Source organism: Nonomuraea sp. NPDC049637 (assembly GCF_040675235.1).
In the GTDB taxonomy this organism is placed as follows: domain Bacteria; phylum Actinomycetota; class Actinomycetes; order Streptosporangiales; family Streptosporangiaceae; genus Nonomuraea.
This window is the reverse complement of record NZ_JBFAOM010000003.1, coordinates 168947-225295: the sequence shown is the minus strand read 5'-3', so window position 1 is coordinate 225295 and position 56349 is coordinate 168947. Positions and strand designations below refer to the sequence as shown.

Annotated in this window: 55 protein-coding genes, 1 tRNA gene and 1 riboswitch (2 of these 57 only partly in view); of the genes, 40 read left to right on the top strand and 16 right to left on the bottom strand. The window is 71.0% G+C overall.

Annotated features, from left to right (window positions below):
* Window positions 1–1187, bottom strand: the 5' portion of a protein-coding gene (locus AB0J71_RS05790; RefSeq protein WP_364412985.1) for a glycoside hydrolase family 15 protein. Its footprint begins 646 nt before the window's first position; the window shows 1187 of its 1833 coding nt (coding positions 1–1187); the start codon lies at window positions 1185–1187; its stop codon lies off the left edge, out of view.
* Between the two features lie 171 nt (window positions 1188–1358).
* Here AB0J71_RS05790 and AB0J71_RS05785 point away from each other — a divergent pair, with 171 nt between their 5' ends.
* The 3 genes from AB0J71_RS05785 to AB0J71_RS05775 all read left to right on the top strand — a co-directional run bounded on the left by AB0J71_RS05785 (window position 1359) and on the right by AB0J71_RS05775 (window position 3574).
* Window positions 1359–2927: an alpha/beta hydrolase gene (locus AB0J71_RS05785; RefSeq protein WP_364412982.1), complete on the top strand. Its 1569-nt coding sequence runs from the start codon at window positions 1359–1361 to the stop codon at window positions 2925–2927.
* 57 nt (window positions 2928–2984) lie between these two features.
* Window positions 2985–3061, top strand: a tRNA-Thr gene (locus tag AB0J71_RS05780).
* A 102-nt stretch (window positions 3062–3163) separates the two neighbouring features.
* Window positions 3164–3574: a hypothetical protein gene (locus AB0J71_RS05775; RefSeq protein WP_364412979.1), complete on the top strand. Its 411-nt coding sequence runs from the start codon at window positions 3164–3166 to the stop codon at window positions 3572–3574.
* 28 nt (window positions 3575–3602) lie between these two features.
* Here the strand turns inward: AB0J71_RS05775 and AB0J71_RS05770 are convergent, their stop codons facing one another.
* Both AB0J71_RS05770 and AB0J71_RS05765 read right to left on the bottom strand, forming a co-directional pair.
* Window positions 3603–4379 carry a methyltransferase domain-containing protein gene (locus AB0J71_RS05770; protein WP_364412976.1) on the bottom strand — a complete coding sequence of 259 codons (777 nt, stop codon included), beginning with the start codon at window positions 4377–4379 and terminating at the stop codon, window positions 3603–3605.
* Between the two features lie 103 nt (window positions 4380–4482).
* Window positions 4483–5193: a carboxymuconolactone decarboxylase family protein gene (locus tag AB0J71_RS05765; protein ID WP_364412973.1), complete on the bottom strand. Its 711-nt coding sequence runs from the start codon at window positions 5191–5193 to the stop codon at window positions 4483–4485.
* A gap of 74 nt (window positions 5194–5267) precedes the next feature.
* Here AB0J71_RS05765 and AB0J71_RS05760 point away from each other — a divergent pair, with 74 nt between their 5' ends.
* Both AB0J71_RS05760 and AB0J71_RS05755 read left to right on the top strand, forming a co-directional pair.
* Window positions 5268–5912, top strand: coding sequence for a TetR/AcrR family transcriptional regulator (locus AB0J71_RS05760; protein ID WP_364412971.1), 645 nt, complete (start codon window positions 5268–5270; stop codon window positions 5910–5912).
* 133 nt (window positions 5913–6045) lie between these two features.
* The gene (locus AB0J71_RS05755; RefSeq protein WP_364388830.1) at window positions 6046–6552 is read left to right on the top strand and encodes an RICIN domain-containing protein; all 507 of its coding nucleotides are present in this window, start codon (window positions 6046–6048) and stop codon (window positions 6550–6552) included.
* A gap of 84 nt (window positions 6553–6636) precedes the next feature.
* Here AB0J71_RS05755 and AB0J71_RS05750 read toward each other — a convergent pair whose 3' ends face one another.
* On the bottom strand, window positions 6637–7410 hold the full coding sequence (locus AB0J71_RS05750) for an alpha/beta hydrolase (RefSeq protein ID WP_364412968.1): 774 nt from the start codon (window positions 7408–7410) through the stop codon (window positions 6637–6639).
* Window positions 7411–7513: 103 nt separating this feature from the next.
* Here AB0J71_RS05750 and AB0J71_RS05745 point away from each other — a divergent pair, with 103 nt between their 5' ends.
* The 10 genes from AB0J71_RS05745 (at window position 7514) to AB0J71_RS05700 (ending at window position 19673) form a co-directional block, all read left to right on the top strand.
* Window positions 7514–8362, top strand: coding sequence for a helix-turn-helix transcriptional regulator (locus AB0J71_RS05745; RefSeq protein WP_352318559.1), 849 nt, complete (start codon window positions 7514–7516; stop codon window positions 8360–8362).
* Window positions 8363–8486: 124 nt separating this feature from the next.
* Window positions 8487–9611 carry a serine hydrolase domain-containing protein gene (locus tag AB0J71_RS05740; protein WP_352318561.1) on the top strand — a complete coding sequence of 375 codons (1125 nt, stop codon included), beginning with the start codon at window positions 8487–8489 and terminating at the stop codon, window positions 9609–9611.
* A gap of 182 nt (window positions 9612–9793) precedes the next feature.
* The gene (locus tag AB0J71_RS05735) at window positions 9794–10345 is read left to right on the top strand and encodes a DUF305 domain-containing protein (RefSeq protein ID WP_352318563.1); all 552 of its coding nucleotides are present in this window, start codon (window positions 9794–9796) and stop codon (window positions 10343–10345) included.
* Between the two features lie 60 nt (window positions 10346–10405).
* Complete coding sequence (locus AB0J71_RS05730; protein ID WP_352318565.1) at window positions 10406–11101, top strand: FadR/GntR family transcriptional regulator; 696 nt, start codon at window positions 10406–10408, stop codon at window positions 11099–11101.
* Between the two features lie 34 nt (window positions 11102–11135).
* On the top strand, window positions 11136–12386 hold the full coding sequence (locus AB0J71_RS05725) for an extracellular solute-binding protein (RefSeq protein WP_352318566.1): 1251 nt from the start codon (window positions 11136–11138) through the stop codon (window positions 12384–12386).
* Entirely contained in the window at window positions 12386–13231 is an 846-nt protein-coding gene (locus AB0J71_RS05720) for a sugar ABC transporter permease (protein ID WP_352318568.1), read from the top strand. Before AB0J71_RS05725 ends, AB0J71_RS05720 begins: the two co-directional genes overlap by 1 nt.
* The gene (locus AB0J71_RS05715) at window positions 13228–14037 is read left to right on the top strand and encodes a carbohydrate ABC transporter permease (protein ID WP_352318570.1); all 810 of its coding nucleotides are present in this window, start codon (window positions 13228–13230) and stop codon (window positions 14035–14037) included. The genes AB0J71_RS05720 and AB0J71_RS05715 overlap by 4 nt, the downstream gene beginning before the upstream one ends.
* A complete protein-coding gene (locus AB0J71_RS05710; RefSeq protein ID WP_364412965.1) occupies window positions 14038–16998 on the top strand; it encodes a glycoside hydrolase family 38 C-terminal domain-containing protein in 2961 nt (986 codons plus the stop codon).
* Complete coding sequence (locus AB0J71_RS05705; protein WP_352318574.1) at window positions 16995–18227, top strand: enolase C-terminal domain-like protein; 1233 nt, start codon at window positions 16995–16997, stop codon at window positions 18225–18227. The genes AB0J71_RS05710 and AB0J71_RS05705 overlap by 4 nt, the downstream gene beginning before the upstream one ends.
* A gap of 9 nt (window positions 18228–18236) precedes the next feature.
* Complete coding sequence (locus tag AB0J71_RS05700; protein ID WP_364412962.1) at window positions 18237–19673, top strand: peptidase S10; 1437 nt, start codon at window positions 18237–18239, stop codon at window positions 19671–19673.
* Here the strand turns inward: AB0J71_RS05700 and AB0J71_RS05695 are convergent.
* The 5 genes from AB0J71_RS05695 to AB0J71_RS05675 form a co-directional block, all read right to left on the bottom strand.
* A complete protein-coding gene (locus AB0J71_RS05695) occupies window positions 19632–20546 on the bottom strand; it encodes a hypothetical protein (RefSeq protein WP_352318578.1) in 915 nt (304 codons plus the stop codon). The two genes, AB0J71_RS05700 and AB0J71_RS05695, sit on opposite strands and share 42 nt — an antisense overlap.
* Window positions 20537–20956 (bottom strand): peptidase inhibitor family I36 protein, encoded by a 420-nt coding sequence (locus AB0J71_RS05690; protein WP_352318580.1) that lies wholly within the window; start codon window positions 20954–20956, stop codon window positions 20537–20539. The genes AB0J71_RS05695 and AB0J71_RS05690 overlap by 10 nt, the downstream gene beginning before the upstream one ends.
* A 177-nt stretch (window positions 20957–21133) precedes the next feature.
* The gene (locus AB0J71_RS05685; RefSeq protein ID WP_364412959.1) at window positions 21134–21904 is read right to left on the bottom strand and encodes an SDR family oxidoreductase; all 771 of its coding nucleotides are present in this window, start codon (window positions 21902–21904) and stop codon (window positions 21134–21136) included.
* A complete protein-coding gene (locus AB0J71_RS05680; RefSeq protein ID WP_364412956.1) occupies window positions 21901–22911 on the bottom strand; it encodes a DUF4432 family protein in 1011 nt (336 codons plus the stop codon). Before AB0J71_RS05680 ends, AB0J71_RS05685 begins: the two co-directional genes overlap by 4 nt.
* On the bottom strand, window positions 22908–24077 hold the full coding sequence (locus AB0J71_RS05675) for a DUF4185 domain-containing protein (RefSeq protein WP_364412953.1): 1170 nt from the start codon (window positions 24075–24077) through the stop codon (window positions 22908–22910). The genes AB0J71_RS05680 and AB0J71_RS05675 overlap by 4 nt, the downstream gene beginning before the upstream one ends.
* Before the next feature lie 127 nt (window positions 24078–24204).
* On the opposite strand from AB0J71_RS05675, the gene AB0J71_RS05670 reads away from it, so the two are divergent.
* The 5 genes from AB0J71_RS05670 to AB0J71_RS05650 all read left to right on the top strand — a co-directional run bounded on the left by AB0J71_RS05670 (window position 24205) and on the right by AB0J71_RS05650 (window position 30117).
* Entirely contained in the window at window positions 24205–25815 is a 1611-nt protein-coding gene (locus AB0J71_RS05670; protein WP_364412950.1) for an ATP-binding cassette domain-containing protein, read from the top strand.
* A gap of 64 nt (window positions 25816–25879) precedes the next feature.
* Entirely contained in the window at window positions 25880–26680 is an 801-nt protein-coding gene (locus tag AB0J71_RS05665; RefSeq protein WP_352318590.1) for a hypothetical protein, read from the top strand.
* Window positions 26681–26784: 104 nt separating this feature from the next.
* The gene (locus AB0J71_RS05660) at window positions 26785–28263 is read left to right on the top strand and encodes a sigma-70 family RNA polymerase sigma factor (RefSeq protein WP_352318592.1); all 1479 of its coding nucleotides are present in this window, start codon (window positions 26785–26787) and stop codon (window positions 28261–28263) included.
* A gap of 7 nt (window positions 28264–28270) precedes the next feature.
* Window positions 28271–28927, top strand: coding sequence for a hypothetical protein (locus tag AB0J71_RS05655; protein ID WP_364412947.1), 657 nt, complete (start codon window positions 28271–28273; stop codon window positions 28925–28927).
* Between the two features lie 68 nt (window positions 28928–28995).
* A complete protein-coding gene (locus tag AB0J71_RS05650; protein WP_364412944.1) occupies window positions 28996–30117 on the top strand; it encodes a C40 family peptidase in 1122 nt (373 codons plus the stop codon).
* Window positions 30118–30120: 3 nt separating this feature from the next.
* On the opposite strand, the gene AB0J71_RS05645 is transcribed toward AB0J71_RS05650, so the two are convergent.
* Complete coding sequence (locus AB0J71_RS05645) at window positions 30121–30612, bottom strand: inorganic diphosphatase (protein ID WP_352318598.1); 492 nt, start codon at window positions 30610–30612, stop codon at window positions 30121–30123.
* 86 nt (window positions 30613–30698) lie between these two features.
* Here AB0J71_RS05645 and dacB point away from each other — a divergent pair, with 86 nt between their 5' ends.
* The 11 genes from dacB (at window position 30699) to AB0J71_RS05590 (ending at window position 40334) form a co-directional block, all read left to right on the top strand.
* Window positions 30699–32114, top strand: coding sequence for a D-alanyl-D-alanine carboxypeptidase/D-alanyl-D-alanine-endopeptidase (gene dacB / locus AB0J71_RS05640; RefSeq protein ID WP_352318600.1), 1416 nt, complete (start codon window positions 30699–30701; stop codon window positions 32112–32114).
* A 47-nt stretch (window positions 32115–32161) separates the two neighbouring features.
* Window positions 32162–33238, top strand: a complete 1077-nt coding sequence (locus AB0J71_RS05635; protein WP_352318602.1) for a zinc-dependent metalloprotease — start codon at window positions 32162–32164, stop codon at window positions 33236–33238.
* Window positions 33239–33288: 50 nt separating this feature from the next.
* Window positions 33289–34293 (top strand): tRNA lysidine(34) synthetase TilS, encoded by a 1005-nt coding sequence (gene tilS / locus AB0J71_RS05630; RefSeq protein WP_364412941.1) that lies wholly within the window; start codon window positions 33289–33291, stop codon window positions 34291–34293.
* Between the two features lie 10 nt (window positions 34294–34303).
* A complete protein-coding gene (hpt, locus tag AB0J71_RS05625) occupies window positions 34304–34855 on the top strand; it encodes a hypoxanthine phosphoribosyltransferase (protein WP_352318606.1) in 552 nt (183 codons plus the stop codon).
* 238 nt (window positions 34856–35093) lie between these two features.
* Window positions 35094–37088 carry an ATP-dependent zinc metalloprotease FtsH gene (ftsH, locus tag AB0J71_RS05620; protein WP_352318607.1) on the top strand — a complete coding sequence of 665 codons (1995 nt, stop codon included), beginning with the start codon at window positions 35094–35096 and terminating at the stop codon, window positions 37086–37088.
* Entirely contained in the window at window positions 37085–37663 is a 579-nt protein-coding gene (gene folE / locus AB0J71_RS05615; RefSeq protein ID WP_352318609.1) for a GTP cyclohydrolase I FolE, read from the top strand. Before ftsH ends, folE begins: the two co-directional genes overlap by 4 nt.
* Window positions 37664–37780: 117 nt before the next feature.
* Complete coding sequence (folP, locus tag AB0J71_RS05610) at window positions 37781–38587, top strand: dihydropteroate synthase (protein WP_352318647.1); 807 nt, start codon at window positions 37781–37783, stop codon at window positions 38585–38587.
* On the top strand, window positions 38584–39030 hold the full coding sequence (locus AB0J71_RS05605) for a nuclear transport factor 2 family protein (protein ID WP_352318611.1): 447 nt from the start codon (window positions 38584–38586) through the stop codon (window positions 39028–39030). Before folP ends, AB0J71_RS05605 begins: the two co-directional genes overlap by 4 nt.
* Window positions 39020–39385 (top strand): dihydroneopterin aldolase, encoded by a 366-nt coding sequence (gene folB, locus AB0J71_RS05600; RefSeq protein ID WP_352318613.1) that lies wholly within the window; start codon window positions 39020–39022, stop codon window positions 39383–39385. The genes AB0J71_RS05605 and folB overlap by 11 nt, the downstream gene beginning before the upstream one ends.
* Window positions 39382–39885 (top strand): 2-amino-4-hydroxy-6-hydroxymethyldihydropteridine diphosphokinase, encoded by a 504-nt coding sequence (gene folK, locus AB0J71_RS05595; protein WP_352318615.1) that lies wholly within the window; start codon window positions 39382–39384, stop codon window positions 39883–39885. The genes folB and folK overlap by 4 nt, the downstream gene beginning before the upstream one ends.
* Complete coding sequence (locus tag AB0J71_RS05590) at window positions 39882–40334, top strand: DUF3180 domain-containing protein (protein ID WP_352318617.1); 453 nt, start codon at window positions 39882–39884, stop codon at window positions 40332–40334. Before folK ends, AB0J71_RS05590 begins: the two co-directional genes overlap by 4 nt.
* On the opposite strand, the gene AB0J71_RS05585 is transcribed toward AB0J71_RS05590, so the two are convergent.
* A complete protein-coding gene (locus tag AB0J71_RS05585) occupies window positions 40331–41398 on the bottom strand; it encodes an acyltransferase (protein WP_352318619.1) in 1068 nt (355 codons plus the stop codon). The genes AB0J71_RS05590 and AB0J71_RS05585 overlap by 4 nt on opposite strands.
* Window positions 41395–42540, bottom strand: coding sequence for an NADH-quinone oxidoreductase subunit D (locus tag AB0J71_RS05580; protein WP_352318621.1), 1146 nt, complete (start codon window positions 42538–42540; stop codon window positions 41395–41397). The genes AB0J71_RS05585 and AB0J71_RS05580 overlap by 4 nt, the downstream gene beginning before the upstream one ends.
* A gap of 123 nt (window positions 42541–42663) precedes the next feature.
* Here AB0J71_RS05580 and AB0J71_RS05575 point away from each other — a divergent pair, with 123 nt between their 5' ends.
* Window positions 42664–43347 (top strand): DoxX family protein, encoded by a 684-nt coding sequence (locus tag AB0J71_RS05575; protein ID WP_352318622.1) that lies wholly within the window; start codon window positions 42664–42666, stop codon window positions 43345–43347.
* A gap of 3 nt (window positions 43348–43350) precedes the next feature.
* On the opposite strand, the gene AB0J71_RS05570 is transcribed toward AB0J71_RS05575, so the two are convergent.
* Window positions 43351–44643 (bottom strand): aminotransferase class V-fold PLP-dependent enzyme, encoded by a 1293-nt coding sequence (locus tag AB0J71_RS05570; RefSeq protein ID WP_352318624.1) that lies wholly within the window; start codon window positions 44641–44643, stop codon window positions 43351–43353.
* 46 nt (window positions 44644–44689) lie between these two features.
* A riboswitch (SAM riboswitch) is annotated at window positions 44690–44805 on the bottom strand.
* A gap of 72 nt (window positions 44806–44877) precedes the next feature.
* Here AB0J71_RS05570 and AB0J71_RS05565 point away from each other — a divergent pair.
* The gene (locus AB0J71_RS05565; protein ID WP_364412938.1) at window positions 44878–46080 is read left to right on the top strand and encodes a cytochrome P450; all 1203 of its coding nucleotides are present in this window, start codon (window positions 44878–44880) and stop codon (window positions 46078–46080) included.
* Here the strand turns inward: AB0J71_RS05565 and AB0J71_RS05560 are convergent.
* Window positions 46064–47026, bottom strand: a complete 963-nt coding sequence (locus AB0J71_RS05560) for an SAM-dependent methyltransferase (protein WP_364412935.1) — start codon at window positions 47024–47026, stop codon at window positions 46064–46066. The genes AB0J71_RS05565 and AB0J71_RS05560 overlap by 17 nt on opposite strands.
* A gap of 194 nt (window positions 47027–47220) precedes the next feature.
* Between AB0J71_RS05560 and AB0J71_RS05555 the strand changes: the two genes are divergently transcribed.
* From AB0J71_RS05555 to AB0J71_RS05535, 5 genes are all read left to right on the top strand, one after another.
* On the top strand, window positions 47221–47445 hold the full coding sequence (locus AB0J71_RS05555) for a chaplin family protein (protein WP_125641709.1): 225 nt from the start codon (window positions 47221–47223) through the stop codon (window positions 47443–47445).
* Window positions 47446–47779: 334 nt separating this feature from the next.
* Window positions 47780–48670 carry a DUF2520 domain-containing protein gene (locus AB0J71_RS05550; protein WP_352318630.1) on the top strand — a complete coding sequence of 297 codons (891 nt, stop codon included), beginning with the start codon at window positions 47780–47782 and terminating at the stop codon, window positions 48668–48670.
* Window positions 48671–48692: 22 nt separating this feature from the next.
* The gene (gene panC, locus AB0J71_RS05545; protein ID WP_352318632.1) at window positions 48693–49526 is read left to right on the top strand and encodes a pantoate--beta-alanine ligase; all 834 of its coding nucleotides are present in this window, start codon (window positions 48693–48695) and stop codon (window positions 49524–49526) included.
* A gap of 84 nt (window positions 49527–49610) precedes the next feature.
* Complete coding sequence (locus AB0J71_RS05540) at window positions 49611–52136, top strand: L-aspartate oxidase (RefSeq protein ID WP_364412932.1); 2526 nt, start codon at window positions 49611–49613, stop codon at window positions 52134–52136.
* Window positions 52137–52139: 3 nt separating this feature from the next.
* A complete protein-coding gene (locus AB0J71_RS05535) occupies window positions 52140–52922 on the top strand; it encodes a type III pantothenate kinase (RefSeq protein WP_352318636.1) in 783 nt (260 codons plus the stop codon).
* A 66-nt stretch (window positions 52923–52988) separates the two neighbouring features.
* On the opposite strand, the gene AB0J71_RS05530 is transcribed toward AB0J71_RS05535, so the two are convergent.
* Entirely contained in the window at window positions 52989–53465 is a 477-nt protein-coding gene (locus AB0J71_RS05530) for a hypothetical protein (RefSeq protein ID WP_352318638.1), read from the bottom strand.
* Between the two features lie 148 nt (window positions 53466–53613).
* Between AB0J71_RS05530 and lysX the strand changes: the two genes are divergently transcribed.
* The gene (lysX, locus tag AB0J71_RS05525) at window positions 53614–55095 is read left to right on the top strand and encodes a bifunctional lysylphosphatidylglycerol synthetase/lysine--tRNA ligase LysX (protein ID WP_352318640.1); all 1482 of its coding nucleotides are present in this window, start codon (window positions 53614–53616) and stop codon (window positions 55093–55095) included.
* A 47-nt stretch (window positions 55096–55142) separates the two neighbouring features.
* Here lysX and AB0J71_RS05520 read toward each other — a convergent pair whose 3' ends face one another.
* Window positions 55143–56072 carry an NADP-dependent oxidoreductase gene (locus tag AB0J71_RS05520; RefSeq protein WP_352318642.1) on the bottom strand — a complete coding sequence of 310 codons (930 nt, stop codon included), beginning with the start codon at window positions 56070–56072 and terminating at the stop codon, window positions 55143–55145.
* A gap of 80 nt (window positions 56073–56152) precedes the next feature.
* On the opposite strand from AB0J71_RS05520, the gene AB0J71_RS05515 reads away from it, so the two are divergent.
* Window positions 56153–56349: the beginning of a helix-turn-helix domain-containing protein gene (locus tag AB0J71_RS05515; protein ID WP_352318644.1), read on the top strand. Its footprint extends 202 nt past the window's final position; the window shows 197 of its 399 coding nt (coding positions 1–197); its start codon is at window positions 56153–56155; the stop codon falls past the right edge of the window.

Here is a 56349-nt window from a genome sequence, read left to right as displayed (position 1 = left end):
CAGGTGTCGGCCAGCCAGTCGAGCACCTTGGCGAAGGACCGCCAGCCGCGGATGCCGCCGATCTCCTGGGACTGGGCCAGGGCGTCGGCTACTTCACCGTAGATGTCGAGCTGGAGCTGGTCGGAGGCGGCGTTTCCGGCCCGTACCGGCCGGGACTGCCGGTATCCCTCCAGATGGTCGAGCACTTCCTCGGTTAGATGGGGATCCCCGTCGATCCGGTACATGATCTGCAGCGGCTCACCGGAGGCGCGGCCGACGACGAGCCGTTCACGCAGCCACGTACGGAACGCCTGTGCCTCCTCGACGAAGCCGAGGCCGATCAGGGCCCGGACGGACAGGGAGGCGTCGCGGACCCACGTGTAGCGGTAGTCCCAGTTGCGTTCGCCGCCGATCTGCTCCGGCAGCCCCATCGTGGCGGCGGCGATCGGGGCGCCCGTGGGCGCGTACGTGAGGAGCTTGAGAGTGATCGCCGATCGGTTCACCATGTCACGCCAGCGCCCCCGGTACCGGGACGCCCGCAGCCAGCCGTGCCAGAAGGCGCGGCAGGCCTCGAAGCTGTCACGTATCCCTTCGGCGGTCACGGGCGGCACGGCCTGGTCATCGCCGCTGCAACTGGTCAGGACGATCGCGGCGGTCTGGCCCGTCTGGAGGGTGAAGTCCGCGACGATGTCCTCACCGTCCGGGCGCAGGGCGACAGGGCCGACGGCCTGCACGTGGAGGCTCGTGCCGGGGCCCTGGAAGACCGCTGATCCGGCGTCGCCGAGGGCGAGGGTGTGCGGCGCCCGTCCGTAGTCGAAGCGGGGACGGCAGGTGAAGACGAAGGGCAGACTCCCGCGAACCACCCGGACGAACCGCACCAGGCGGTGCCGGCCGGAAGGCGTGGTGGAGGTGTCCGGTTCCATGAAGTCGGCGACCTCGCCGACGCCGCCGGAAGCCATGAAGCGGGTGACGAGGACGGCGGTGTCCGGCAGGTAGAGCTGCCGGACGGCCGCCTCGTCGCTTCCCTCCATGTCGGCGGCCAGCCGGCAGTGGCCCCCGCGCCCGCTGTCGAGGATGGACGCGAAGAGGCTCGGGGAGTCGAACCGGGGCGTGCACCACCAGTCGATGGTGCCGTCGCTGGAGACGAGCGCGGCGGTCTGCAGGTCTCCGATCATGCCGTGGTCCGCGATCTGCGGGTAGCCGTTCATCGATGCCTCCGTTGTTCGCCGGACATACCGGACGACTGCCTCCGGACGTGTCGACTGAGCGACCGTCACCGGGGGGAACGGAGCAGTCTTTTCAGGCTAACTCCTGGTATCGCAGGAAGTCATCCGGGGTGACGACCGTGCGCCTCGGCCCCGGGGTGGTTTGCTGGCGTGGTGAGTGACTACCGCTTGGGAGGAGCCTTCGGCCTGCTGCTGCCCATGCCGGGCGCGTCGCGACGGTGGGGCGCGCAGTGCCGCCGGATCCGGTCGTGGCGCGTCCCGCGGTGGCTGCGCCGCGTCGTGGCCGGGGTCGTGGTGCCGGCGGTGCTTCTCGCCGGTGGGTGTGGCCGTCCGGACGAGCGGGCGGGGCGGGGGCTCGGCTGGTCCGACTGCGGGGACGGCTTCCAGTGCGGGACGTTGCGGGTGCCGCTCGACCACGACCGTCCCGACGGTGAGCGGCTTGAGCTGGCGGTCGTCCGGCTGCCCGCGACGGGCGACCGGATCGGCTCGCTGGTGGTGAACCCGGGTGGGCCGGGGGCGTCCGGGGTCGAGTACGCCAGGGCCGCCCGGCTGGTGGTGGGCGAGAAGGTGCGGGAGCGGTTCGACGTCGTCGGGTTCGACCCGCGCGGGGTCGGCCGGTCGGCGCCGGTCGAGTGCCTCGACCATGCGGCTCTCGACGCCTTCATCGCCATGGACACCACCCCCGACACCCTTGAGGAGCGGGCTGCGCTGGAGGCCGCTGCGCGGCGGTTCGCGGACGGCTGCCGGAAGCACTCCGGCCGGCTCCTGCCCCACCTGGGCACCGTGGACGCGGCCCGCGACCTGGACCTGCTGCGCCAGGCCCTGGGCGACCGGAAACTGACCTATCTCGGCAAGTCGTACGGGACCTTTCTCGGGGCCGTCTATGCCGACCTGTTCCCCGGCAAGGTGCGCGCGCTCGCGCTGGACGGCGCCCTCGACCCGGCCGGTTCGCGGGTGCTGGTGAACACCGAGCAGGCCGTGGGGTTCGAGGAGGCGCTGCGCGCGTACGTCGAGGACTGCCTGGGCGACCGCGACTGCCCGTTCGCCGGCCGGACGGTCGAAGAGGCGATGGACCAGGTCGGGGCCCTGATCCGCCGCGCGGACACCCGGCCACTGGACGGCGGCGGCCGGCGCGTCACCGAGGCGCTGGCCACCCTCGGCACGCTGACGCCGCTCTACGACCGATCCTCCTGGCCGGAGCTCACCGAGACGCTACGCCGGGCGCTGAACGGCGACGGCTCACTCCTGCTGCGCAACGCCGACCAGCTCGCGGGCAGGCAGGACGACGGCACCTACTCCAACCAGCTCGCGGCCAACCTGGCGGTGAACTGCGTCGACGGCCCGTATCCGGCGACGGCTGCGGCCTTCGCGGAGGATGCGGCGCAGGCGTCCAGGAGGGCGCCGCGGTTCGGGCCGTACATCGTGTGGTCGTCCCTGCCGTGTGCGTTCTGGCCGGCCCGGCCCACCTTCTCGCCGCACCGCCTGACCGCCGCCGGGGCTCCTCCGATCCTGGTCGTCGGCACGAGAGGGGACCCGGCGACGCCGTACGGGTGGGCTCGGGCGCTGGCGTCTGAGCTGCGGTCCGGCGTGCTGCTGAGCTACGACGGCGACGGGCACACCGCGTACGGGAACGGCTCCCCATGTGTGGACGACGCCGTGGACCGGTATCTCGTGGAGGGGGCGCCGCCGAAGGATGGCGCGATCTGTCCGGGCATCCGGTGATCGGGAGGAGCAAGAACCCTTCGATCTCCTGTAGACTCTTGCAAGCCGTACAGGCACGCCGCCTTAGCTCAGTCGGCCAGAGCACTTCACTCGTAATGAAGGGGTCTGGGGTTCGAATCCCCAAGGCGGCTCCAGTTCAGAAGCCCTCCGCGATCTCGTGGAGGGCTTCTGCGTGTGTGACTGGGCGACCAAGGATCCCATCGCAGGACGGTGTCGCGATGTGGGACAGTGAGCGCGTGGAGCTGGTTGATCAGAAGAGGGCGTGGTTCGGTGCCCTGACCGTGCCGCAGCGTGTGATCGTGGTCGCAGTGTCAGGGGTGGGCCTTGTGGGCGGGACGGCGCTGTTGCTGGCGGATCCCCCGAGCGATGTTGCCGTGTTCTTCCTGATCTCTGCTTATGTCATCTCGGCGGTGGCGGTTCTGCAGAGTATTCCCTGGGTTCGGGCGCGGCTTGGGAGCGGGACTCAGCTCTGCCTGGGGTTCGTCTTGGCCTTCAACTCTCTGTCCGGTGAATACACGACGCCTGTGTTTCAGGGCGTAGGACTGATCGTGGGGATCGGCCTGTTGACTCACGTCCTTGTGCTTGCGGTGATCAGGGATCGGAGAGTGAGGAAGGGGCGTCAGCGCACCACGGCACAGGTTCACTGATCACGGAGGTGCGGCGCCCAGCCCGGGTCTACGTCCGCTCGGCGAAGACGTGGGTCAGAGCGGCGACGCGTCGGTAAGGGTCTGTGGCGCCGGCTTGTTCCTCGCAGTTCAGGAGCGCGGTCAGAGCCTGGGCGTCGGGGAGTTCCGCGTCGGCCGGTGCGGTGTCGGTGAACACGCGTACGCCGTACCAGGCGCGCACCTTCAGTCGCCGGTCGGTGAGCGCGGCGGTCAAGGCATCCAAGCGGTCGGCGCGAGCCGTGACACCGATGCGGTTGTCGTACGTCAGTTCCTGGAAGGCTCGCTGCGCTGTGGCCCAGTCGCCGAGCAGGCCGGGCCGCATCGCCAGGGCGTCGCCGTTGCGGACCAGCAGGGACAGCAGGCCCCCGGTGGTCAGCAGTCGCGACAGATCGTCCAGCAGCGGCCCGGGGTCGGGGAAGTACATGAGAACGCCGTGGCACAGCACGACGTCGAAGCTCTCGGACCGGAACAAGGTCGCGATGTCCCGTACGTCGCCTTGGAGTAGCCGCACGCGCCCCCGGACGTCCTCCGGCTCGTCCGTCAGGGCGCGCTGGAGATCGGCAAGGAGGGTCGCCGAGGAGTCCAGCCCTGTCACATCGTGTCCGCGTCGTGCCAGCCGCAGCAGTTGGGTTCCCTGGCCGCAGCCCACGTCCAGAACCCGCTGCGGCACCGCATCGGGCAGGTGAGCCGCCAACTGCCGGGCTACCAGCTCCTGGCGGACGACCTGCCGGAGTGTCCTCAGACGAGCCCGCCACTCTTGCTCACCTGCCGCGAAGCCAGAAGTCATCGCGCCTCTCTCCGCATGCCGTCAGACCAGCAGAGAGCCTACGCGTTCGTTCTTCCGCCCACTGTGACGTCCCCGAGGCGGCTGCCGAGTGCGGAAAGGCCGGTCAGGTGCGGGAGCGGCGCTCCTGAGGCGCGGGTTCGGGGGTGGTGAGTTCGGTGAGCAGGGCGTCGAGCACGTGCATGGCGCGCCATGCCTTGGTCATGCCGAACTGCGCACTGAACCGCACGACGGCACGGGCCTCCTCCGGTGTGGCGCCGGCGCCGAGGGCGCGGGTCAGGTGGGCGCGGAAGCTCTCCTCCAGGGTCTGGTAGAGCACGTCGACGGTCATCGTGATGAACGCCCGCTCCCGGGGCGACACCCGCTGCATGCCGGCGCGCATGCGGGACTGCAGGTCCATGTAGGTGCTGAACGGCCGGTCCAGGGCGGCCACGGCCTGGCGCATCGCCTCCGGGAGCGGGCTGCCCGTGCCGTCGGCGTTCACCTCGTGACCCTGGCCGGTGGGGGTGGGCAGGGCGTGCGTCCGTTCCAGTTCGGTCAGGCGGGCGAGGGCGGTCAGTGCGGCGGGGTATCCGCTGTCGTAGGCGACGAAGCACAGCATCTCGCGCAGGTCGTCGGCCGACAGGCCGCAGTCGGCGGCCATCGTCACGTGTTGTTCGAAGGGCAGGCCGAGAGTCTGCTGGCAGACGTCGGCGGTGAGGCACAGCAGGACCTTCTCGCGCCGGGTGAGCTCAGGGACCTCGTCCCAGAGCAGGCGGTCGGTGGCGGCGCTCATCTCGGCGAACACCGGGTCCAGCGCCTTCACCTGGATTTCCATGGATCTCCTCCATATGTGAACGACTGTAGCGCTACGACTGTAGTGCAACGAGCGTCCGCCTACAATGGGCCCTCATGGACGAGACCACCTCCGCCCCGGCCGGCCCTCGCGGCGGCAGGCAGGGACGCAATCCGCGAGGTCAGGGCGAACGCCTGCGGGACGACGTCATCGCCGCCGCTCTGCGCCTGCTGAACGAACTCGGCGACGACCAGGCCCTGTCCATGCGCGCGGTGGCACGGGAGGTCGGCGTCGCGGCGACCTCGGTGTACATCCACTTCGCCGACCGGGACGCGCTCGTGCTGGCCGCCTTGGAGAGGTTCCACGGCGAGCTCGTGGCGGCCGTCGATCAGGCCGAGGCCGGGGCCGCCGATCCGGCGGGGCGGCTGCGGGCCCGCGTCCTGCTGCTGGGCAGGTGGGTCCAGCAGCACCCCGGCCTGTACAAGGTGCTGCACGAGAGCACGCTCAACCAGCGGGTGGCCATGTCGTTCAAGCAGGAGCTGGCCGAGCGCACCACCGCCGCGGTGCAGCGATGCATCGACGCCGGGCTCGCCCCGGCCGACGACGCCGCCGCGGTCTCACTGGATCTGCGGGCGGCGGTGCACGGGGCCGTGTCGATGCGGGTCAACCAGCCCGACATGCCGTGGCCGCCGCTGGAGGAGCAGGTCGATCGTTTCCTCGCCAAGCTCGTCGGACTCGCCGCCGGGGGCCGGACGGAGTGACCGCCTCGGGCGGGTGGGTTCACTGTGAGTGTCAGGAGGAGGGAAGGGGACTGTAAACGGAAGGTGATTGATCGAACACCATGAGTTGCGCCATGGTGCATGAGCCCTGTTCAACGCACCCTCGGAGGGACTCATGCTGGTTCGTCGCCTTCTGTCTGGAGCCGTCCTCGTCGTCACCGTCAGTGCGGGTCTGGTGCTGCCCGCCGCGGCTTCCGCTCCGAACCCGATGTGCATCGACGTCACCAACGACCGTGGCAACGGGGTCCGGATCTACCAGTGGGAGTGTCAGAGCAACAACAACAATCAGAAGTTCGTGATCGACGCGGGTCAGATCAAGATCAAGGACACTCTGGGGACGTCGCGGCCGATGTGTGTCGATGTCACCAATGACCGTGGCAACGGGGTCCGGATCTATCAGTGGGAGTGTCAGGCCAACAACGACAATCAGAAGTTCGTGATCGACGCGGGTCAGATCAAGATCAAGGACACTCTGGGGACGTCGCGGCCGATGTGTGTGGACGTCACCAATGACCGTGGCAACGGGGTCCGGATCTATCAGTGGGAGTGTCAGGCCAACAACGACAATCAGAAGTTCGTGATCGACGCGGGTCAGATAAAGATCAAGGACACTCTGGTCTGAGTCGGCGGGGTCGCTGGCGGGGGCTGGTCCGCGGTGACGGACCGGCCCCCGCCGTCCTTGTGCCGGGCGCCGGTGCGGCGAGGGTCAGGCGGTGAAGTCGCGGACGAGGGCGACGAAGTCGTCGGGGCGTTCGACGCTGGAGACGTGGCCGGTGTCGAGTTCGAGGTAGGAGCTGCCGGGGATGGCGGCGTGGAGCTCGCGGGAGTTCTCCACCGGGATCAGGCCGTCGCGGGCCGCGCCGACCACCAGCGTGGGGGCCTGGATGCCGGGCAGCAGGCGGCGGAGGTCGACGCGGCGGCCGAGGTCGATCTGGCGCAGGCGGTTGGGGTGCGGCCGGAAGTACGTCGCCCGGCTCTCCAGGTCCTCGGCGTCGAGGGAATTGAGGTAGCGGCGGCTGAAGCCGGTCAGCATGGCGAAGCGGGCGAAGGCGTCCGGGGTGCCGGCCAGGCCGAGCCAGGTCTGCAGGGCGGTGCGCAGGTAGGCGTCCTCGGTGTGGGCCCAGCCGCCGACCGGGATCAGGCGGCGGACGAGGTCCGGGCGGGTGGCGGCGAGGGACAGCGCGATCACCGCGCCCAGGGAGAAGCCGAGCAGGTCCACGGGGGCCTTGCTGGAGTCCTCGATGACGGCCGCGAGCTGCTCGGTCAGGCCCTCGACGGTCAGGGGGGCGCCGTCGTCCTCGACGAGGTCGCTGCCGCCGAGGTCGGGCAGGATCACGGTGTTGCGGTCGGCGAAGCGCTCGGCGACGCCGTCCCAGGTCGACGAACCCGGGCCGGTGCCGTGCAGGAGCACCAGGCCGGGGCCGTCGCCGACGGTGCGGTAGGCGAGGCGGGTCCCGGAGACGGTCAGGTGTCGGGTCATGGACGCCACCGTGCCAGTCGGCGTCGCGGATGAGGAGCGGACCGGATTCCCTAGGACAGACAGTCCTGGACTGCGATATTTCGCGGTATTGCAGGATGGGCTCATGGATCGTGCGGAGCTTGCTGACTTCCTTCGCCGCTCGCGGGAGCGGCTGCTGCCCGGCGAGGTGGGGCTGCCGTCGGGGCCGCGTCGCCGTACGCCGGGGCTGAGGCGGGAGGAGGTGGCGCTGCTCGCGGGCATGTCGGCCGACTACCTGATGCGGTTGGAGCAGGCGCGCAGCCCGCAGCCGTCCACCCAGCTGCTGGCCGCGCTGGCGCGGGCGCTGCGGCTGACGAGCGACGAACGCGACCACCTCTACCTGCTGGCCGGGCACCGGCCGCCGGCCGGGCCGCGGGCGGGCGAGCACGTCAAGCCGAGCCTGCTCTACCTGCTCGACCGTCTCGTCGGGACGCCCGCGCAGGTGCTGAGCGACCTGGGCGACGTGCTGGCGCAGAACGCCATGGCCGAGTCCCTGTTCGGGTGCAGCTGCACCGTCGAGGAGCCCGATCGCAACATCGTGTGGCGCTGGTTCACCGACCCGTTCAGGCGCGAGGCCTACCCGGAGGAGGAGCACGCCGAGCGCTCCCGCGCGCACGTGGCCGACCTGCGCGCGGCGGTGGTCCGCCGCGGCAACGACGAGCCGGCGCAGGCCCTGGTCGAGCGCCTGCGCCGGGCCAGCCCGGAGTTCGTCTCGCTCTGGGAACGGCACGAGGTCGCGGTACGCCGCAGCAGCCGTCTACGGGTCAGGCATCCGGCCATCGGCGCGATGGAGTTCGACTACGAGGTGCTGCTGGCCCCGGCCGAGGACCAGCGGCTGCTGATCTTCACGCCGCCGCCCGGGTCGAAGACGTTCGAGGCGCTGGAGCTGCTGCGGGTGGTGGGGCCGGAGACCGTGCACCGGAGCCATCGGTAGCCGTACGGGACGCCGCGTCAGCGGGCGCGTCAGGACGGCGACGGTCCGGTGTCAGCGCGGCCGGGGATGGTTGAACCATCACCGGTCCGGGGAGTCGGCCCGAAGGCTTGAAAGGCGTACGAACATGACGAACGACAGCGTTTCCGTGAACAACGTGGCCGAGCGCCCGGAGCTGCAGAAGATCCTCCAGGAGATCGTGGACGCCGGTTTCGTCGGCGTGCAGCTGCGGGTGAACGACGAGCGGGGTGAGTGGGTCGGCACCGCCGGGTTGCGCGAGCTGGGCGGCCTCGCCGAGCCGCCGGCGGACGGGCGTTTCCGGGTCGGCAGCGTCACCAAGACCTTCACCGCGGCCCTCGCCCTGAGCCTGGTGGCCGACGGCGTGCTCGGCCTGGACGACGTCGTGGACGACCACCTGCCCGAGTTCGGGCTGGACCGGCGGATCACCGTCCGGATGTTGCTGCAGCACACCAGCGGCGTGTTCAACTTCACCGGCGAGTACTACGAGGACGGCACCGTCGTGCCGGGGATCGTCTGGTCGGGCAAGGAGTGGGTGGAGAACCGCTTCAAGACCTACCAGCCGCAGGAGCTGGTACGGCTCGCGCTGTCCAAGCCCGCCCGCTTCGAGCCGGGGGCGGACTGGAGCTACTCCAACACCAACTACGTCCTGGTCAGGCTGCTGATCGAGAAGGTCACCGGCCGTTCGCTGGCCGAGGAGATGCGGCTGCGCGTCCTTGACCCGCTCGGGCTGCCGGACACCGTCGTGCCGGACACCGACACCGAGATCGCCGGGCCGCACGCCCACGCCTACTACCGCTACGAGGAGGACGGCCAGGACAAGACGGTCGACGTCACCCGTCAGAACCCCTCCTGGATCTCCACCGGCGGCGACATGATCTCGACCACCCGCGACCTGCACACGTTCATCTCCGGGCTGATGGGCGGGCGGCTCCTGCCGCCCTCGCTGCTGGCCGCGATGCGCGACGCGCATCCCAAGGTCGGCTACGGGCTGGGGGTGTTCGTGCAGGACGCGGACCCCGACACCGGCACCCTCATCACCCACAACGGCGGCATCTCGGGCTCGGCGGCGCTGCTGTACAGCACGCCCGACGGCCGCAGGACCCTGACCGCCTCGGTGACCTACGTGGACGACGCCGCGATGTCCCAGGCCGCGGCGTTCCAGGAAGTCGTGCAGCGGCTGATCAAGGAGGTTTTCGGCGGCGCCGCCGGCGGGGACGGGACGGCGTCCTAGGGACCCGGGCCGGACGGCGGGCGTCGGCCCGATGCCCGCCCGCCCCGCCGACGGGCGTCGGCCCGATGCCGGCCCGCCGCGCCGACGGCCGGCGGCCGTCGGCCTTGACAGGGGCCCTTGCGCGCTCAGGGGAAATCGTCTAACTCTTAGGAAGGTTTCCTTTTTAATGGAAGGCGCGCAGAGTGGCCGCTACCCCCCGATCCGGCGCCCTGAAGCTCGTCCTGGCGGCCCTGTGCCTCCTGCTGGCCACCGCCTGCGGGGCGGCCGGGGCCCAGGCCCCTCCGGTGAACGCCCAGGACGTGATGTTCGTGCAGATGATGGTGCAGCACCACCGGCAGGGCATCGAGATCGCCAAGCTCGGCAGTCAACGGGCCACCAACGACCAGCTCCGGATCCTGGTGGCCGCCGTGGCCAGCACGCAGCAGGACGAGGTCGAGATGATGCTGCGCTGGCTGTACGCCTGGGAACAGCCGCTCACCGCCGCGTCCGGCTCCCATGACCACCACGGCGGCATGCCGGAGACCGACCGCAGGCAGATCAGGGCGCTGAAGAAGTCGAAGTCCTTCGAGCACGACCTGATGACCCTGCTGATCGCGCACCAGGGCGACGCGATCAAGATGGCGGACACCGAGGTGGCCTCCGGCGCGGACCCGGAGGTCAAGGAGTGGGCGGGGCAGGTGCAGGCGTCCCGCAAGGCGCAGATCGACCTGATGAAGGACCTGCTCAAGCGCTGATCGGGGGAGATCCCCGGTCGGCGTAGACGTGCGTCGGAATAAGTGATTAGATCACTTGATATGTCCGAGGTTGCGCGGCCGACGCTTTCCGACGCTCTGACCGAGCGCATGCTGGAGCTCATCCGTAGTGGAGGGCACCGGCCGGGCGACAGGCTGCCCTCCACCAGGGAGCTCTCCCAGCGTTTCGCCGTCACCACCCCGACGCTGCGCGAAGCGTTGCGCAGGCTGGAGGCCACCGGAGCCATCGAGCTGCGGCACGGCTCGGGCATCTACGTCGGCGCCGACATCGAGCGGCTCGTGCTGCCCAACCCCAACATGCGCGAGATGCACGCCGCCCAGCTCCTCGAACTGCTCGGCGCGCGCATCGTGATCGAGCCGCCGCTGGCCGCCATGGCCGCCGAGCACGCCGAGGGCGCGGAGCTGGCCGCGCTCAAGCGGGTGCTCGACCAGGCCGGCCGGCACCTGCGCGGCGAGGACGCCGAGCTGCACGAGGCCAACATGTCCTTCCACCGGGCGACCGCGCGGATGGCGGGCAACAGCGTGCTGCACGAGGTCGTCGACTCGCTGCTCACCGTCCACGGGCCGGAGCAGCGGGAGATCCTGCAGATCTTCGACGACCGGCGCCGCGACTACGAGGAGCACCTGGCCATCCTGGAGGCCATCGAAGCGCGCGACGCCGCCGAGGCGCAGGCGCGCATGCGGGCCCATCTGGTCGACGTCCGGACCGTCGTCGAGCAGAGGTTGCCGCCCAGATAGAGCAAGTCCCCCCGAAAGAGCAAGGAGGCCGGCCATGTTCCGGTCACGTGTGGCCACGCTCGGCGTGGCGGCGCTGGTCCTGACCGCCTGCGGCGGCAACAGCGCCGAGGCGCCGAAGAAGAAGACCGAACTGACGCTCTACAACGACAAGGGCGCCTGGACGAAATACTTCGACGAGATGGGCGCGCTGTCCAAGCAGCAGATCGGCCTGGGCATGAAGCCGACGGGATACACCGACTCCGCGCAGTACCAGGCCTTCATCAAGGCGTCGTTCCGCACGGACGTGAAGCCCGACCTGTTCACCTGGCAGACCGGGGGGATGCTGGCGGAGATCGTCAAGCAGAAGCAGGTGGCCGACACCACGGCCGTCTGGCAGGAGGCGATCAAGGCGGGCGACCTGTCGCAGGACCTCGCCCCGTACTACACCATCGGCGGCAAGCAGTACTGCGTGCCGATGAACGTCGCCTACTGGGGCATGTTCTACAACAAGAAGATCTTCGACAAGTACCGCCTGAAGCCCCCGCAGACGTGGGACGAGCTGGTCCAGGCCGCCGAGACCCTGAAGAAGAACGGCGTCAAGGCCTTCTACCACACCAGCGTGCTGTTCTCCTTCGTCTGGTTCGAGCAGCTTCTCGCCGGCTCCGACCCCGACCTGTACGACCGGCTGTCCACGGGCCAGGCGAAGTACACCGACCCGGGTGTGGTGCAGGTGATGGAGAAGTGGAAGTCGCTCATCGACGCCGGATATTTCATGAACCCGGGTGACAAGACCGACCCTGGGGACGTCATGAAGACCGGCAAGGCGGCGATGGTCTCCTTCGGCACCTGGTTCAGCACCAGCATGACCCAGCGCGACCTGAAGTCCGGCACCGACTACGGGTTCTTCGTCATCCCCAACGTCAACCCCGCGCTGCCGAAGACCTCGATGATCTTCGAGAGCGGGCCGCTGTGCTCGCTCACCAAGGGGGCCGACCCCGACTCCAGCATGAAGTACCTCAAGTGGTGGACCACCGCCGACGCCCAGAAGAAGTGGGCCACCACCAGGGGCGACGTGAGCGCCAACCCGAAGGTCGAGATCGCCGACGAAGCGCTCGGCGCGGTCACCAAGGACGCGGGCGGTGGCAAGTACCGCCTGGTCAACCGCTACTTCGAGGCCACGCCGCCGCCGGTGCTGACCGCCGCGCTCGACGGCTTCGGCAAGTTCGTCACCGAGCCGGGCTCGTACAAGGAAGTGCTGGACACCATCCAGAAGGCCGCCGACGAGTACTGGGCCACGCATCAGTGATGGGCGCCCGGACCCCGATGCTGGGCCGGTTCAGGCACGGTTACGTGGCGCCCGCGGCCGTGCTGGTCGCGGGGCTGCTCTACGCGCCGTTCCTGTGGACGGCCTACCTGAGCCTCACCCGCTACGACGGCCTGGAGCCCCCGGCGTGGGTCGGCGTGCACAACTTCGTCAAGCTGCTGGACGACCCCGCGCTGCTCACCTCGACCCGCAACACGCTCATCTGGGTGGCCGGCACGATGGTGCTGCCGGTCGGGCTCGGCCTGCTGGTCGCGGTGCTGTCCTACGACATCAAGGGCGGCGCCTGGTACCGGGTGCCGTTCATGTTGCCGTACGCGCTGAGCGGCGCGGGCCTGGCCATGGTGTGGAGCCCGGTGTTGTCCCACGACGGCATCGCCAACCGGCTGCTCGGCGTGGACACCGCGTTCCTGCAGGTCGCGCCGGACAACACGCTGGCCATGCTGCTGGTGTGGACCTGGCAGCAGCTCGGCGTGAACACGCTGCTGTTCGTCGTGGGCCTGCAGTCCATCCCCAAGGAGCCGATCGAGGCCGCCCGCCTGGACGGCGCCTCCGGCTGGCGGCTGTTCCGGCACGTGATCTGGCCGCTGATGCGCCCGCTGACCGCGGTCGTGGTCGGGCTGGCCCTGGTGGCGAGCCTGAAGACGTTCGACATCGTGTGGGTGCTGACGCAGGGCGGCCCGGGACGCAACTCCGAGACGCTGGCGGTGACCATGTACCGCGACACGTTCGTGGCCAGTGACTACGGCTACGGCTCGGCGGTCGCGGTGCTGCTCACCGTGGTCACCGGGCTGGCCTCCTACCTCTACCTGAGGAGGCAGGTGCGATGATCCGGCGGATCGTGCTCATCGTGCTCGGGCTGATCTGGCTCGGCCCGACCTACCTGCTCATCGTCAACGCCTCCAGGCCGGCCGCGTCGTACGACCCGGGCAGCGCGTGGGCGCCGTCCGGCGACTTCGCGCTGCTGGACAACTTCGGCCGCGCCCTGGACAGCGCCGACCTGACCGGCAGCCTGGCCAGCACCGCGCTCTACGCGGTCGTCTCGCCGCTGCTCGGCGTGGTGATCGGGGCGCTGGCCGGCTACACGATCGTGGTGCTGCGGCTGCGCCACGGGTTCTGGTGGTTCCTGCTGATCTTCGGCGGCACGGTGTTCCCGTCGCAGATGCTGCTGGTGCCGCTGTTCGTCGGCTACAGCGACGCCGGCCTGTACGACAGCAGGCTCGGCATGATCCTGATCTACACCGCGATCAACGTGCCGCTGGCCGCGTTCGTGCTGCGCAACTTCTACACGGGGGTGGCGTTCTCGATCTTCGAGGCGGCCCGCATGGACGGCGCGTCCACGTGGCGCATCTTCTGGCGCATCTACCTGCCGATCTCGCTCAGCGCGCTGACGGCGGTGTTCATCCTGGAGTTCACCTTCATCTGGAACGACCTCATCTTCGGCCTGACGCTGACGCAGACGCAGAGCGTCCGGCCGGTCATGACCGCCCTGGCCGGGCTGATGACCGACGTCTACGCCGGCACCCCGGTCCCCGTCGGCCTGGCGGCGGGCCTGGTGGTCTCGCTGCCGACGGTCGTGCTGTTCCTGGCCACCCAGCGCCTCTTCGCACGGGGCCTGTCCCTAGGGAGTGTTTAGATGACGAGCCGGTTGCTGCAGCGGAGCCTGGGTAGCCCCGACTACGACGGGATCAGGCAGGCGCTGCGCAACGACACCTCCACACCGGTGATCAGCGCCCGCGGGCTGGAGGTGCGGGTCGCGGTGCTGCCGCTGTTCACGCACGACGGCCGCCAGGCGGTCCGGGTGTCGAGCACGCAACCCCTGACCCACGTGCTGGTGGGCGTCGACAGCGCCTCCGGCACGGACGTGACGCTGCTGGTGCCCGAGGTGGACGCGCCGCGCACGCTCACCCTGGAGTGCCGCGACGACGCCGGCGTGGTCGGCAGCGCGCAGGTCACGGTCACCCCGCAGCGCAAGTGGAGCGTGTTCGTCGTGCACCACTCGCACCTGGACATCGGCTACACCGACCCCCAGGGCACGGTGCTCCGCCACCACCTCGACTACCTCGACGCGGCCCTGCGGCTGGCCGAGGAGACCGCCTCCTGGCCGGACGACGCCAAGTTCCGCTGGACGGTCGAGTCGTCGATGCCCGCGCTCAAATGGCTCGGCGCCCGGCCGGCCGGGCAGGTCGAGTCGTTCGCCGCGCTGGCCAGGGCGGGCGTGATCGAGGTGACCGCGCTGCCGTTCCAGCTGCACACCGAGGCGTGCTCGACCGAGGAGCTCTACCGCCAGCTCCGCTTCACCGCCCAGCTCCAGGACCGGTACGGCTTCGCCACCAGGTCCGCCATGCACACCGACGTGCCGGGCGCGGTCGTCGGCCTGGTGGACGCGCTCAACGCCTCAGGCGTGCGCTACCTGGCCGCCGCGCACAACTGGGCCGGGCGGTCGGTGCCGTACCTGCACGGCGGCGACAAGCTGACCAGGCCGTTCCGGTGGCGGGCGCCGAGCGGGAACGAGCTGCTCGTGTGGTTCACCGACACGCCGCACGGGATGGCGTACATGGAGGGCAACACGGTCGGGCTGACCGACTCCTACGAGCTGGCCGACGACCTGCTGCCGCGCTACCTGTCGGCGCTGGCCACGCGGGGCTACCCGTACGGGCCGGGGACGTTCGGCTGGCAGGGGCCGGACGCGCCGCGCGAGCCGTACGAGCTGGACGTGCTGCACCTGCGGGTGCAGGGCGCGCACGCCGACAACGCCGGGCCGTCGATCGTGCCCGCCTCCATCGCCCGCCGGTGGAACGAGACGTGGGCCTGGCCGCGCCTGCGCTCGGCGGTCAACAGCGACTTCTTCGAGCACGTCGAGGAGCGCTACCACGACCGCCTGGCCGTGCACGAGGGCGACTGGACCGACTGGTGGGCCGACGGGCTCGGCTCGGGCGCCCGCCCGCTCGGCTACGTGCGCCGCGCCCAGTCGGCCCTGCGCGTGGCCGAGACGCTGCACACGATCGCCGGCGCGGACGCCACGGACGAGATCGACGCGGCCTACGACAAGGTCGCCCTGTTCAACGAGCACACCTGGGGAGCGGCCAACCCGTGGGAGGACGCCGAGGAGGCGGGCGACTCCGGCGGCCTGCAGTGGACCCGCAAGTCGTCGGGCGCCTACCAGGCCCAGGACGACGCCTCCGACCTGCTGCACGCCGCCACCCGCCGCTTCGCCGCCGCCCTCTCCTCCCCGGACGCGAAAGGCCCGGACGCGGAGGGCGCGGCGCTGGCCGCCTTCGCCGTCTTCAACCCCGGCACCAGGGCACGGACCGACGTGGTGCGCGCGTTCCTGCCGCGCGACGTGGTGGCCGTGGACGTGCCGATCGTGCTGGTCGACGCCCGGACCGGCGAGACCGTGCCGCACCACGAGGAGTACGTCGACCCCGACGACTGGCCGACCCGCCCGATCGGCCGGCACGTGCACGCCGTGGTGCCGGACGTCCCCGGCTTCGGCTACGCGCGGCTGGACGTCGTCCGCGGGCCGGGCCAGGCCCCCGAGCCGGTCGAGCCGGACCTGGACGGCGTGATCGAGAACGAGTTCTACCGGGTCGCCTACGACGTGCGCGAAGGCTACATCAGCTCGATCTTCGACAAGTCCGCCGGCCGTGAGCTGGTCAACGGCGACGCCGCCGCCGGCTTCGGCCAGTACGTCTACGACCGCTACGCCACCGCCCCGCACTTCAACCACCTGTCCGGCCACGTCGGGGCGCACGACAGGACGCTCCTCGGAGACCGGGCGATCGCCCGCAACGCGACGATCGTCAGGGCCGTGCGCACGGCGGTCGGCGAGAAGCTGGTCGTCGAGCTCCAGGGCAAGGGCGTCGACTGGCTGCGCACCACGATCGAGCTGCACCGGGGCGTCCCCCGGCTCGACCTGACCTACCAGCTCGCCAAGCAGGGCACCCCGGCCAAGGAGGCGGTGTTCCTGGCGTTCCCGTTCGCGACCGGCCCGGCCACGGCCTGGGAGCTGACCGGCGGGGTCGGCGGCCCCGGCGTGCCGCGCGTGCCGGGATCGGCCGAGTACATGTTGCCGATCAGGCACTGGATCGCCTTCGAGGACCCCGAGCTGACCGTCGCCTGGGCCACCCTGGAAGCGCCGCTGGTGCAGCTCGGCACCATCCACATGCCGTACGCGCCGTTCCCGCCCACGCTCGACCAGGAGGACGGCACGGTCTACTCCTGGGCGCTCAACAACATCTGGGACACCAACTTCCCCGCCCAGCAGCAGGGCGAGACCACCTTCCGGTACGCCGTCACGTCGGCGGCCGGCGTCAAGGGCAGCAGGCTGGGCGCGGCGGCGGCCTCGGGGCTGACCGAGCCGTTCGTCGGCGCGCTGATCACCGGCGGTCCCGGGGCCACCGAGACCTACGCCTCGGTGGACCACCCCGACGTGCTGATCACCTCGATCGGCCGGGTGGACGGCGAGCAGGTGGTCCGGCTGCAGTCGCTGGCCGCCGAGCCGGTGACGGCGGCGGTCACGGTCCCAGGACGGGATCCGGTCGAGGTCCGGCTGCCCGCCTGCGGGGTCGCCGTCGTCGGAGGGAAGCGCGCGTGAAGATCGTTGACATCCGGGCCACGACGGTCGCCGTCCCGCTGGAGGCGCCGCTGCGGCACAGCAACGGCGCCCACTGGGGCCGGTTCGTGCGCACGATCGTCGAGGTCGAGGCCGACAACGGGCTGGTCGGCCTGGGGGAGATGGGCGGCGGGGGCGAGAGCGCGGAGTCGGCCTTCCGGGCGCTCGTCCCGTACCTGAAGGGGCACAACCCGTTCGAGCTGGAGGCGCTGCGCTTCAAGATCGCCAATCCGACCGCCTCGCTCTACAACAACCGCACCCAGCTCCTGGCCGCCGTCGAGTTCGCCTGCCTCGACCTCGTCGGGCAGCACCTCGGCGTGCCCGTCCACGACCTGCTGGGCGGGCGGCTGCGGGACAGGGTCCCGTTCGCCTCCTACCTGTTCTTCCGCTACGCCGCCGACGGCCACCCGGAGATCCGCACCCCCGGCCAGCTCGTCGAGCACGCCGCCCGGCTCAAGCAGGCGCACGGGTTCACCGTGCACAAGCTCAAGGGCGGCGTCTTCCCGCCGGACTACGAGCTGGAGTGCTACCGGGCCCTGGCCGAGGCGTTCCCGGCCGACCGGCTCAGGTACGACCCCAACGCCGTCCTGTCGGTGGCCGAGGGCCTGCGGTTCGGCCGGGCCATCGAGGGGCTGAACAACGACTACCTGGAGGACCCGGTCTGGGGGATGGAAGGGCTCAGGGCAGTCCGGGAGCAGGTCAGGGTGCCCCTCGCCACGAACACGGTGGTCGTCAACTTCGAGCAGCTCGCCTCCAACGTGCTGCGCAGGTCCGCCGACGTGGTGCTGCTGGACACGACGTTCTGGGGTGGGGTCCGGCCGTGCGTGAAGGCGGCGGGGGTGTGCGACACGTTCCAGGTGGGGGTGGCCGTGCACTCCTCGGGCGAGCTCGGCATCCAGCTCGCGACCATGCTGCACCTCGGCGCGGTGCTGCCGAACCTCACCTACGCCGCCGACGCCCACTACCACCAGCTGCGCGACGACGTGATCGAGGGCGGCCGGCTGCCGTACGCGGACGGCGCCATCGCCGTGCCCTCCGGGCCGGGGCTCGGGGTGCGTCTCGACCCCGATCGCGTGGCCCGCTACGCCGAGTTCTACCGGGAGACCGGCGGCTATCCCTACGACCGCGACCCGGGGCGTCCCGGCTGGTACGCCACCGTCCCGAACGAGCGCTTCGCCGACCCCGCGATCTCGGTGGACGTTGCCCCATAATTGGCCGCTATGTCCGACGAAGTACAGACAAAGAAGCCTGCCGACAACCTCGTCACCACCCGGCACACCCTGCCCACCGGCCAGGGATACACCGCCACCGCCGGAACCATGGTGGTGCGCGAGGAGGTGTTCACGGACGGCACGTTCGACGGCCACCGCCCGAAGGCGGAGGTGTTCCTCACCTCCTACACCCTCGACGACGCCGACCCGCTGACCAGGCCGGTCACGTTCGCCTTCAACGGCGGGCCGGGGTCGTCGAGCGTGTGGCTGCACCTCGGCATCCTCGGCCCGCGCCGGGTCGTGATGGGGGACGCGGGCGCGCTCCTGCCGCCGCCGTACGCGCTGGCCGACAACGACGAGACCCTGCTCAAGGTGAGCGACCTCGTCGTCATCGACCCGATGTCCACCGGCTACTCGCGGGCGGCCGAGGGCGAGAAGGCCGGCCCGTACCACGGGTTCACCGGCGACGTGGAGTCGGTCGGCGAGGTGATCCGCCTCTGGACGACCAGGAACGCGCGGTGGATGTCGCCGAAGTTCCTGGCCGGCGAGTCGTACGGCACGGTCAGGGCGGCCGGGCTGGCCGACCACCTCCAGTCGCGCTACGGCATGTACCTCAACGGCGTGATGCTGATCTCCTCGGTGCTCGACTACGCGACCGTGGAGTTCAACGAGGGCAACGACGTGGCCTACGCCCTCTATCTCCCGACCTATGCGGCCATCGCGCACTACCACGGGCTGCACGGCGACCGCCCGCTGGCCGACGTGCTGCGCGAGGCCGAGGAGTACGCCTCCCGCGACTACCCGTGGGCCCTGGCTCGCGGCAACCGCCTCACGGCCGAAGAGCGCGCCGCCGCGGTCTCCAGGGTCGCCGCCCTGTCCGGCCTGTCGGAGGACTACGTCGACCGCGTGGACCTGCGCATCGAGCACATCCGCTTCTTCACCGAGCTGCTGCGCGAGCGCCGGCTGACCGTCGGCAGGCTCGACGGCCGCTTCACCGGCTGGGACCCCGACGGCGGGCGCGAGCACTTCGTCTCCGACCCGAGCATGAACGCCATCACCGGCCCCTACAGCGCCGCGCTCAACCACTACCTGCGGACCGAGCTGGAGTACGCCAACGACCTGCCCTACGAGATCCTCAGCTCGCGGGTGCACCCGTGGTCGTACAAGGAGTTCGAGGGCGTGCACGTCAGCGTGACCGACCGGCTCGGCGCCGCCATGCGCACCAACCCGCACCTGCGCGTGCACGTGGCCTGCGGCTACCACGACGGCGCCACGCCGTACTACGCGGCCGAGCACGCCTTCGCCCACCTGCCCGTGCCCGCCGAGCTGGCCGCCAACGTCGAGTTCAAGTACTACGAGGCCGGCCACATGATGTACGCGCACGAGCCCAGCAGGCTGCGCCAGTCAGCCGACCTGGCGGCCTTCGTGCTCGGACAGCAGGCGTGAGGCGCGCTCCAGCCGCTGCCGCAGGCTGGCCGCGAGCGCGGCGAAACGTTCCCGGTTGTCCCGGATGACCGCGCGCTGAAGCTCGGCGTCGGCCGTGAACCAGGCGGCGACCAGGCCCGAGGCCCACTTGCAGGTCGTGTCGGCGACGGCCGTCAGCTTCTCCTCCTCGCTCACGTCCGGCTTCTCCAGGTTCCAGCGGGAGTCGGCGATGGCCGACTCCGGGTCCGGGTAGGGGTGTCCCGCCTGGGTCATGCACGACTGCCAGCGCCTGGTCGCCGCGGCCACGCTGCCGTGCTTGGCGGCCTGTTCCAGGGTGAGCGAGTCCTGCAGGCCCAGCCAGGGCCAGTCCGCCTGACGGGTGCCGCCCTCCAGCTCGGCGGAGGCGCGGTCGAGGCAGCCGCGGTCGGCGGCGGTGCCGTACAGGCGGTGACGGGTGTGCTTGGGCAGCTTGTTGACCCAGGAGCCGGTGGTGTCCGGGGACGGGGGCCTGGCCAGGTGGTAGCCGTACCGCTGGGCGGCCGAGGTGTCCACGACGCCGTAGCGGCGGGAGTTGCCCGGGTCGATCGCCGCCAGCTCGGCGGCGTCCTCCGCGGGTGGGGTGACGGTGAGGCCGCGGCGGCTCATGCACCGCGCGACCAGGTGGTTGTGGGCATTGCCCAGGACGGCCCGCTGCTCGGGAGTCGGCTTGTAGGCGTCGAACGGCAACACGAGCTGCGACACCGAGGTCACGCCCGCGGGGGGCCGTTCGCGTACGGGCTCGCCGGCGGCGCAGGCCGCGACGGACAGCAGCAGCGCGCCCGCGAGGAGGCCGCGACAGCCGGTTTCCGGCGGCCAAGCCCGGAAACCGGCACTCCCGTTATTTCTCAGCGGCACCAGATGTCGATCGAGCTGGTGCGGTTGTTGCCGATGGCGTTGTTCGACAGGTAACCGTCGTTGGAGTTGTGGGTGAAGGTGCTGTGGGCGCCGGTGTAGTCGGCGTGCTGCCAGAGGGTGGCGCTGCAGCCGATCCGGTTCCTGACGGAGCTGGTCTCGTTGTCCATGCTGTGCCAGGTGTTGCTGAAGTCCCAGTTCAGCCAGTTGTTGTCGGCCAGGTCGGAGTCGTCGGCCGTGAAGTCGCGCCAGTGGTCGCTCTGGCCCCGGTTGTAGTCGAAACCGGCGTACAGGCAGACGCGGCCGCCGTAGCACGTCGAGCGTGGGCTGGCCTCAGCCGCGGCAGCCGGGACGACCACGGTGAACAGCGCGGCCGCGGCGATGAAGCCGGCGGCCTTCTTGGTGAGCCTCACAGGTCTCTCCTAGATCGGTGAGTCGTTTCGGAACCCGTACCAAGCGTGCTGTGAGGGGGCTCGGGACCCACCCTCGAATACACGCAGAGACCTTGGTTACCAGGCTCACCACCTGGCACTTCGCCGCATTGACGCAACGATTGCCAGGTTCGGGAGGCGACTGGGGACTTACTCGACCTAGTCGGGGAGCGCCGCCGGGTTCCGGGCCAGCAGGCCGCCGTCCACGCGGTGCTCGGCCCCGGTGATGAACGACGAACGCGGCCCCGCCAGGAACGCCACCAGCTCGGCCACCTCTTCCGCGCGGCCCACGCGGCCCAGCGGATGGGCCTTGCCCCACTGCTCGACCTGCTCCTCCTGCGACAGGTCGCCCCGCCACAGGTCGGCCGCCCAGCGCAGCATGGGCGTGTCCACCGAGCCGGGGCAGACCACGTTGACCCGGATGCCGTCGGCCGCGTGGTCGAGCGCCATGGCCCTGGTCAGGCCGTTCAGGGCGGCCTTGCTCGCGGTGTAGGCGGCCACCTGCGCCTGCGACGAGAACGCCTGCACCGACGACATGACCACGATCGAGCCGCCGCCGCGTTCCCTGAGCCTCGGCACGGCGGCCTTGCAGGTGAGGTAGACGCCCTTGAGGTTGACGTCCATGACCTCGTCCCACACCTCCTCCGGGGTGTCCTCGACCGTGCCGTACCGCTGGACGCCGGCGCAGGTGACGACGACGTCGAGGCCGCCGTACCTGGTCACGGCCAGGTCCACGAGGTCGCGCATGTCGCCGGCCCGGCGCACGTCGGCGACGACGCCGGTGACGTGCTCGCGGTCGAGCACCGCGCCTTCGTCCACGCCGCAGAACACCACGTTCGCGCCGCCGTCGGTCAGCCGGTCGACCACCGCCCGCCCGATGCCCATCGACCCGCCGGTGACCAGCGCCACCTTGCCGGAAAACTCACTCACGCCAGCACCTCCGCGCGCCATCTCGACACCTTGGTCTCCTGCGGTCCGAGCGACAGGGCGCTGCCGTTGGCCACGGCGGCGGCCAGGCCGTCGGTCGGCATGCCGGCGAACGGCTCCAGCCCCAGCGTGTAGGCCCGCCCCCACCAGGGGTAGCCGGTGGACGCGCCGAGCTCCTGCCACATCCACAGGTAGGGGAGGAGTGCCGCATCCCACTCCACCCGGATACCGATATCCCCTGAAATTTCGTACCAACCCTCCGGGAAACCCGTGAGGTAGACGATGTCGCTCGGCCCGCCCCGCTCCGGCACCAGGCTCAGGTCCGTCTCCCCGCCCCCGTCGGCGGGCACCACCGGCCACCGCCACGGCCCGCCGGCCCGCACCCGGCGCCCGGCCGGGCCGATCGGCGCCGCGTGCGGGATCACCCGCACGCCCTCGGGCAGCCGGATGCGCGCGCCCGCCCGCAGGAACGGCGCCCCGAAGACGATGTGCTGGCCCCACATCGCGTGCAGCGCGAGGTCCGCCTCGTTGGTCACCCGCCCCTCGACCTCCAGCGCGGCCGTCCCGGCCCGGAGCCGGAACACCTTCTCCACCCGGTACGGCAGCCGCCGGGTGCGCACGCCGAGCCGCACCGCGACCTCCTCCTCGCGGTCGGCCACCACCTCGCACGACCACGGCAGCCCGGCGACCTCGCCGTGCTGGGCCAGCCGCGCGCCCCGGTACTCGCTCGGCGCGCCGCCGTTGGGGAAGACCTCCTGCCAGCCGCCCTGGTAGTGGTCGACGAACTGGGCGACGTCGTCGGCCGCGCCGTGACGGTGGTCGCGCGGGTCGCGCAGGCCCTGCGGAGAGAGCCAGACGAAGTCCGTGTCGGTGGGTTTGTGCAGGAACTCCACCACGTCGCCGCCCTTGTCGGGCAGGACGGTCACGCGCAGCCGTTCGTTCTCCAGTGTGACCGCCCGCAGCCCGTCGAGGGTGAGGTGGCGCAGGCGCGCCGCCCAGTTGCGCCTCACCCGAACGTCACATCCAGGAATCTGGGCCGGTAGATGGACACGTCCCGGTAGTGGTCGGTGTTGACGAAGCTGTTGACGTTGTAGGAGACCACCAGGCCGTTCCCGGCGACGTCGGGATGGGCGTGGGCGTTGTAGGTGAAGACGTTCCCGCTGGTCTCGGGGGTGGTGTAGACGTGCTGCTTGCCGGTGAAGGGGCCGGTGGGCGAGCAGGAGGAGTAGGCCACGATGTTGGGGCTGAGCACCTCGGTGGTGTCATGCGTGATCAGGACATATCCGGATCCGACCTTGGTGACGCTGTACTCGTTCGCCACCCCGCCCATGATCCGCGCCGAGTCGGTCTCGTCCGGTGACCACGAGCCGTCGGCCGTGCGGAACTCCCACGCGCCCAGCAGGCTCTGGCCCCTGACCCGGGCGAGGTGCATGTACTTGGCCGAGCCGAGGTCCTCGACGCCGTACACGTAGGTGTAGCCGCCGTCCTTCAGCAGGCCGGAGGCCCAGGAGACGCCATGGCCCGAGGGCAGGTCGTGCACGCTGACCGGCTGGTCGAGCCGGCCGGGCGCGAACCTGGCCACCACGTTGCGGTGCCAGCGCCAGTCCCACGCGCCGGGGCCGAACCGCTCGTACTCCTGGTAGGTGACCTCGACCAGGCCGCCCGCCAGGGTGGCGTCCCCGGCCCAGAACCAGTGCTTGTCGTCGCGCGGCGGCATCACGGCGTCGGGCTTCGCGGCCGTGCCGTCGTGCACGGTGGACAGCCGCCCGTCCCGCTCGACGGCGAAGGAGTTGTTCAGGAAGACGGTGCTGCCGCCCTCCTCGACGACGGGCGGCCGGGAGCCGTCGGCGTTGACCCGGCCGAGGAAGGTGTCGGAGAACACCCACAGCTCACGGCCGTTCGGCAGCTTGAGCGAGTAGGTGCCGTCGGCTCCCGTCCAGTCGTCCAGGCGGCTGTTGTCGTTGCCGTACGAGGTGAACAGGCTGGTCAGCCGGGCGTCCACGGATGCGCCGCGCACGGTGGGCGCGCACGCCGAGACCGGCCCGGCCGGTTCCCGCGCCACGCCGGCCGACGGGGGCACCGGCTTGGGCGGCGCGGCCCACGCCTGCTGCGGGACGGCGACCAGGCCGAGCAGGGCGACGGCGAGGGGGAGGAGGGAGGAGCGGAATCGCGTCATCACCGGTTCCTAGGGGCTGGGGGGTCCCGTACAGTTCTAGTCATTAGATCACTTGCTGTCCAGGGCCCCCTGACCACCGGCCGAAAACCGGGTGCCGGTGGTCGCGGGCGGCCGGTAGCCTGCCCGGATGGGCCACGTTGAAGTAGGACATCTGACGTACGTGCTGCCCGACGGCAGGCCCCTGCTCAACGACGTCTCCTTCCGGATCGGCGACGGTGTCAAGGCGGCGCTCGTCGGGCCCAACGGCGCGGGCAAGACCACCCTCATGCGCCTGGTCGCGGGCGACCTGGAGCCCGTCGAGGGCAGCGTCACCAGCTCCGGCGGGCTGGGCGTGATGCGCCAGTTCATCGGCAACGTGCGCGACGGGAGCAACGTGCGCGACCTGCTGCTCGGCGTCGCCCCGCCGGCCGTGCGCCAGGCGGCCGAGCGGCTCGACGCGGCCGAGCTGGTCATGATGGAGCGCGACGACGAGAAGGCGCAGATGCGCTACGCGCAGGCCATCAGCGACTACACCGACGCCGGCGGCTACGAGATCGAGGTGCTCTGGGACACCTGCACGGTCTCGGCCCTCGGCGTGCCGTTCGACCGGGTGAAGTACCGCGACGTGGCCACGCTGTCCGGCGGCGAGCAGAAGCGGCTCGTCCTGGAGGCGCTGCTGCGCGGCCCCGACCAGACCCTGCTGCTCGACGAGCCCGACAACTACCTCGACGTGCCCGGCAAGGAGTGGCTGGAGCAGCAGCTGCGCGAGACGTCCAAGACCGTGCTGCTGGTCAGCCACGACCGCCAGCTCCTCGCCAACGCCGCCGACCGCATCGTCACGGTCGAGTCGGGCAACATCTGGATCCACGGCGGCGGCTTCGCCGGTTACGCCGAGGCCCGCAAGGCCCGCAACGAGCGGCTCGACGAGCTGCGCAGGCGCTGGGACGAAGAGCACGCCAAGCTCAAGGCCCTGGTCAACATGCTGAAGAACAAGGCCAGGTACAACGACGGCATGGCCGCCCCCTACCACGCGGCCCAGACCCGGCTGCGCAGGTTCGTCGAGGCGGGCCCGCCCGAGCAGGCCCCCGCCGACCAGAACATCAAGATGCGCCTGCGCGGCGGCCGCACCGGCAAGCGCGCGGTCATCTGCGAGGGCCTGGAGCTGACCGGCCTGATGCGCCCGTTCGACCTGGAGATCTGGTACGGCGAGCGGGTCGCCGTCCTCGGCTCCAACGGCTCGGGCAAGTCCCACTTCCTGCGCCTGGTGGCCGGCGAGCCCGTCGCGCACACCGGCGTGGCCAGGCTCGGCGCGCGGGTCGTCCCGGGGCACTTCGCCCAGACCCACTCCAGGCCCGACCTGCTCGGCCGCACGCCGGTCGAGATCGTGATGACCGAGCACGCCAAGCTCAAGAACGAGGCCATGAAGACGCTGGCCCGCTACGAGCTGGCCGGGCTGATCGCCGAGCAGCGCTTCGACACGCTGTCCGGAGGCCAGCAGGCGCGGCTGCAGATCCTGCTGCTGGAGCTGTCGGGCGCCACGCTGCTGCTGCTCGACGAGCCGACCGACAACCTCGACCTGGCCAGCGCCGAGGCGCTCCAGGTGGGCCTCGACGCGTTCGACGGCACGGTCATGGCGGTCACCCACGACCGCTGGTTCGCCGCCGACTTCGACCGTTTCCTGGTCTTCGGCTCCGACGGCACGGTCTACGAGTCCGCCGAGCCGGTGTGGGACGAGACGAGGGTCGTCCGGAGGCGTTAAAGAGTTGGTACGCCCGGCGCGTGTCATCTGCCAGCCGTGCCCATGCACGGGTTATCACGGCAAAGTGATCCCGCGTAGCCGAACCGTCAGCCTCCTCGCACTCGGGGCGATCTGCCTCGCCGGTTGTTCAAGTGAGGACCAGCCAGCCCAATCGCTCAAGCCGCTCGTTCTCAAGGAGCAGGTCTCGAACATCGCCAAGTCCGCCGACGGTTACGCCGTCAACTGGGCCGGCGTGCTCAGCAACGCCAACCCGTGGCACTTCGGCGAGCACGTCGTGGCCACCATCGTGGGCCGCGACGCCGCCGGCACCGAGGTGGTGCGCATGGACCAGCCGCTCGACGCCGTGCCGCCGGGCGGCTCCCTGGCCTTCACCGGCCAGGCGTCCGCCGCCGAGAAGCCGGTGAAGGTGACCATCCAGTACCGTCCGGCGCAGTGGCGGTCGGCCGCGCGCATCCCGTCGGCGTTCCAGTCGTTCCCGATCACGCGCGTCCAGACAATGCGCCAAAAAGACGGCTCTTACCTTATTACCGGCTATGTCGGAAATCCGTATCAATTGCCGGCGAGCAGCCTGGTGGTGAACGCGTTGCTGCGTGACGCGACCGGCAAACTGCTCGGCGGCGGCAGCACGTTCGTGGACGACGTGAAGGCCGGCAGCCCGCCCAGGTTCATCCTGACCGTGGCCGGACTGCCCAAGGACAGCAAGGTCGCCAAGACCGACGTCACCGCCCGGACCTGGGGCTCGACCGGCCGTCCCTACGAGGACCTGGCGATGGGCGGCGCGCTTCCTGTGCACACGGTCAAGCCCACCTCCGAGCCGTTCGCAGTGGACCGGGGGAGCCAGGCCATGGGGCAGGTAAAGCAATAATCGGTATTAGTCCGAACAAATAGGTTGGGAAATCCGCGGGGTCGCGGTAGACAAGCGGCGGAACCGGTAGAACTACTAGTTACCGATCCATTACCTTCGGTCACATGAATGACCGCGTCCTGGTGGAGGCACTCCGCACCCGCGACCCGGGAGCCCTCGCCGCGCTCTACGACACGCACGCGGAGAGCGTCTACCGCTACTGCTGGTCCCTCCTCCTCGACACCGACAGCGCCCAGGTGGCCCTGCGCGACACGCTGATCGCCGCCGAGGCGCACGCGGGTGCGCTGGCCCAGCCCGACAGGTTCCGGGTCTGGCTGCTCGCCCTGGCCCGGCAGGAGTGCCTGCGCCGCCGGATGGCCGCGCCGCCCGGCGCCGACGAGGCCCTGGCCGAGGCTCCGCCGCTGGACGACCCCGCCGACGCCGACCTGCGGCTCATGGCCTGGAACGCGGTCGTGAGCCTGCCCGTCGCCGACCGCGAGGTGCTGGAGCTGGCGACCAGGCACGCCCTGGACACCGCCGAGCTGTCCCAGGTGCTCGCGATCCCGCCGCGCCAGGTCGAGCAGGCCAGGGAGCGGGCGCGCGATCGTCTCACCGACGCCGTCACCGCCGAGATCCTGGCGCGCAAGGGCCCCTACGACTGCCCGCGCCGGGCCCGGATCCTGGCCGGCTTCACCGGCGACCTCACCAGGGAGATGCGCGAGCACCTGGTCGGGCACGTCGCCCGTTGCGAGGTCTGCGCCCCCCACCGCGCCCGCCAGGCCTCGGCCGCCAAGGTCTTCGGCCTGCTGCCCGCCGCCGCGCTCCCCGAGGCCCTGCGCATCAGGGTCATGAGCTGCTTCGCCGACCCCGAGCTGCTGCCCTACCGCCGCTACGTCGCCCGGCGCACGGCCTCCCTGGACGCCGCCGGGTTTCCCGTTCCCACGCAGACGGCGGCTCGAAGGTGGCCTCAGGCGGTGGCGGGCGCGCTGGCGGCGGTCGCGACCGTGGTGGCGATAGCAGTGATCTTCAACCAGTTCGGCAAGGACAACGGCGGTCTCGCCGGGGTGGCGACGGCCGCGTTCCCCGCCACCGGCGAGCCGCCCGGCATCAGACTGCCCTGGCAACCCGACCCGCAGGACGCCCAGTTGACCGTAGAGCCCATCCTCGACAGCGCCGCGCCCGAGCCGTTCGGCATGCTCGGCTCGACCACACCGGTGCCGCCGGCCGTGCTCGTGCCCACGTACGCGACCGCGCCGCCCGCCGAATCACCGCCCGGCGAGCCGCGGCCGACGCCCGACGGCCCGCCGCAGCCCGAGCCGCCGGGCGAGAACCCGGGCGACCCTACGTACGGCCAGCCGGGTCAGCCCGGCCTGCCCGGCCGTACCGGCCACCCGGGTCATCCGCCGCACGGTGAGCCGGGCCGTCCACCGCACGGCGAACCCGGCACGCGTCCGCCCACCCGGACCCCGCCGGCGCCGACCCCCACCCCCGCCCCCACGCCCACCGAGACTCCCTCGCCCACCACCACGCCCTCGGAGACGGCGACGCCCGCCCCGACGCACACCCCCACCGAGGAGCCCGTCACCCCCGTCGAGAGCGGCTGAGCCCCCCGTGGAGGCGTTCGAGGTGCGCCAGGATCCGCATCTGGGGCGCCGGGTCTGCCCGTCGCCCGTCCCGGGGCGGGTGGCCGAGCTGGTGCCGCGGGGGCACCGCGTCGACTGGCCGACCTGGCTCGACCGCGGCCCCCGCATGCTGCGCCACGTGCTCGACCTGTGCCGGCTGCGCACCGCGCGCGGGCTGGCGGTGCTGTCCTGGCTGGCCGGCGGCGTGCAGCCGGACGAACTCGACTGGTTGTGGGACCCCCGCCGCCTGACCGGCCCCCGCCAGGACCGCATGTACGGCGCCGCCGCCGACGTCCCCGAGCCCGTGCTCGGGCTGGTGACGGCCAACTGGACCTGGGTGCTCGACACCTGTCACGGCGGCCGGGTCACCGCCCCCTACCTGGCCGGTACCGCCTACCCGGGCGACGGTCACGCCGCCGCCGACGCCGCGATGACCCTCTTCCAGACCTACGACCGCCATCCGGAGGCCAGACCGGCCATCGCGGCGGCCTGGGCCGCGGCCCGCGTGACCGCCGACTGGTGCAAGGCCGCCGAACTGCACGCCGCGTACGGCGTCCAGACCCCCGTCTTCACCTACCCGCGGGCCGCCCGGCCGGTGGTCACCGGGATACGCCCTTGGATAGAACGGCTCTTCCGCCTGCGGTGATGACGTTACGTGCATGAAAGCGCTGGGAACTGTGTGCATAGAGTAACCATCTGTTTCCGGGGGGACCTATGCGCGCATTTCGGGCTGGGCTCCTGGTGTGCGTCCTGCTGGCCGGTCTGTGTCCGCTCAATGCGGGCGCGCCGGTGCTGGCCGACCCCATGCCGTCGGCCAAGGACGTGAAGAAGGCGCGCGAGACCGCCCGCGCCCGCTCGAAGGAGCTGGGCGTCGCCAGCGCCGGGCTGGCCGTGGCCCAGTCCAGGCTCGACGAGCTGGCCGCGGCCGTGGAACGGCAGGTGGAGGCGTACAACGGCGAGCTGGTCCGGCTGCGGCAGGCCGAGCAGTCGTACGCGCAGGCCCAGGCGCGTCAGGCGGCGGCCGACGCCGAGGCCGAGCGCGCCCGGCAGGCCGTCGCGCTGCTCGCCGCGCAGAGCTACGGCGGGATGACGGCGATGGGCCCGCTCGTCGGCATGCTCATCGACGAGGGCGGCGTCGACGGCTTCCTGCACCGGGCGAGCGTGCTCGGCCAGCTCGGCGCCGAGCGGGCCCAGATCCTGCGCAGGATGCGCGACGCCCAGGAGGTCGCCGCCATCCTCCGGACGCAGGCGCAGAACGCCTACGACGCCCGGCAGGCCGCCTCGGAGCGCGCCCGGCAGGCGAAGCTGGCCGCGGAGGCCGCCGTCGCCCGGCAGCGCCGCGAGACGCGCACCCTCCGGGTGGAGCGGCGGCAGCTCCAGCACCGGGTGAACGCCGCCCGCAGCCACGCCGAGCTGCTGGCCAGACGGCGGGCCCTGGCCCTGTCGGCGGCCGGCCTGGCGGCGGGGTCGGCGGGCGGCAACCTGGCCGCCAACTGGGCGCTGACCCAGCTCGGCAAGCCGTACGTGTGGGCCGCCGCGGGCCCCGACACCTACGACTGCTCCGGCCTGGTCATGCGCGCCTGGGAGCAGGTCGGCGTGCGCCTGGACCACTGGACCGGAACCCAGTGGACGTCCGGCCCGCACGTGCCGCTGGACCAGCTCCGCCGCGGCGATTTGCTGTTCTTCGGCCGCATCACCGACGACCCCGGCACGATCCACCACGTGGGCATCTACGTCGGCCAGGGCCAGATGGTGCACGCGCCCCAGACCGGCGACGTGGTGCGGGTCGCCCCGATCTGGAGAGGGGACCTGGTGGGCGCCACCAGGCCCCGGTGAGGATCAGTGGTGACCCGCGTCCTTGGCCCGGTGGAACGAGCGCTCGATCTCGGCCTCGGCCTCGATGCGCCCGACCCAGTTGGCGCCCTCGACGGACTTGCCGGGCTCAAGGTCCTTGTAGACCTCGAAGAAGTGCTGGATCTCCAGCCGGTCGAACTCCGACACGTGGTGGATGTCCTGGATGTGGTGCATCCGGGGGTCGGTCGAGGGCACGCACAGGACCTTGTCGTCGCCGCCCTTCTCGTCGGTCATCCGGAACATGCCGACCGCGCGGCAGGTGATGTAGCACCCCGGGAACGTCGGCTCCTGGAGCAGCACCAGCGCGTCGAGCGGGTCGCCGTCCTCGCCGAGGGTGTTCTCGATGAAGCCGTAGTCGGCGGGGTACTGCGTGGAGGTGAACAGGAGCCGGTCAAGCCTGATCTTTCCGGTCTCGTGGTCCACTTCGTACTTGTTCCGTTGCCCCTTGGGAATCTCAACGACAACGTCGAACTCCACCGCGGTTCCTCCGCTCAAGGCCCCCGGGAAGTCCCGGCTGGGCGTTAATGTCTCGTAGGCGAACACCAGGAGAGAGGTCAGGCGACGTGGCGCGGCACGAGCGTTCGATGATGCTGGCCACTCTCGCCGTGCTCCAGATCGTCACGATCGTCATCGGCGTCTACGCCATGACCAGCGACTTCAACCTGAGCGCGCTGACGAGGCAGCCGTCACCGATCGGGCCGACGGCGTCTCCCCGGGGAATCCCCCCCGCCCCCGTGGTCACCTCGGGGCCTGTGCTGGCCCAGCTTTCGGCGACGTCAGGAGACGGACCTCTCCCGACTAAGAGTACTTTGACCCGCCAGCTCACCGACGCGCTGGGTGACAAAGCACTCGGCGGCCGGGTGGGCGCGGTCGTGCTCGACGCCGCCACCGGTGCCCGGATCTTCGCCGCCAACCCCGACACGGGCATCACCCCGGCCTCCACGAACAAGGTCGTCACGACCACGGCGGCGCTCGCCTCGCTGGGGCCCGACACCCGCTTCTCCACCCGCGTCGTCCAGGGCCGCGCGCCCGGCGCGATCGTCCTGGTGGGCGGCGGCGACCCGCTGCTCGCCGGGCCGTCGGCCAAACCCGGCTACCCCAAGCAGGCCTCCCTCGCCACCCTGGCCGCCCGGACGGCCGCCACGCTGAAGGCCAAGGGCGTCAGGAAGGTCACGCTCTCCTACGACGACAGCCTGTTCACCGGGCCGGCCGTCGCGCCCGGCTGGAAGCCCAACTACGTGCCCGACGGCGAGGCGGCCCCCGTCCACGCCCTGGCCATGGACGAGGGACGCCAGCGCCCCGGCGCCCGGCCCCGCGTGCCCGACCCGGCCGCGTACACAGCCGCCGCCTTCGCCCGGCTGCTGCCCAGGTACGGCGTCACCGTCTCCAAGGACATCCGCCAGGAACGGGCCGCGGCGGGCGCCGCCGAGCTGGGCAAGGTCGACTCCGCCCCCCTGTACGCCCTGGTCGAGCACACCCTGACCCACAGCGACAACGACATGGCCGAGGCCATGGCCAGGCACGTCGCCATCAAGGAGGGCAAGGAGGCGTCGTACGCGGGGGCCGCGGAGGCGGTGACCGGGGTCATGCGGCGGCTCGGCGTGACCAAGGGCGTCAGCGTCGCCGACGGCAGCGGCCTGTCGATCCGCAACCGGGTCAGCGCCGACGCCATGGCCAGGATCATCGCCATCGCCGGCTCGGCCGCGCATCCCGAGCTGCGGGCCGTCGACTCGGGCATGCCGATCGCCGGTTTCTCCGGCACGCTGGGCAACGGCAGGCGCTTCACCCGCGCCGACAGCAAGGGCCAGGTCGGCCTCGTCCGCGCCAAGACCGGCACGCTCAACAACGTCAACACCCTGGCGGGCCTGGCCACCACCAAGGACGGGCGGCTGGTCACCTTCGCCTTCCTCGCCGACGACGTGCCGGTGAACGCCGAGCCGGTGCTCGACAGGCTCGCCGCGATCGTCGCGCGATCCTGACCGCCGCTTCTTCGCAGGCGTGACGAGAACAACGTACGGTGGACGTCATGCAGGTGATCGACTGGGATCTGGCCGTCACGACCGGCACGCGCCTGGTGCGCCCCGGTCCTCAGGTGAGCAAGGAGGAGGCCAGGCAGGCCGTCGCCGAGCTCCGCACGCTGTCACGTGAGGCCGAGGGCCACGTGCGCGAGTTCACGAAGATCCACACCGAGACCGCGCCGCAGCCCGCGACCATCGTCGACCGGCCGGGCTGGATCAAGGCCAACGTCGAGGGCTTCCGCGTGGTCCTCGAACCGCTGACCCAGCGCATGGGCGGCGGGGACAACCCGCCGCCCGCCATCGTCACCGCGGTGGGCTCGCGCATCACCGGCGTCGAGGTCGGGGCCGTCCTCGCCTTCCTCGCCTCCCGGGTGCTCGGCCAGTACGAGCTGTTCCTGCCGCCCGACCCGACCGGCCAGGAGCCGACCGGCCGCCTGACGCTCGTCGCGCCCAACATCGTGCACGCCGAGCGCGAGATGAACGTCGTGCCCCGCGACTTCCGCCTGTGGGTGTGCCTGCACGAGGAGACCCACCGCGTGCAGTTCACCGGCGTCACCTGGCTGCGCGAGTACGTCAGGTCGCAGATGACCGAGTTCCTGCTCGCCTCCGACCTCGACCTGCCCACGCTCCTCGACCGCCTGCGCAACGCCGCCGACACGGTGGCCGACGTGGTCAGGGGCGGCGAGGGCAACCTGATCGACGCCATCCAGTCGCCCGCCCAGAAGGAGATCCTCGACCGCCTGACGGCCGTGATGACCCTGGTGGAAGGCCATGGCGACTTCGTCATGGACGCCGTGGGCCCCTCGGTGGTCCCGTCGGTCTCGGAGATCCGCGCCAAGTTCGCCCAGCGCCGCGAGGGCGGCTCCCGGCTCGACCGCACGGTGCGGCGCCTGCTGGGCATCGAGGTCAAGATGAAGCAGTACGCCGAGGGCTCCGCGTTCGTCCGCAAGGTGGTCGACCGGGTCGGCATGGACGGCTTCAACAAGGTCTGGACCTCGCCGGAGACCCTGCCCACGACCCCTGAGATCGCCGACCCCGACGCCTGGATCCACCGCGTCATCGGCACCCCGGCCCTTCCCGCCTGACGTCCCTTCCCGGCCGTCGTGACGTGCGGCCGGGTCCCTCAGCCGGGACAATGGCTGCTGTGGGTCCCCGTCCAGCCGTCGCCGACGTGCGCCGGGCCGTCCGCGAGTCGCTGACCGACCTCGCCGGCACCGGCGCGCTGGTCCTGGCCGCGTGCAGCGGCGGCGCCGACTCGCTGGCCCTGGCGGCGGCGCTGGCCTTCGTCGCGCCCCGAGCCGGCCTGCGCGCGGGGCTGGTCACGGTGGACCACCAGCTCCAGCCGGGCTCCGCCGACCGCGCCCGGCAGGTCGCCGGCGTCGCCGCCGGTCTCGGCCTGAGCCCGGCCGAGGTGCTCACCGTCACCGTCGGCACCGAGGGCGGGCCCGAGGCCGCCGCCCGCGAGGCCAGGTACACCGCGCTGGCCGCGGCGGCCGACCGTCTGGGGGCCGCCGCCGTCCTGCTCGGCCACACCCGCGACGACCAGGCCGAGACCGTCCTGCTGGGCCTGGCCAGGGGGAGCGGCCTGCGCTCGATCTCCGGCATGGCCGCCCGCGCCGGCCGCTACCGCCGGCCCTTCCTCGGCCTGTCCAGGGCCACGACGGTCGCCGCCTGCGCGGCCATGTCCCTCCTCCCCTGGGACGACCCGCACAACGACGACCCCCGCTACACCCGCGTCCGGGTCAGGAAGCGGCTCCTGCCGATGCTCGACGAGGAGCTCGGCCCGGGGGTGGCCGAGGCGCTCGCGCGGACCGCCGGAATGGCGCGGGAGGACGCCGACGCCCTCGACCAGTGGGCCGAATCGGCGTTCCCGAATTGCGCTCTTAGCGATATCGGCGAGTCCGTCGTCCTGTCCGTACCCGAGTTGGAGAAACTGCCCGACGCCGTGCGCCGCAGAGTGCTGCGGCGCGCGGCCATCGCGGCGGGCACGCCCTCCGGCGCACTTTCCGCCACCCACGTGCTGGCGGTCGATCGGCTGGTCACGCAATGGCACGGGCAGAAGGCGGTGGATCTACCCGGAGGTCTGTCCGCAGTTCGGCGGTATGGCACCCTGATACTCGCCATCAGTCCCATCGTTTAAGGAACCACAGGTGGACGCTGCCGACATGGGCAAAGACCTGGAGAAGGTCCTCATCCCCGAGGACGACCTCCAGGCCAAGATCAAAGAGCTTGCCGGGCGCATCGACGAGGACTACGCGGGCAAGGACGTCCTGCTCGTGGGCGTGCTGAAGGGCGCGGTCATGGTGATGGCCGACCTGGCCAGAGCCCTGCACGTGCCGGTGCAGATGGACTGGATGGCGGTGTCGTCCTACGGCGCGGGCACCAAGTCCTCCGGCGTCGTGCGGGTGCTGAAGGACCTCGACACCGACATCTTGAACCGCCACGTCCTGATCGTCGAGGACATCATCGACTCGGGCCTGACCCTCCACTGGCTGCTGGAAAACCTGAAGTCGCGCAATCCGGCGTCGTTGGAGATCTGCGCCGCGCTGCGCAAGCCGGACGCGGTGAAGGTGCCGATCGACGTGAAATACGTCGGCTTCGACATTCCCAACGAGTTCGTCATCGGCTACGGGCTCGACTACGCGGAGCGCTACCGCAATTTGCCGTTCATCGGAACGCTCGCGCCGCACGTTTATAAGTAGTAATCCCGGCCATGGCCGGGAACATCGCGCAACGTGACGTACGTTGATAGGGCAAGACCGGTGTAGCGGGCGGGTCCCTCCGTGCGCCGTGCCGGTGTACCTTCAGACTCCGGAAGGGTGACCGCAAGTCCCCTTCGGGTAGTCAGAAGTCGCGGTGTCGGATGCCGCGGCCCCGGGCCAGCCCGGGGTTCCAGGCCATGGTCAGGAAGGGACGGGCCCGCAAGGGGTTCCGCATCGGATGGATCTCAAGCGATTTACACGTGGGCCACTGCTGTGGATCCTGGGCATCGTCGTGCTGCTCCTGCTCGTCACCCAGCTCTGGAGCGGCGGGGGCAATTTCAAGCAGGCCGACACGTCCACGGTCCTCCAGCAGATTCGCGCCGGCAATTTCACCAGCGCCAAGGTCGTCGACAAGGACAATCGGGTCGAGCTCACCCTCATCAAGCCGATCGTCGTCCGGCCGGGTGACGCCCCGGCGAAGCTGATCCAGTCCAACTGGGTCAGCGGCTACGGCGCGAAGCTGACCGACGAGCTGCAGGCCCAGGTCGACGCCAACAAGACGAAGAGCTTCACCACCGAGGTGCCCCAGGAGAACTTCCTGCTCAGCATCCTGGTGAGCTTCCTGCCGATCGTCATCATCGTGCTGATCTTCCTGTTCATCATGAACCAGATGCAGGGCGGCGGCTCCCGGGTGATGAACTTCGGCAAGTCGAAGGCCAAGCTCATCACCAAAGACACCCCCAAGACCACGTTCGCCGACGTCGCCGGCGCCGACGAGGCCATCGAGGAGCTCCAGGAGATCAAGGAGTTCCTGCAGGCCCCGGCCAAGTTCCAGGCGATCGGCGCGAAGATCCCCAAGGGCGTGCTGCTCTACGGCCCGCCCGGCACCGGCAAGACCCTGCTGGCCCGCGCGGTCGCGGGCGAGGCCGGCGTGCCCTTCTACTCGATCTCCGGCTCCGACTTCGTCGAGATGTTCGTCGGCGTCGGCGCCTCCCGGGTGCGCGACCTGTTCGAGCAGGCCAAGGCCAACGCCCCCGCGATCATCTTCATCGACGAGATCGACGCCGTCGGCCGCCACCGCGGCGCCGGCCTGGGCGGCGGTCACGACGAGCGCGAGCAGACTCTCAACCAGCTGCTCGTCGAGATGGACGGCTTCGACGTCAAGGGCGGCGTGATCCTCATCGCCGCGACCAACCGGCCCGACATCCTCGACCCGGCGCTGCTGCGTCCGGGCCGTTTCGACCGGCAGGTCACGGTCGACCGTCCCGACCTGGAGGGCCGCAAGGGCATCCTCAAGGTCCACGGTCGCGGCAAGCCGTTCGCGCCCGACGTCGACCTCGACGTCATCGCGCGCCGCACCCCCGGGTTCACCGGCGCCGACCTGGCCAACGTGATCAACGAGGCGGCCCTGCTCACCGCGCGGGCCGACCAGAAGCTGATCACGATGGAGGTCCTCGAGGAGTCGATCGACCGTGTCATGGCAGGGCCCGAGCGCAAGTCGCGGGTCATGTCCGACAAGGAGAAGAAGATGATCGCCTACCACGAAGGCGGTCACGCGCTGGTGGCGCACGCGCTGCCCAACTCCGACCCGGTCCACAAGATCACCATCCTGTCCCGCGGCCGCGCGCTCGGTTACACGATGACGCTGCCGATGGAGGACAAGTTCCTGGCCACCAGGTCCGAGATGATGGACCAGCTCGCGATGCTGCTCGGCGGCCGCGCGGCGGAGGAGCTCGTCTTCCACGAGCCCACCACCGGCGCCTCCAACGACATCGAGAAGGCCACGGCGGTCGCCCGCCGCATGGTGACCGAGTACGGCATGAGCGAGCAGCTCGGCGCCCGTAAGTTCGGCACCGGCCAGGCCGAGGTCTTCCTCGGCCGCGAGATGGGCCACGAGCGCGACTACTCCGAGAAGATCGCCTCCTCCATCGACGAGGAGGTCCGCCGGATGATCGAGACGGCGCACGACCAGGCCTGGGACATCCTGGTCGAATACCGCGACGTGCTCGACAACCTGGTGCTGGAGCTCATGGAGAAGGAGACCCTCTCCCGCGAGCAGGTCCTGCAGATCTTCGCCCCGGTGGTCGTCAAGGAGCACCGGCCCTCCTACGCGGGCTACGGCAAGCGGCTGCCCTCCGACCGCCCGCCGATCCTGACCCCGAAGGAGCAGTCGGCCAACGGTTCGCACGCCCCCGGTCACCAGGACGCCTTCCAGTCCGGGGACAGTGCGTGACCCAGCATGAGGTAGACCTGGGGCGGATCGAGAAGGCCGTACGCGAGATCCTCTACGGCATCGGCGAGGATCCCGACCGCGACGGCCTGCTCGAGACGCCCGCCAGGGTCGCCCGCGCGATGGCCGAGCAGTTCTCCGGGCTCGGCCAGACCCCTGAGGACGTGCTCAACAAGGTCTTCGACGTCGACCACGACGAGATGGTGCTGGTCAGGGACATCGAGGTCTACTCGACCTGCGAGCACCATCTGGTCCCGTTCCACGGCGTGGCCCACGTGGGCTACATCCCCAACGAGCGCGGCCAGGTGACCGGGCTGTCCAAGCTGGCCCGGCTGGTCGACGTCTTCGCCCGCCGGCCGCAGGTGCAGGAGCGCATGACCTCGCAGATCGCCGACGCCCTCATGCGGGTGCTGGAGCCGCGCGGGGTCATCGTGGTGGTCGAGGCCGAACACCTGTGCATGACGATGCGCGGCGTGCGCAAGCCGGGGGCCAAGACGGTCACGTCGGCGGTCCGCGGCGACTTCCGTACCAGCGACAAGACCCGCTCCGAGGCGATGGCGCTGATTCTCGGCAGGTGACGATCGTTATCCACAACTGGGGACCCGAGATGTCGGCAGGTGTGGGGGAACGCCTAGGCTTGCCCCATGACTAGCGTGCCCATCAACGTGCCGGGCGGTACGGAGCGGTGCCTCGTCATGGGCGTGGTCAACGTGACCCCCGACTCCTTCTCCGACGGCGGCCTGTGGTTCGACGAGGAGGCCGCCGTCCGGCACGGGCTCGACCTGGTGCGCGAGGGGGCCGACATCGTCGACGTGGGCGGTGAGTCCACCCGTCCCGGCGCCGCGCGGGTGTCGCTGGAGGAGGAGCTGGCCAGGGTCGTCCCGGTGATCCGGGCGCTCGCCGCCGAGGGCGTGGCCGTCAGCGTCGACACGATGCGCGCCGAGGTCGCCAGGGCCGCGGTCGAGGCGGGCGCCAGGCTCGTCAACGACGTCAGCGGCGGCCTGGCCGACCCCGAGATGCCGCGCGTGGTCGCCGCGACCGGAGCGCCCTACGTGGTGATGCACTGGCGCGGCCACAGCCATGACATGGACAGCCGGGCCGTCTACGCCGACGTCGTGACAGAGGTGCGCGAGGAGCTCAGCAAGCGGGTCGATCTCGTGCTGGCCGAAGGGGTGTCCCCCGAGCAGATCGTGCTCGACCCCGGCCTCGGCTTCGCCAAGAACGCCGAGCACAACTGGGCGTTGCTGGCCGGCATCCCGCAGCTCGCCGAGCTGGGCTACCCGCTGCTGATCGGGGCCTCGCGCAAGCGCTTCCTCGGCCGGCTGCTGGCCGGCCCCGACGGCGCGCCCCGCCCGTTCAGCAGGAGCGACGACGCAACGCTGGCGGTCACCGCGCTGGCGGCTCAGGCGGGGGCCTGGTGCGTGCGCGTGCACGAGGTAGGTCCCAATGCCGATGCCGTGCGCGTGGCGGCCGCATGGAAGAGAGCCGGAGCAGGCACATGAGCGTCGACACCGCCGCCATCGAGACGGTCAACCAGGAGTTCTACACCGCGATCGAGAGCGCCGATCTCGACAAGATGACCGAGATCTGGGCCGAGGACACCGCCGACGACCAGGTGAGCTGCGTCCATCCCGGCTGGACGTTGCTGACCGGCCGGTCGGAGGTGCTGCGGTCGTGGGCGCTGATCATGGCCAACACGACCTACATCCAGTTCGTGCTGACCGACGTCAACACCACCGTGCTGGGCGACGTGGCCGTGCTCACCTGCGTGGAGAACATCCTGACGGCGGGCGAGGAGGGTGAGTCCAGCTTCGCCGCGGGCAAGGTGGTGGCGAGCAACGTCTACATCCGCACCTCGCAGGGCTGGCGGTTGTGGATGCACCACGGCTCCCCGGTGCTCCAGGGAGACGACGACGAGGACGAGGAGGGCGAGCTTGAGGTCTGACCGCATCGCTCTCAAGGGCCTGCGGGCCAGGGGCAGGCACGGCGTGCTGCCCGCCGAGCGGGAGCTCGGCCAGGAGTTCGTGATCGACGCGACGTTGTTCCTCGACACCGCCCCGGCGGCGGCCGGCGACGACCTCACCAAGACCGTCCACTACGGCGAGCTGGCCCAGGCGCTGGTCGAGGTGGTCGAGGGCGAGCCGGTCGAGCTGATCGAGACGCTGGCCCAGCGGCTGGCCGACGTCTGCCTGGCCAGCGAGCTGGTGCACAAAGCCGAGGTGAGTGTGCACAAACCGGCGGCGCCGATCCCGCTGCCGTTCGACGATGTGATCGTGACGATCGAGCGGAGCCGCGCATGAAGGCCGTCCTCGCTCTCGGCAGCAACCTGGGCGAGCGGTTCCAGACGTTGCAGGGAGCCATCGACACGCTGTTCGACGCCCCTGGCCTGGAGTTCGTCAAGGCGTCCCCGGTCTACGAGACCGACCCGGTCGGGGGGCCGGGAGGCCAGGAGCCGTACCTCAACGCGGTCGTCGTCGCCGAGACCGCGCTGCCGCCGCGGACGTTGCTGGAGCGGGCGCTGGGCGTGGAGAACGCCTTCGGCCGGGTGCGCGCGGAGCGGTGGGGCCCGCGTACGCTCGACATCGATCTGATCGTCGTGGGCGAGACCGTCTCCGACGACCCCGAGCTGACGTTGCCGCATCCCCGGGCCCACGAGCGGGCGTTCGTGCTGGTGCCCTGGTCGGTGATCGACCCCGAGGCCACGGTGCCGGGCAGGGGCCGGGTGGCCGACCTGCTGGCCGAGCTCGACCGGCACGGCGTGCGGCTGCGTGACGACCTGAAGCTGCAGAGGCCCGATTGAAGCCGACGCATCCCGGCCACCTGGCCGCTCTCCTCGTCGTCGTCGCCCTGATCTTCTGGGCGGCGGTCCGGCACTTCTACGGCGCGTTCCTGCTGCCCTGGACGGCCATCCCCACCGTGCTGCTGCTCGCCCTCGGCGAGGGTTACAGCGGATGGGTGACCAAGGCCAGGATCGCCAGGAAGCCCGACACCAAGCCGGTCGAGCCGCTGGCGGTGGCCCGGCTGGCGGCGCTGGCCAAGGCGTCGGCGTACGCGGGGGCGGTGTTCGCGGGGTTGTTCGCCGGGTTCGCCGCGTACACGCTGGAACTGTTCGACCGGGAGACGCCGCGCTCGGAGTTCTTCGTGGCGGCCGGGTCGTTCGTGGCCTGCGTGGTGCTCGTCTGCGCGGCCCTGTACCTCGAACACTGCTGCCGGATCCCCAAGGACACCGACGAGCGCAAACCCGACTAGCGGCGGCGGCCGAAGAGGTAGATGACCGGCAGCGTGCAGATCAGCGGCCCGACGATGGCGATCGGCCGTTCCAGCCACCACTTCAGGTCGGGCGGGATCTTCGTGCCGAGGTTGCCGAACAACCACCACGACAGCCCTAAGGCGATCGCCATGCCGGTCGTGTGGAACAGGAACAGCGGCAGGGCGTAGCGGTTGATGAAGGAGTTGGCGCGGGCCCAGCGGGGGCGTTCGAGCACGCGTTCCATGGCCGGTCGCAGCACCTCGACCAGGCCGATCTGGAAGATCAGCAGGGCGACGATGACGAACGTGGGCGGCGCCATGTTCGACCACTTGTCGCCCGGCACGCCCACCATCGAGCCCGGGTAGATGCCCGAGTAGACCAGGCCGATCAGCGCGAACAGGCCGGTCCACAGGATGCCGACGTCGTACCGCCGGGGCAGGACGACGATCCGGTCGTAGAAGAAGCCCGCCTGGTGGGCCAGCCCCCAGACGATGATCATGTTGAGCCAGCCGGCCCACTCGAAGCCGTAGCGGAAGCGCACGACGTCGACGACCAGGGCCGAGCCGCCGAGCCAGATGAGGGCCAGCACGTCGTAGCGCCTGTGCAGCCACAGGGCCACCGGCAGCAGCGCGATCAGCACCAGGTAGACGCCGAGGAACCACAGCGGGCTGAGCACGAGCAGCACCACCCGCCACATCCACTCCACGTGGAACGCCCAGGTGACGATCGCCCCGACGGAGATCCACACGCCGCACAGGAACAGCGCGGGCAGGGACAGCGCGCGGATGCGCCGCCAGACGAACGCCCCGATGCCGACGCCGCGCGCCTGGGCCCGGTTCCAGGACAGCAGGTGCACGTGGCCGCCGACGTAGAAGAACAGCGGCAGCACCTGGAGCAGCCAGGTCAGGATCCACAAACCCGAGGTGAAGCCGAGCGGGCTGGTGGGCTCGGGCCCGCTGGGCTTCCACTCCAGGATCGTGAACGCCCAGTGCCAGACCACCACGACGACGAGGCTGAGGGCGCGCAGCCAGTCGACGTACTTGTCGCGTTCGGGGGTGCTCACTTGTCGATGTCACCCACGACGAAGAACATCGAGCCCAGAATGGCGATCATGTCGGCCACCAGGTTCCCCGGCAGCAGCTCGCGCAGCGCCTGGACGTTGGCGAACGACGCCGAGCGCAGCTTGAGCCGCCACGGCGTCTTGTCGCCCTTGGAGACCAGGTAGTAGCCGTTGATGCCGAGCGGGTTCTCGGTCCACGCGTACGTGTGGCCCTCGGGCACCTTGAGCACCTTCGGCAGGCGCTGGTTGACGGGCCCGGGAGGCAGCTCGCGCAGCCGGGCGACGCACGCGTCGGCCAGGTCGAGGGAGACCTTGAGCTGCTCGAACAGCACCTCGAACCGGGCATGGCAGTCGCCGTCGCGCCGGGTGACGACCGTGACCGGCAGTTCCCCGTAGGCCAGGTACGGGTCGTCGCGCCGCAGGTCGAAGTCCACGCCGGAGGCGCGCGCGATGGGCCCGCTGACGCCGTACTGGAGGATCTGCTCGCGGGTCAGCACGCCGACGCCCTTGGTGCGGGCGAGGAAGATCTCGTTGTTCAGGATGAGGCCCTCGATGTCGGGCACCCGGCGGCGGGTCTCGGCGACGGCCGCGGCGACCCGGTCGAGCCAGCCGAGCGGCAGGTCCTCCTTGAGGCCGCCGACCCGGTTGAACATGTAGTGCATGCGCCCGCCGGAGATCTCCTCCATGACGGCCTGGATGCGTTCGCGCTCGTCGAAGGCGTAGAAGACGGGGGTGATCGCGCCCAGTTCGAGGGGGTAGGAGCCGAGGAACATCAGGTGGTTGAGCACCCGGTTGAGCTCGGCCAGCAGCGTACGCGCCCATACGGCCCTGACCGGCGTCTCCATGCCGAGCAGCCGTTCGGCGGCCAGCACGACGCCGAGTTCGTTGGCGAACCCCGACAGCCAGTCGTGCCGGTTGGCGAGCATGATGATCTGGCGGTAGTCGCGGACCTCGAACAGCTTCTCCGCACCCCTGTGCATGTAGCCGATGATCGGCTCGGCCGTCTCGATGCGCTCGCCGTCGAGGGTGAGCCGGAGCCTGAGCACGCCGTGCGTGGAGGGATGCTGGGGGCCGATGTTGAGGATCATGTCCTCGGTCGCCAGCTCCTTCGCGCCGGCGCCGATCCCGACCACGCGTTCCGTCATAGGGCCCATGCTGCCACCGTCCCACGGGGTGATCCAGCGTGGGGGATGGTCAAGGAATCGTATGGCAACGCATCCTGAAGCCAGACATGGGGATCAATACCGGGAACGGGGGGAGAAAGCACTGTGAAGAGAGTCCTGTTTGATGTGGCGGCCCTGATCTCCCGGGTGGTACTCGGGGTGATCTTCGTGGCGCACGGCTGGCAGAAGTGGCAGGGCGGGCTCGGTGCCGCGGCGGGGCAGTTCCGGGAGATGGGCGTGCCCATGCCCGAGTTGTCGGCCGGATTCGCCGCCATCGTCGAACTGGTCGGCGGCGCCCTGCTGATCCTCGGCCTGCTGGTCCGGCCGGTGGCGTTGCTGCTGCTCATCGACATGATCGGCGCGATCGTGTTCGTGCACGCGGGCCACGGGGTGTTGTCGCAGGGCGGGGGATGGGAACTGCCGGGCGCGCTTGGTGCGCTGTCCTTGATGCTCGCCGCGCTGGGCGGCGGCCGCATCGGCCTCGACGGCATCTTCCACTCGACGTACCGCCGCCGCAGGGAACGCCAGATCGCCGAGGACGACCTCGCCGCGCACCGGCCGGTCCGCCGCGCCGAGCCGACGACGGTCGTCACGGAGGGGCCGGTCACGCAGACCGGGCCCGAGGGCGGCCCGACGACGCCGGCCCGGCCTGAGGGGGAGGCCGAGCAGCCCAACGTGCCGCGGCAGCCCAACGCGCCGCGCCCCGGGCACCTCAACGACGAGGACATGCGGGACATCGACGCCCTGGTGTCCGACGAGCCGCACCAGCAAAAGCCGCCCAACCGCTGAGCCTCAGCGGCTGACCAGGTCGCGCAGGGCCTCGATCAGGCGGTCGACGTGCTCCTGCGTGCTGCCGATGCCGATGGAGGCGCGCACCGCCGAGGCGGTGCCATCCTCGCAGCCGCCGTCCGAGGTGCCCAGCAGGTGCCGGACGAACGGGTGCGCGCAGAACTTCCCGTCCCGCACGCCGATGCCGTACTCGCCGGACAGCGCCTCGGCCACCTCCCGGGCCGAGTAGCCGTCCACGACGAACGACACGATCCCCACCCGCGGGTGGTCCTCGCCCCACAGCGACAGCTCGCGCACCCCGTCGATCGAGGCCAGACCGGTGCGCAGCCGGGCGATCAGGCGCTCCTCCTCGCGCACCAGCTCCGTCCACCCCGTGGCGGTGAGCGCGTCGCAGGCGGCGGCCAGGGCGATGGCGCCGAGCACGTTGGGGGTGCCGGCCTCGTGGCGGGGCTCGGGGTCGTCGTGCCACTCGGTGGTCTCGCCCACCGAGCGCACCGCGCCGCCGCCCTTCAGGTACGGCTCGCCCGCCGCCAGCCAGTCCCGGCGTCCGACCAGTACGCCGGCGCCGAAGGGCGCGTACAGCTTGTGCCCGGAGAAGGCCACGTAGTCCAGGTCGAGCGCGGTCAGGTTGAGCCTGCGGTGCGGGACGAGCTGGGCGGCGTCCACCAGGATCCGGGCGCCGTGCCGGTGGGCGATGTGGGCGAGGGCGGCGATGGGCCACAGCTCGCCGGTGACGTTGGACGCGGCGGTGACCACGAGCAGCTTGGGGCCCTCGATCCCGGCCAGCGCCTCGTCGGCGGCGCGGACGGCCTCGCCGGGGAAGGCGGGCGGCGCCAGCCGTACGGACCGCTCCCAGGGCAGCAGCGAGGCGTGGTGCTCGGAGTCGAAGACGACGACGGTTGTGCCCTCGGGCAGGCAGCCGGCCAGCAGGTTGGTGGCGTCGGTGGTGTTGCGGGTGAAGATGACGGCGTCGTCCGGGCGGGCGCCGACGAAGGCCCGGACCGTGTGGCGGGCCTGCTCGTAGCGGGCGGTAGTGAGCTGGGAGGCGTAGCCCGCGCCGCGGTGGACGCTGGAGTAGGCCGGGAGCGCGGCGGCGACGGCGGCGCTGACCGGCTCAAGACAGGGCGCGCTGGCCGCGTAGTCGAGGTTGGCGTAGCTGACCAGCCGGCCGCCCTTGACCGGCACCTCGAGGTCGGCGCCGAGCACGGCGGGGATCGCCCGTCCGGAGGCGGGGACGGCGGGGGCCTCGGCGGCGGCCTGGGCGGGAACGGAGTTGAAGATCGTCAGCGTGGACACGGCACAGCTCCTCACGGGTCGGTCGGACCCCTGGGAGCAGCCACGGAGCCCGCGCTTGCCCGCCACACCTCGTGACGGACCAGGTCTTCACCCGGGGCACCCCGCCGCGGACGCGAGGGTTGCCGGCCAGCTAGCCGGGGCTTGTCGCTGGCACTCATGACCTACGACGGCACTATAACCGACACCCGGGCATGATTCGCAAGCTCAGCAGGTCAACCCGTCTCATAAGATGAAATGGTGCGCTTTGATCCCTGGAATCCGGATTTCGTCGTCGACCCCTATCCGGCGTACGACGAGCTGAGGCGCGAGGCGCCCGTCCGCTACTTCGAGCCGTCCAACCAGTGGCTGATCTCCCGGCACGCGGACGTGAACACGCTGCTCAGGGACCGGCGGCTGGGCCGCGACTACACCCACGTCGCCACGCACGAGGAGTTCGGCCGGCAGCCCGCGCCGGAGTTCCAGGAAGCCTTCTGGCGGGTCAGCAGGAACGGCATGCTGGAGGTCGAGCCGCCGGACCACACGAGGCTGCGCCGGCTGGTGTCCAAGGCGTTCACGCCGCGCATGGTCGAGTCGCTGCGCCCGCGCGTCCGGGCCATCGCCGAGAGCCTGATCGACGCCTACGTCGAGAAGGGCGGCGGCGACCTGATCGCCGAGGTGGCCGAGCCGCTGCCGGTCACCGTCATCGCCGAGATGCTCGGCGTCCCCGAGCAGGACCGTCACCTGCTGCGCCCGTGGTCGGCCGACATGTGCGGCATGTACGAGCTCAACCCCAGCCTGGAGACCCAGCACCAGGCGGTACGCGCGGCCGAGGAGTTCGAGTCCTACCTCAAGGACCTGGCCCGCGACCGGCTGGCCAACCCCGGCGACGACCTCGTCAGCGCCCTGGCCGCGATCCCCGAGCTGACCCTCGACGAGCTGGCCGGCACCTGCGTGCTGCTGCTCAACGCGGGCCACGAGGCCACGGTCAACGTCACCGGCAACGGCTGGCGGGCCCTGCTGAAGAACCCCGGCGAGCTGGCCCGGCTGCGCGCCGACCGTTCGCTGCTGCCGACCGCGATCGAGGAGCTGCTGCGCTACGACACCCCGCTGCAGCTGTTCGAGCGCTGGGTGCTGGAGGACATCGAGGTGCACGGCGTGCGGATCCCGCGCGGCTCGGAGGTCGCCTGCCTGTTCGGCTCGGCCAACAGGGACCCCGAGGTGTTCGAGGACCCCGACCGGCTCGACCTGGGCCGTCCGGACAACCCGCACATCTCCTTCGGCGCCGGCATCCACTTCTGCCTGGGCGCGCCGCTGGCCAGGATCGAGCTGACGGAGTCGTTCACCGCCCTGCTGGACCGGGTCGGGACGATCGAGCTGCGCGCGGAGCCGGTCTACAAGCCGGGCTTCGTCATCCGCGGCCTGCACTCGCTCGACCTCGACGTCACCGGCTCTGGCTGAGCCAGCCGAACCCGCCGAGCCCGGCCGGATCGATCAGCTCGCCCTCCTCCGACGCCCTCGACAACGCGCGTACGTAGGCGCGCGGATCGGTGCGGGCGAGGTCGACCGGCGGCCGGGCGCCGGTGAGGCCGAGCGCCCGCAACATGTCACGCTGTGTGGACAAGGTTGTGGATATCGCGCCGGCCCGCCGCCCGGCCTCGGCACACGCGTCGAGCGCGACGTGGGCGGTGATGTCGCAGGTCCCGTCGGGGATGGGCGTGACGACGGCGCCGTCGCGGTAACCGGTCAGCGTGCCACAGAGCGGTCGGTTATCCACAGGGTGTGCATAATCCACGGCTATCGCCCGGCCGCGGGCGAGGCGTACCAGAACGGAGGCCCAGGCGTCGTCACGGGGACGGCCGATCTCGGCGCGGGTGCCCACGTGCGGCAGCGGCCACCAGCGGTCGAGCCACTCGCGGTCGGCGGGCCGCAGCGGGCCGCCGAGGCGCTCCTCCCCGGTCCGGGTGTTGACCATGACCAGCCGCGGGCCGCCGGAGGTCTGCTCGGCCACGTCGAGCGGGATGTTGTCGAGCCACTCGTTGGCGACGGCCAGGCCGGTGATGCTGGAGGGCAGGCAGCGGCGCCACTCGACCTCGTCGGGCAGGCCCGGGGGCCTGGACGACAGGTCGACGCACGTGACCCGCAGCCGGTCGCGCAGAGCGGGCTCGGCCAGGTCGAGGACGCGGCGGACCAGCAGGCCCTCGCCGGAGCCGATGTCGACCAGGTCGAGCCGCTCGGGGGAGCCGAGATCGCAGTCGACCTCCGCAAGAAGCGCCAGGACCGCCTCCGCGAACACGGCCGAGGCCCCGACCGAGGTGCGGAAGTGGCCCGACGGGCGTTCGCGGAGGTAGAAACCCTCCTCGCCGTAGAGCGCGCGCTCGGTCGCGGCGCGCCAGGTGAGCCACATGACGCTGACTATCTCATGACTCCGGCCATCGACACGCTAAGTCATTGATTGACTACACTTGGTCGCTACATTGCGCTAACGTTTACGTACTGTCACCGAGCGACTGCGTTTCGCCCATCCGCGGTAAGCGGCGAGCCGGATCGCTCCACCAAAGCATTGCGGCCTCCACGGCCGCATACTGAGAGGAGCCCCCCGTGAAGAAGACTCTGGTCATGGCAGGTGCCATTGCCCTGCTGGCGCTGGCGGCCCCCGCGTACGCCGACGACGTCACCCACGGCAACAACGGCATCCTGACCGGCAGCCCGATCCACCTCCCCATCACCGCCGTCGTGCCCGTCTGCGGCAACAACATCGGCATCCAGGCCGTGCCGATCAACGGCTGCCAGGGGAGCCCGAACACCGCGGTCTACAGCCGCTGAGTCAGGGAGAGCCCGGACCGCTCGCGCGCGGTCCGGGCTCTGATCCCGGCCGGTCAGTCGGCGGATGACCGGTCAGTGCACCTCCAAGAGGTCGCATCCAGGCGGGCGTCGGGTTGTCAGGACTCGGCGCCCGTCGTCGTGCGTGGACCCCTCTCCTCATCTCTTTCGACAGGGGGTGCACGGTTCGTATGCCCCTGTCGCATTTGTCATTAACTCAACGGGCGGTAAAGCGGCGGACATGCCTGACCGCGTTCGTCGGCCCGTGACATGTGCGGCGCCGCCCGCCGGTTACGCTGGTCGGCAGTGCCATCACGGTCGACAGGGGTGAGACGTCATGGACGCAGGTGATCGCCCGGCTCGGCTGACCGTCGGCGTGCTCGGCGCGGGCAAGGTCGGCTCCGCGCTCGGCGCCGCGCTGGCGCAGGCGGGCCACCGGATCGTGGCCGCGAGCGGGGTCTCCGACAGGTCGCGGAGGTGGGCCGCCGACCGGCTCGGGGTGGAGCTGACGCGGCCCGACGAGGTGGTGGCCGCCGCCCAGCTCATCCTGCTGACCGTCCCCGACGACGCGCTGCCCGACCTCGTGGCCGGCCTGGCCCGTACGGGCGCCGACCTCCAGGGCAAGCTGCTCGTCCACACCAGCGGCGCGTACGGCCTGTCGGTGCTCGAACCCGCCGCCGGGGTGGGCGCGCTGCCGCTCGCGCTCCACCCGGTCATGACCTTCACCGGCCGCGACGACGACCTCAACAAGATCACCGGCATCTCGTTCGGCGTCACCGCGCCCGACCTGCTGCGGCCGGTCGCCGAGGCGCTGGTGATCGAGATGGGCGGCGAGCCGGTCTGGATCGCCGAGAGCGACCGCGCGCTCTACCACGCGGCCCTGGCCAACGCCGCCAACCACATGGTCACCCTCATCGCCGAGTCCGAGGAGCTGCTCGGGCGCATCGGCGTCGAGCATCCGGGCCGGATGCTGGGCCCGCTGCTCGGCGCGGCGCTCGACAACGTGCTGCGGCTGGGCATCGCCGGGCTGACCGGGCCGGTCGTCCGCGGCGACGCGGGCACGGTGCGCAAACACGTCGACGCGCTGATCCTGGCCGCCCCCGAGGCCGCCGACGCCTACATCGCGCTGGCCCGGCTCACCGCCGACCGGGCGCTGGCCGCGGGGCTGCTCAAACCGGAGGAGGCGGAGCGGCTGCTCGACGCGCTTGGGGGCAATATATGGACCTGACCGTCGGGTGTGGAGGGCAGCAATGGATCTGATCGTGGCCGGCAACCGGGACGACCTGGCGAAGGCTCGTGGCACGGGCCGGGTGGCGCTGGTGCCGACCATGGGCGCGCTGCACGAGGGCCACCGGTCGCTGATCAGGGCCGCCCGGGTGCGCGCCGAGCAGGTCGTGGTGAGCATCTTCGTCAACCCGCTGCAATTCGGTCCTAACGAGGATTTTTCCCGCTATCCCCGTACGTTCGACGCCGACCTCGACGTGTGCCGCGAGGAGGACGTGCACGTCGTGTTCGCGCCCTCGCCCGAGGACATGTACCGCCCCGACCGCCAGGTGAGCGTCTGTGCGGGCGAGATGGGCACGATCGTCGAGGGCGCCTCCAGGCCGGGCCACTTCGACGGCGTGCTGACGGTGGTGCTCAAGCTGTTCAACCTGGTCCGCCCCGACGTGGCGATCTTCGGCCAGAAGGACGCCCAGCAGCTCGCCGTCATCCGCCGCATGGTGGCCGACCTCGACCTGGCCGTGGAGATCGTCGGAGCGCCCACCGTGCGCGAGCCCGACGGCCTGGCCCTGTCCAGCCGCAACCGTTACCTGTCGGCCGACGACCGCACGGTCGCGCTGGCCCTGTCCCGCGCCCTGCGGGCAGGCGCCGCCGAGCTCACCGCCGGCGCGATCCGGTCCACCGCCCGCGCGGTGCTCGACGAGGCCGGGCCCGACCTCGACCTCGACTACCTGGCGCTGGTCGATCCGGCCACGTTCAAGGAGGTCGACGACTCCTACGAGGGCTCGGCCGTGCTCGCCGTGGCGGCCAGGGTGGGCGGCACCCGGCTGATCGACAACGTCGTCCTGAGCCTTCGCCCCTGATCCGTACGGCGCCCCCGGGGCATGTCCACGCTGCGGCAGGCGTTATCGTCATAGTGACGAAATCGCCTCAGTGAGGAGACCCCCATGAGTGCACCGGCGATTCCCCAGCGTCTGACGGCCCCCGACCCCGGCTGGACTGTCGAGGCGGACGTGGTCGTCGTCGGCTCCGGCGTCGCGGGCCTGACCGTGGCGCTGCGCCATGCCGAGCTGGATCCCGCGGCCAAGATCCTGGTCGTCACCAAGGACGTGTTGTCCGCCGGGTCCACCAAGTGGGCCCAGGGGGGCATCGCCGCCGTGCTCGACCCGCGCGACACCCCCGACGAGCACCTGAGCGACACGTTGCTCGCCGGGGTCGGGCTGTGCGACACCAGGGCCGTACGGACCCTGGTGACCGAGGGGCCGGGCGCGCTGCGGCGGCTCATGGAGCGCGGCGCGCGGTTCGACCGCACCCCTGACGGCGAGCTCCAGCTCACCAGGGAAGGCGGCCACCGGCGCCACCGGATCGTGCACGCCGGCGGCGACGCCACGGGCGCCGAGGTGCAGCGGGCGCTGGTCGAGGCCGTGCGCGCCGGATCGATCGAGGTGATCGAGCACGCGCTCGTGCTCGACCTGCTCAAGGACGCCCGCGGCCGGGCCAGGGGGGTGACCCTGCACGTCATGGGCGAGGGCGCGCGTGACGGCGTCGGGGCGGTCCTGGCGCGGGCGGTGGTGCTGGCCACCGGCGGCATGGGCCAGGTCTACGCCGCGACCACCAACCCGGTCGTGTCCACCGGCGACGGCGTGGCGCTCGCGCTCAGGGCGGGCGCGGTCGTGCGCGACATCGAGTTCGTGCAGTTCCACCCGACCGTGTTGTGGCTGGGGGAGGGCTCGACCGGCCAGCAGCCGCTGATCTCCGAGGCGGTCAGGGGCGAGGGCGCCTTCCTCGTCGACCACGAGGGCAACCGGTTCATGCAGGGCGTGCACGAGCTGGCCGACCTGGCCCCGCGCGACGTCGTGGCCAAGGCGATCACCAGGACCATGCTCGAGACCGGCCGCGACCACGTGTTCCTCGACGGCCGTCACTTCGGCAGGGACAAATGGGAGAGCCGCTTCCCCACCATCTACGCCGTCTGCCGGGAGCACGGCATCGACCCGGTCACCGAGCCGATCCCCGTCTCCCCGGCCGCCCACTACGCCAGCGGCGGCGTCCGCGCCGACCTGTCCGGCCGTACCTCGATCGAGGGTCTGTACGCCTGCGGCGAGGTCGCCTGCACCGGCGTCCACGGCGCCAACAGGCTGGCCTCGAACTCGCTGCTGGAGGGCCTGGTCTTCGCCGAGCGCATCGCCGAGGACATCCACCGCACGCGTCCCGAGCCGGGCGAGCCGGTCGCGGGGCGGGCCGCGACGGGCCTGGTGGACCCCAGGGTCAGGCCCAGGCTCCAGGCGCACATGAGCGCCGGCGCCGGGGTGCTGCGCAGCCGCGCGTCGCTGCAGGCCACGTCGAAGGCGCTGCGCGACGCGCTCTGGACGCCGGTCGAGGTGCCCGCCTGCACCGAGTCGTGGGAGGCGAGCAACCTGCTCACCGTCGCCGCCGTCCTGACCGGTGTGGCGGCGGCCAGGCTGGAGACGCGCGGCTCCCACTGGCGCGAGGACCACGAGAGCCGGGACGACAATGAGTGGCTGGGCCACCTGGACGTGACCCTGACCGAGGAGGGCCTTCGCATGACGTACACCCCGCACGGCGAGGCGATGCCGCCGCGGCTGGCGCAGGAGCTGACCGCCGCCGGGCTCGACCCGGCCGAGGTCGACGCGCTGATCGACCGCGCACTCGAAGAGGACCTGCAGGAGGCGGGCGACGTGACCAGCCTGGCCACGATCCCGGCCGAGCAGCGTTCGGCCGCCGACGTGGTCGCCCGCAAGGACGGCGTGGTGGCCGGGCTGGCCGTGGCCGAGGCGGTCTTCCTCCGGCTGGGCGCCGCCCGCGCCGAGCGACGGGCCAAGGACGGCGAGCGGGTGGCGGCCGGCGACGTGCTGATGACGGTCGAGGGCCCGACGCGGGCCGTGCTGACCGCCGAGCGCACCGCGCTCAACCTGCTCACGCACCTGTCCGGGGTGGCCACGCTGACCGCCAGGTGGGTGGCCGCGATCGAGGGCACGCGGGCGCGGGTGCGCGACAGCCGCAAGACCCTGCCGGGTCTGCGGTCCCTGGAGAAGTACGCCGTGCGCTGCGGCGGCGGCGTCAACCACCGCATGTCGCTGTCGGACGCGGCCCTGATCAAGGACAACCACGTGGTGGCGGCCGGCGGCGTGGCCGAGGCGTACCGCGCGGTGCGGGAGCGCTTTCCCGAGCTGCCGATCGAGGTCGAGATCGACCGGCTCGACCAGCTGGAGCCCCTGCTGGACGAGGGCGCCGAGGAGATCCTTCTGGACAACTTCACGGTCGAGGACACCGTACATGCCGTACAAATCGTGAAGAGTCGGGCGAAAAACAGGGTTGCGCTTGAAGCGAGTGGGGGATTGACCTTGGAATCGGCTCGTGATGTGGCTGAAACTGGCGTTGACTACCTTGCGGTGGGAGCGCTTACCCACTCGGCGCCGGCCCTGGACATCGCACTGGATTTGCGGGGGTAATTGATGCTGCTCACGATCGACGTCGGCAACACGCACACGGTGCTGGGGCTGTTCGAGGGCGAGGACGTCATCGAGCACTGGAGGCTGGCCACCGACGCCCGCCGCACCGCCGACGAGATCGCCGTCGTGCTCCAGGGGCTGCTGGCCCAGTCACCCTTGCTCAAGGGCGCCGACATCAGCGGCATCGCCATCTGCTCGACCGTGCCCAGCGTGCTCAACGAGATGCGGGAGATGTGCCGCCGCTACTACGGCGACGTCACCGCCGTGATCGTGGAGCCCGGCGTGCGCACGGGCGTGCCGGTGCGCATGGACAACCCCAAAGAGGTGGGCAGCGACCGCATCGTGAACGCCCTGGCCGCCATCGACCAGTACGGCGGCCCGTGCATCATCGTCGACTTCGGCACCGCCACCTCCTTCGACGCGGTGTCGGCCAAGGGCGAGTACGTCGGGGCGGTCACCGCTCCCGGCATCGAGATCTCGGTCGACGCCCTGGCCGCCGCCGGCGCCCAGCTGCACAAGGTCGAGCTGGTCAGGCCGCGCTCGGTGATCGCCAAGAACACGGTCGAGGCGTTGCAGGCCGGCATCATCTACGGCTTCGCCGGCCAGGTCGACGGCATCGTCGAGCGCATGGCCGCCGAGCTGGCCGACGACCCCGACGAGGTGACCGTCGTGGCGACCGGCGGCCACGCGGCGCTGGTGGTCGGCGAGTCGCGCTCGATAGACGTGCACGAGCCGTGGCTGACCCTAATCGGCTTGCGCCTGATTTATCACCGCAATACCGCTTAGAACGTGACAAGCGGCCCCCGCTCGGGAAGGGGGCCGCCTGTCGGTCGTGGTGTCGCCGGCGAGGGGTCACTCGTTCTCGGCGCTGTAGAGCTCGCTCCAGGGGCCGCACTTGGTGGCGAAGGTGCCCTGCTCGGGAACCTGGCAGACCTTGGCCCGCAGGGTGAAGACGTCGTTCTCCTCGAAGTGGAACTTCTTGTAGCCGGGGAAGCCGCAGTACTTCCTGGTGTAGACCGTGGACCAGTCGCCGTCGGAGTCCTCGGCCTGGAACTTCACGTACGCGCACTTGCCGCCCTCGTCGTAGTCGCGGTTGTCCAGGTCGTACAGCCGGCCGGTGACGTGGACCTCGTTGGAGTCCTCCTCGTCCCACTCGACGCTGACGTGACCCTGGGCCTTGGCCAGGTGGTACTTGGCGTACACCGGGCCCCAGTAGTCGGAGTAGTCGTCGAAGTCGGCGGTGGTGGCGCTGGCGGCCGAAGGAAGCGACAGGGCCACGGCGCTGGTGGCGGCGATGGCGAGGATGCCCGTCGCGATCTTCTTCATCATGATCTCTCCCGGAGCCCCCCTCGGGCCGGCTCCTTGCCGGCTCCCCTCGGAGCTCGTGAGTCATTGGTACAAAAGGGTCCTTGCAGCCCCCCTGCAGGGAACCGTCACGAGCGCTTGCAGTTCGCCGTATCCCCTACGCTTTGTTGTTGTGAGCGAGGAACTTCCAGAGCAGATGCGCATCCGGAGGGAAAAGCTCGACCGCCTCCGCAGCGAGGGCGTCGACCCTTACCCGGTGAACTTCCCACGCACGGCGACCAACGCCGAGGTCAGGGAGAAACACCAGGGCCTGGAGCCCGACACCGCCACCGGTGAGACGGTCGGGGTCGCGGGCCGCGTCATGCTCAACCGCGTGGGCGGCAAGCTCTGCTTCGCCACGCTCCGCGACGGCGGCGCCGACCTGCAGGTCATGATCTCGCTCGACAAGGTCGGCGAGGAGTCGCTGGCCGCCTGGAAGCGCGACGTCGACCTGGGCGACCACGTCGGCGTGACCGGCGAGGTCATCACCTCGCGCCGCGGCGAGCTGTCGATCCTCGCCGACAGCTGGCAGATCACCGCCAAGTGCCTGCGGCCGCTGCCGGAGAAGCACGTCGGCCTCACCGACCCCGAGGCGCGGGTGCGCCAGCGCTACGTCGACCTCATCGTCAACGACGAGGCCAGGAAGATGGCGCGGGTGCGCAGCGCGACCGTGCGCGCGGTGCGCGACTTCTGGCACGAGGAGGGCTACCTCGAGGTCGAGACCCCGATGTTGCAGCCCATCCACGGCGGCGCGACGGCCCGGCCGTTCAAGACCCACATCAACGCCTACGACATGGAGCTCTACCTTCGCATCGCGATCGAGCTCTACCTCAAGCGGCTGGTGGTCGGCGGCGTCGAGAAGGTCTTCGAGATCAACCGCAACTTCCGCAACGAGGGCGCCGACTCCACGCACAACCCCGAGTTCACCATGCTCGAGGCCTACGGCACCTACCTCGACTACAACGACATCGCCGACCTGACGCAGCGCATGTACCAGAAGGCCGTCGTGGCCGCCCTGGACACCACCGTGGTCGTGCACGACGGCGTCGAGATCGACCTCGGCCTGGAGAAGTGGCCGCGGGTCCGGCTCTACGACCTGGTGTCCGACGCCGTGGGCGAGGAGATCACCACCGAGACCACCCTTGAGCAGCTGCGGAAGATCGCCGACCGCCGCGAGGTCCACTGGGACGCCAAGTGGGGGTCGGGCAAGCTCGTCCAGGAGCTGTTCGAGGCGCTGGTCGAGCACACGCTCGTGCAGCCGACGTTCGTCATGGACTATCCGCTGGAGACCTCGCCGCTGGCCCGCCTCCACCGCGACAACCCGCTGCTGACCGAGAAGTGGGACCTCATCGGGTTCGGCACCGAGCTCGGCACCGGCTACTCCGAGCTCAACGACCCGATCGACCAGCGTCACCGCCTGGTCGAGCAGTCGCTGCTGGCCGCGGGCGGCGACCTTGAGGCGATGCAGCTCGACGAGGACTTCCTGCAGGCCCTTGAGTACGCGATGCCGCCCACGGGTGGCATGGGCGCCGGAATCGACCGCATGATCATGGCCTTCACCGGCAAGAACATCCGCGAGACCATCCTGTTCCCGCTGGTCAAGCCCACCCACTGAGCCGCCGTCCGGCGCCCCGCGCAGGCGTGGGGCGCCGGACCCAGCGGTCAGGGCACCAGCACCAGCCGTCCGCGCAGGCCGCCCTCGGCCAGGCGGACATGGGCGTCGGCGGCCTTCTCCAGCGGGTACGTCCCGGCCACCCGCAGCGTCAGCCGTCCGGCCTCGACCAGGCGCACCAGCTCCGCGAGCTGCCGGGCGTCCGAGCGGAACAGCACGGTGGCCACGTCCGTGCCGCGCAGCGGCACCGGCGCGACCCCCGACGCGAGCGCCACGAACGCTCCGCCGTCCCGTACGGCGTCGAGCGCGGGCAGGCCCAGCACGGCCGCGTCCACGACGGCGTCCACACCACCGGGCACCCGCGCCCGTACGGCCTCGGCCAGGTCCTCCTCGCGGGGGACGAACCATTCCGCCCCGAAGCCGCGTACCAGCTCCTCGTCCGCGGCGCCGGCGGCGGCCACCACCCTGACGCCGCGCACGGCGGCCAGCTCCACCAGGTAGCCTCCGACGGCCCCCGCCGCCCCCGTGACCAGCAGCGTGCCGCCCGGCCCGACGCCGGTCCGGTCGAGCGCCTGCCAGGCGGTGAGCCCGTTCAGCGGCAGCGTGGCCGCGTGGACGGGGCTCACGCCGCGCGGGGCGCGGGCCACCGCCGGGGCGTCCAGCACGACGTACTCGGCCTGCGCCTTGTACGGCAGCTCCAGCCGCGCGCAGAGCCCCACGACCTCCTCTCCCACGCTGAAGGAGGCCCCCGGGCCCACCTGGTCGACGGTCCCCGCGGCGTCGAAGCCGATCCCGTACGAGTCCAGCTTCCTGGCCAGCCCGTACGAGGCCAGGGCCCCGGACGCCACGGCCAGGTCGAAGGGGTTGACCCCGGCCGCGGCCACCTTGACCCGCACCTGGCCGGGCCCCGCCGTCGGCAGCGGCGCGGACACCAGCCGGGGAGCGCCGGAGCCGCCGATGAGTGCACGCATGTTCGTCATGCCGACGACCCTAGGAAGAGTTACTCTCTTTCAGTAAGTAGGCACCTGGAAGTGCGTAACACACGGCGAGGAGTGAGACGATGGCGACCACGACGGCGGCGCAGCGGCGTGACCAGGCGAGACTGGCCTTCGACGCCTACTTCGCCGAATGCCCTTCACGCAAGCTGCTCGACCGGCTCAGCGACAAATGGGTCACGCTGGTGCTCAGCGCGCTGGCCGGCGGCGAGCGTCGCTACAGCGACCTGGCCAGGCACATCGCGGGGGTCAGCCAGAAGAT

Coding starts and splice junctions, on each gene's coding strand:
- AB0J71_RS05770 (WP_364412976.1), bottom strand. CDS start 4,379: ATGACTTCTGGCTTCGCGGCAGGTGAGCAAGAGTGGCGGGCTCGTCTG.
- AB0J71_RS05765 (WP_364412973.1), bottom strand. CDS start 5,193: ATGGAAATCCAGGTGAAGGCGCTGGACCCGGTGTTCGCCGAGATGAGC.
- AB0J71_RS05760 (WP_364412971.1), top strand. CDS start 5,268: ATGGACGAGACCACCTCCGCCCCGGCCGGCCCTCGCGGCGGCAGGCAG.
- AB0J71_RS05755 (WP_364388830.1), top strand. CDS start 6,046: ATGCTGGTTCGTCGCCTTCTGTCTGGAGCCGTCCTCGTCGTCACCGTC.
- AB0J71_RS05750 (WP_364412968.1), bottom strand. CDS start 7,410: ATGACCCGACACCTGACCGTCTCCGGGACCCGCCTCGCCTACCGCACC.
- AB0J71_RS05745 (WP_352318559.1), top strand. CDS start 7,514: ATGGATCGTGCGGAGCTTGCTGACTTCCTTCGCCGCTCGCGGGAGCGG.
- AB0J71_RS05740 (WP_352318561.1), top strand. CDS start 8,487: ATGACGAACGACAGCGTTTCCGTGAACAACGTGGCCGAGCGCCCGGAG.
- AB0J71_RS05730 (WP_352318565.1), top strand. CDS start 10,406: ATGTCCGAGGTTGCGCGGCCGACGCTTTCCGACGCTCTGACCGAGCGC.
- AB0J71_RS05725 (WP_352318566.1), top strand. CDS start 11,136: ATGTTCCGGTCACGTGTGGCCACGCTCGGCGTGGCGGCGCTGGTCCTG.
- AB0J71_RS05720 (WP_352318568.1), top strand. CDS start 12,386: ATGGGCGCCCGGACCCCGATGCTGGGCCGGTTCAGGCACGGTTACGTG.
- AB0J71_RS05715 (WP_352318570.1), top strand. CDS start 13,228: ATGATCCGGCGGATCGTGCTCATCGTGCTCGGGCTGATCTGGCTCGGC.
- AB0J71_RS05710 (WP_364412965.1), top strand. CDS start 14,038: ATGACGAGCCGGTTGCTGCAGCGGAGCCTGGGTAGCCCCGACTACGAC.
- AB0J71_RS05700 (WP_364412962.1), top strand. CDS start 18,237: ATGTCCGACGAAGTACAGACAAAGAAGCCTGCCGACAACCTCGTCACC.
- AB0J71_RS05675 (WP_364412953.1), bottom strand. CDS start 24,077: ATGACGCGATTCCGCTCCTCCCTCCTCCCCCTCGCCGTCGCCCTGCTC.
- AB0J71_RS05670 (WP_364412950.1), top strand. CDS start 24,205: ATGGGCCACGTTGAAGTAGGACATCTGACGTACGTGCTGCCCGACGGC.
- AB0J71_RS05660 (WP_352318592.1), top strand. CDS start 26,785: ATGAATGACCGCGTCCTGGTGGAGGCACTCCGCACCCGCGACCCGGGA.
- AB0J71_RS05650 (WP_364412944.1), top strand. CDS start 28,996: ATGCGCGCATTTCGGGCTGGGCTCCTGGTGTGCGTCCTGCTGGCCGGT.
- AB0J71_RS05635 (WP_352318602.1), top strand. CDS start 32,162: ATGCAGGTGATCGACTGGGATCTGGCCGTCACGACCGGCACGCGCCTG.
- tilS (WP_364412941.1), top strand. CDS start 33,289: ATGGCTGCTGTGGGTCCCCGTCCAGCCGTCGCCGACGTGCGCCGGGCC.
- ftsH (WP_352318607.1), top strand. CDS start 35,094: ATGGATCTCAAGCGATTTACACGTGGGCCACTGCTGTGGATCCTGGGC.
- folP (WP_352318647.1), top strand. CDS start 37,781: ATGGGCGTGGTCAACGTGACCCCCGACTCCTTCTCCGACGGCGGCCTG.
- AB0J71_RS05605 (WP_352318611.1), top strand. CDS start 38,584: ATGAGCGTCGACACCGCCGCCATCGAGACGGTCAACCAGGAGTTCTAC.
- folK (WP_352318615.1), top strand. CDS start 39,382: ATGAAGGCCGTCCTCGCTCTCGGCAGCAACCTGGGCGAGCGGTTCCAG.
- AB0J71_RS05580 (WP_352318621.1), bottom strand. CDS start 42,540: ATGACGGAACGCGTGGTCGGGATCGGCGCCGGCGCGAAGGAGCTGGCG.
- AB0J71_RS05565 (WP_364412938.1), top strand. CDS start 44,878: ATGGTGCGCTTTGATCCCTGGAATCCGGATTTCGTCGTCGACCCCTAT.
- AB0J71_RS05560 (WP_364412935.1), bottom strand. CDS start 47,026: ATGTGGCTCACCTGGCGCGCCGCGACCGAGCGCGCGCTCTACGGCGAG.
- AB0J71_RS05550 (WP_352318630.1), top strand. CDS start 47,780: ATGGACGCAGGTGATCGCCCGGCTCGGCTGACCGTCGGCGTGCTCGGC.
- panC (WP_352318632.1), top strand. CDS start 48,693: ATGGATCTGATCGTGGCCGGCAACCGGGACGACCTGGCGAAGGCTCGT.
- AB0J71_RS05540 (WP_364412932.1), top strand. CDS start 49,611: ATGAGTGCACCGGCGATTCCCCAGCGTCTGACGGCCCCCGACCCCGGC.
- AB0J71_RS05535 (WP_352318636.1), top strand. CDS start 52,140: ATGCTGCTCACGATCGACGTCGGCAACACGCACACGGTGCTGGGGCTG.
- AB0J71_RS05530 (WP_352318638.1), bottom strand. CDS start 53,465: ATGATGAAGAAGATCGCGACGGGCATCCTCGCCATCGCCGCCACCAGC.
- AB0J71_RS05520 (WP_352318642.1), bottom strand. CDS start 56,072: ATGACGAACATGCGTGCACTCATCGGCGGCTCCGGCGCTCCCCGGCTG.